Origin of the sequence: Leisingera sp. SS27 (assembly GCF_028368855.1) — a bacterium.
Classification (GTDB): domain Bacteria; phylum Pseudomonadota; class Alphaproteobacteria; order Rhodobacterales; family Rhodobacteraceae; genus Leisingera.
The window spans coordinates 57305-113597 of sequence record NZ_JAQNCY010000010.1; the positions used below are offsets into that span (position 1 = coordinate 57305).

Sequence of the window (56293 nt, forward strand, 5' to 3'; positions counted from 1 at the left end):
GCCGCCTCACCGGCCAGCCGGATCGGATGCCAGAACGGCGCAATCACCGTGCCGGTGCCCAGGCGCACGTTCTTGGTCTGCCGCGCCACGTCAATGAGATTCAGGAACGGGTTCGGCGAGATGGTGAAATTCATCCCGTGATGCTCGCCGGTCCAAACCGCGTGCATGCCGCCGTCATCGGCGATTTTGCACAGCTGGATGAACTCGTCATAAAGCCGTTTCTGATCGTCCCCTTCGGAAATCCGCTCCATATGCGCAAAGAGTGAAAATTTCATGCGCCCTTGCTCCCTGTCGCCACGGGGCGGACCTGCCCTGTGGTCTGATTGCCATAATACACCCCGAAATTGCCCATCCGGGCTTCACTGGCGAACCGCTCCAGCATGGTGCACATCGCCGCATCGGCTATGTCCATCAGCGTGGATTGGGTCAGTGCCGTGAAAACACCCTTGGCCGGTGTGCCGCCGGCCGATTGGCACAGAAACGAGATGTGCTGATGTTCGCGCGCTTTGTCTTCGTAGACGGAATAGATGAACCCCGGCTCCGCCTCGACGCCGGTGTCCGCAATCAGCTTGGCCAGAGCGGCAGAGGCGCCCTCCTTGCCGACGCGGATTTCAGGCAGCGTCAGCTTGCCCTGGTCGTTGCCCATGAGCAGCACCTTGCCCTCATGCTCGATCAAGGCTGAGACAATCAGCTTGGCGCCTTGGGTCAGGGCTTCGGCCTCCGCCGCTGCTGTCACATAGGCGCCGCGGGCATATCCCAGCCCCGGCGCTGGCGAGGTCTCAAACGCCTCGACCCGGCCGATCAGGATCAGGTGGTCGCCTGCCTCAACCCGGTTGTGCATAGAGCAGTCGAACCAGGCGGAAACGCCCTCAAACACCGGGCTGCCCTCAGGCCCCTTCTGCCAGCTGACGGCGGCAAAACGGTCCTCAACGGGCCGGGCAAAGGTGTTGGAGACGTCCTTCTGGTCCTCTGCCAGCACATTGACGGCAAACCCATCCGCCTGATCGAAGGCCGCATAATTACTGGAGGAATTGGCAATACAGACCAGCACCAGCGGCGGGTCCAGCGACACGGAGGTAAAGGAGTTGGCGGTAAAACCGATGGGGTTTCCCTCGGGGTCATGCGTTGTCACCACGGTGACGCCGGTCATGAAAGTGCCGAATGCATTGCGCAGGGCGCGCGGGTCGATCTCGCTCATGACGTTGCTCCTTCCGTATCCAGCCAGTCCTGCAAGGCGGCGTTGACCGCTGCGGGGGCAGTCAGGTTGACCATATGCCGGTGGCCTTCGATGACAACCGCCCTGCCCTGCGGCGCGGCATCCGCCATGGCCTGTGCCATCGCGGGCGTCGAGTTCGGATCGCCATCGCCGGTCAGCGCCAGCAGCGGGCAGCGGATGCCCGCAAAGCCGTCCGCATAGGTGCTGTCGCCGCGGGCAAAGGCGGTATAGGCGGCGGCGTAACCTGCCAAGTTTACACCCGACAGCCATTCACCCACCTGCGCCCGCGCCGCTTGGTCGGCGGGGCTGTTGCCGAACCAGCGCGCCAGCGGCGTTTCCAGATCAAAGCTGCCCGCGCGGATTTCAGCCGCGCGCACCTCAACCGCAGCCCGTGCGTCAGCTGAACGGCGGAACACCCCGTTCAGCAGCGCCACGCGGGCCGCGTTTTCCGGATGGCTGACAGCATAGCCGCCGGCAATCAGCGCGCCCATGGAATGGCCCGCCAGACTGACCGGCCCCAGATCCAGCGCCTGCAGCACAGCATGCAGCCAGGCCACATAATCCGGCAGTTCGGTGCCCTCCGGCAGCGGCGCGCTGCCGCCATGGCCGGGCATGTCCAGCGCGATGACCTCATGGGTCTGCGCAAAAGCCTCAATCTGCGGCCCCCAGGCCGCCGACTGCATGCCAACCCCGTGGATCAGCACCAGCGGCGCCCCCTCCCCTGCCCTGAGGCAGGCAGCAGGGCCGTAAGGCTCAGACAGCTGCAGGGTTGTCGACGTCATGGCCCAGTTCCTTCAGGTCCTGATAGCGGTCGCCGATCCGGTGATGCGGCCGCCCGCCAATGGAGGCGCCAAGGGCGATCACGATCTCATCCGGGCCCGGCGCATCCGCGACCGACAGCTGGATGGTCAGGTAATGGCTGCGCCGCCCGCCGTCGTTCTTGTCCATCAGCGGGATCTGCAGCGAGGCATTCGCCGGCCCGCGGGTATTGGTGAAGGCCAGATAGGATTTCGCCCCCACCGCCTCGCGGAAGTGATTGCCAAAGCGCAGCGTGTGAATAAGGGCAGAGGCATGTTCCACCTCGCCATTCACCCCGACGATGGCAGATTTGCCGTATCCCTCCACCTTATCGCCGCCGCCAGCGGCCTCCAGCACCATCGCCGTCAGCTTCTCGCCCAGACCCGGCGCGCAGTCATGGATCGCCGGGCGCAGGTCCTCGACAAAGCCCTGCCCGGCCCAAGGGTTTTTGATCACCGCCACCGCGGCAATCATTTTCAGCGGCGTCTCAGCTGCCTTGCCGCCCTCGATCAGGGTTTCTTCGACATGCAGCAGCGTCTTGCGGATTTCGGCGGGCATCGGCGGGTCTTTCCTGTCTGATTCCAGTTGCCATAATATGGTATACCATAATACAGTATGTCAATGCAGACTTGTTCCGCCCTGCCCCGGTTGCTATCGGAGGAAACATGACCAGCCCCATCATGAGCAAAATCGACCACCAGCCGCAGACCCTGCGCGATATCGTGCAGGAACGGATGCGCGAGGCGATCATCTCCGGCCAGTTTGCCCCCGGCGAACGGCTGGTGGAGCGCCCCCTGTGCGACCAGCTCGGCGTCAGCCGCACCGTGGTGCGCGAAACGATCCGCTATCTGGAGGCAGAGGGGCTGGTGGAGATCCTGCCCGGCAAGGGGCCGATTGTGGCGCAGCTCACCTGGGCCGACGCGCGGCAGATCTACGATATCCGCCAGATGCTGGAGACCGCCGCCGCCACCGCCTGCGCGCAGCAAATCACACCGCAGCTGGCAGAACAGCTGAAAGCGGCGCTGCAGGACTTGCAGGAGGCCGTGGCCGCAGGCGTGCCCACCCCGATGCTGCAGGCCACAACCGAGTTCTACCGGATCATCTTTGACGGCGCCGGCCACAACGTCGCCTGGGAAATCGCCCAGCGTCTGAACGGCCGCATCAGCCGGCTGCGGGCGGTGACGCTCTCCACGGCAGAGCGCCAAAAACCCGGCCCCGCCCATATGCGGGATATCTGCGAGGCCATCGTCTCCGGCAATACAGAAGCCGCCCGCACCGCCATCGAACAGCACCTGAGCGACGCCAAACACACCGCCGAGCGGCTGCTGCAAGAAAAATAGCCGGTCTCCTCACTGGAAACCGGCTATCAAGGTTTGTTTGGCGGGCTGAATTATCAGCCCAGGATGCCGGGCAGGTTCAGCCCGTGTTCGCGCGCGCAGTCCTTGGCGATGCCGTACCCCGCATCCGCGTGGCGCATGACGCCGGTGGCCGGATCGTTCCACAGCACCCGGCCGATGCGGCGGTCGGCGTCCTCGGTGCCGTCGCAGCAGATCACCACGCCGGAATGCTGCGAAAAGCCCATGCCAACGCCGCCGCCGTGGTGCAAGGATACCCAGGTCGCGCCGGAGGCGGTGTTCAACAGCGCGTTCAAGAGCGGCCAGTCGGAGACAGCGTCGGAGCCGTCCATCATCGCCTCGGTCTCGCGGTTGGGCGAGGCCACGGAACCCGAGTCTAAATGGTCGCGGCCGATCACAACCGGCGCCGACAATTCGCCATTGCGGACCATCTCGTTGAACGCGAGGCCGGCCTTGTGGCGGTCGCCGAGACCGATCCAGCAGATCCGCGCGGGCAGGCCCTGGAAGGCAATGCGCTCCTGCGCCATGTCCAGCCAGCGGTGCAGGCCTTCATTCTCGGGGAACAGCTCCTTCATCTTGGCGTCGGTCTTGCGGATGTCCTCCGGGTCGCCCGACAGCGCGCACCAGCGGAACGGGCCGATGCCCTTGCAGAACAGCGGGCGGATATAGGCGGGCACGAAACCCGGGAAGTCAAAGGCGTTCTCCAGCCCCTCCTCCAGCGCCATCTGGCGGATGTTGTTGCCGTAATCAACGGTGGGAACACCCATCGCGTGGAAATCGCACATCGCCTTGACCTGAACCTTCATCGAAGCGCGGGCGGCCTTTTCCACCGCTTTCTTGTCACTCTCGCGGCGCTCCTTCCACTCGCCCATGGTCCAGCCCAGCGGCAGGTAGCCATTGACCGGGTCGTGGGCGGAGGTCTGGTCGGTCACGATATCTGGGCGGATGCCGCCCGCTTCGGCGCGCTTCACCAGCTCCGGGAAGATCTCAGCCGCGTTGCCCAGAAGGCCCACGGATTTTGCTTCGCCCGCGGCGGTCCAGCGCTCGATCATCTCCAGCGCCTCGTCCAGGGTCTCGGCCTTCTCGTCCAGGTATTTGGTGCGCAGGCGGAAGTCGATCGAGTCCGGGTTGCACTCCACCGCCAGGCAGCAGGCACCGGCAAACACAGCCGCCAGCGGCTGCGCTCCGCCCATGCCGCCAAGACCGCCGGTCAGGATCCACTTGCCCTTGAGGTCGCCGCCGTAATGCTGGCGGCCGGCCTCGGCAAAGGTCTCATAGGTGCCCTGCACGATGCCTTGGGTGCCGATATAGATCCACGACCCAGCGGTCATCTGGCCGTACATCATCAACCCTTTCTTATCGAGCTCGTTGAAGTGGTCCCAGTTGGCCCAATGCGGCACCAGGTTGGAGTTGGCGATCAGCACCCGGGGCGCGTCCTTGTGGGTCTGGAAAACGCCGACCGGCTTGCCGGACTGCACCATCAGGGTCTGGTCGTCGTCGAGGTTCTTCAGGGTCTCAACAATGAGGTCAAAGTCCTTCCAAGTGCGCGCGGCGCGGCCGATGCCGCCATAAACCACCAGCTCATGCGGGTTTTCGGCGACGTCGGGATGCAGGTTGTTCATCATCATCCGCATCGGCGCCTCGGTGACCCAATGCTTGGCAGTGATTTCCGGGCCGGTGGGCGGGAAGATGTCGCGGGTGTTCTTGCGGGGATCGCTCATACCGAGGGCCTCCAGTTTTTGAGATCGGTCAGAATGTTGGTGAGATGGGCTCGCAGCTGTCCTGCGCGCTCCGGCAGATAGGTCCAGGGGGGGCTCTCCTGGCAGTAGGTGGCCTGCGCCAGTTCCATCTGGATCGCGTGCAGGCCGTCCGCAGGCCGCCCGTAATGGCGGGTGGTCCAACCGCCCTTGAAGCGCCCGTTCAGGGTGGAGGTATAGCCCTCCGCCGCCTCGCAATGGGCCACAGTCAGCGCCTCAATGGCTGCGTCACAGGTTTCACCCATGTTGGTGCCCACGTTGAAATCCGGCAGGCGGCCTTCGAACAGGAAGGGGATATCGCCGCGGATCGAGTGGCAATCGTACAGTATGGCAAAACCGTGGATTGCCTTCACCCGCTCCAGCTCCGCCATCAGCGCCGCGTGATAGGGCGCGTGATAGGCGTCGCGGCGGCGGGTGATTTCCGCCTCATCGGGTTCCTTGCCCTCCTGCCAGATCGGCAGCCCGTCAAAATCCGTGAGCGGCACCAGAGTAGTGGTGTTTTGCCCGGGATAGAGACTGAGTCCGGCGGGATCGCGGTTCACGTCGATCACATAGCGGTGGATCGGCGTGCGGACGGTCGTGATGTCCTCCACCAGCCTGGAATACAGGTCGTGGATATGCCAGTCTGTGTCCGCCAGCGCCCTGCCCGTCTCATTGAGGCACTCCCAAACCTCCGGCGGCACATCGGTGCCGGTGTGGGGCAGCCCCAGCACCAGCGGCGAGGCGCCTTGGGTCACTTCGATCATGCCGCCACCTTCACGCCAGCGGCATCCGCCACGCGGCCCGCGCGGACCATGGCGCTGGCGGTTTCAATGTCGGGCGCCAGATAGCGGTCCTCGGCCAGCGCGGGGATCTCCTCGCGCAGCATCGCCAGCACGTCCTGCAAGCGGGCCGAGGTCTTGAGCGGCGCACGCGCCTCAACCCCTTGCGCGGCACAGAGCATTTCGACGCCCAGGATCACCGACAGATTTGCATTCATCTTCGCCAGACGCAGCGCGCCGTGGGCGGCCATCGACACGTGGTCCTCCTGGTTGGCCGAGGTCGGGGTCGAGTCAGTCACGCAGGGGTTCGCGAGATGCTTGTTCTCGCTCATGAGCGCGGCAGTGGTCACCTCGGCGATCATGAAGCCGGAGTTCAGACCGGGATCGGGCGTCAGGAACGGCGGCAGGTCGTGGCTGAGGGTCGGGTCCACCATCAAAGCCACCCGGCGCTGCGCAATGGCGCCGATTTCAGCCACCGCCAGCGCAATCTGGTCAGCAGCAAAGCCTACGTATTCGGCATGGAAGTTGCCGCCGGAAACGATCCGGCCTTCATTCACCAGCACCAGCGGGTTGTCGGTGACGGCATTCGCTTCGATCTCCAGCGTTTTGGCGGCCATCCGCAGCACGTCCAGCGCCGCGCCCACCACCTGCGGCTGGCAGCGGATGCAATAGGGATCCTGCACGCGGGTGTCATCCTCGCGGTGGCTCTCGCGGATTTCGGACCCGTCCATGATGGCGCGCATTTCGCGGGCCACGTCGATCTGCCCGGCATGGCCGCGAAGGGAGTGGATGTCGGCCACCAGCGGCGCAGTAGATCCCATGATGGCGTCCGTGGTCAGCGACGCGATGGTCATTGAGGCCTCGGCCATGCGCCAGGCATCGAACAGTCCGGCCAAGGCGCAGGCGGTCGAAAACTGGGTGCCGTTGATCAGCCCCAGGCCCTCCTTGGGACCCAGTACAATAGGCTCTAACCCTACCTTTTTCAGCGCATCCGCGCTGGACATGCGGGTGCCTTCAAACGTGGCCTCCCCTGCCCCGATCATCGCCGCCGCCATATGTGCCAGCGGTGCCAGGTCGCCGGAGGCGCCGACGGAACCCTGCGACGGGATCACCGGCACCACGCCGCGCTCCAGCATCTGTTCGATCTGGTCAATCACCAGCCAGCGCACGCCGGATGCGCCGCGTCCCATCGACAGCAGTTTCAGCGTCATCATCAGCCGGGTCTTATCCTCCGGCAGCGCCTCCCCTACCCCGCAGCAATGGCTGAGGATCAGGTTGCGCTGCAGGGCGGCGGTGTCAGCCGGTGCGATCTTGGTCGAGGCCAGCTTGCCGAAACCGGTGTTGATGCCATAAACAGCTTCTTCTCCGGCAGCGGCATCCGCAACCATTTTGGCTGCAGCCTCCACCGGTTCACGGGCTGATGCGTCCAGTTTGGCCGGGGTCAGGTTGCGGTAGATATCTTCCAGCGTGGCCAGGGTCACTGTGCCCGGAACCATCTGAATCATCTCGATCATCGTTTTCCCTCATAAATACGGGTGTAAAGCGGGTTGAAGCCGATGCGGTAGGCGAGCTCGGCAGGGCTCTCTACGTCCCAGACCGCCAGATCGGCGCGCATACCGGCGGCAATCCGGCCGCGGTCCGCCAGCCCCAGCGCGCGGGCTGCGTGCCGTGTAACGCCTGCCAGCGCTTCCTCCGGGGTCATGCGGAACAGGGTGCAGCCCATGTTCATCGTCAGCAGCAGGGAGGTCAGAGGCGAGGAGCCGGGATTGCAGTCGGTCGCCAACGCCATCGGCACGCCGTGCGCGCGGAAGTGTTCGATCGGCGGCATCTGGGTTTCGCGGATGGTATAGAAGGCACCGGGCAGGATCACCGCAACGGAACCCGCGGCAGCCATCGCCTTGGCGTCGTCTTCGGTTGCATATTCCACGTGATCGACTGACAACGCGCCATACTGCGCCGCCAGCGTGGTGCCGCCCTGATGGCTCAGCTGTTCGGCGTGCAGTTTCACCGGCAGGCCCAGTTCCCGTGCTACCTTGAACACCCGTTCGATCTGGGCGGGGGCAAAGGCGATGTTTTCGCAGAAGCCGTCGACCGCATCCACCAGCCCTTCCGCAAAAGCGGCGCGCAGGGCGGGGATGCAGACCTGATCGATGTAGTCATCGTCGCGGCCCTTGTACTCACCGGGCGTCGCATGAGCGCCGAGGAAAGTGGTTTTCACCGTCACCGGGCGCAATTCGCCCAGGCGGCGGGCAGCGCGCAGCATGTTCAGTTCGGTGGTCTGGTCCAGCCCGTAGCCGGATTTCACCTCCACCACCGCGGCACCCTCAGCAATCAGCGCGTCGAGCCGCGGCAGCGCGCCCTGCACCAGCTGCTCCAGCGCGGACTCGCGGGTGGCAGACACGGTGGAGACGATGCCGCCCCCTGCCCTTGCAACCTCCTCATACGTGGCGCCATTCAGGCGCATCTCAAACTCCATCGCGCGGTTGCCGCCGAATACGATATGGGTGTGGCAGTCGATCAGGCCCGGTGTCACCAGCCGCCCGTCCAGATCAACATGCTTCCAGGGAAAATTGTCAGCTGACAATTCCTGCCGCGGCCCGGCCCAGACGATTTTCCCGTCCGAGACCGCAACAGCCCCGTCCTCAATCAGCCCGTAAGGCGCGTCTGAGCCGACCATCGTGGCCAGCCGTGCACCTGTCAGAACGTAGTTGCCAGTCACGCAAATCTCCCCGAGTCGCTTGGTTGCCGGTTTGGCAATAAGCTACTCATTTAGGATATTATGTCTAGTCATAAAATGAATAAGCGGCGCCTTTGGCCGGCGGTGCTAGGGTCCCTCTTTCTGCGGTATCCGCGGGTGCAGATCGTCGATGATGATCGGATGCGCATGCGGGTGGCCGCCCTGCAGATGCGGATGATCGGGCGGCAGGTCCGGGTGCTCATGCGCAACCGGCGCTGCGCTATCCGCAGGCCACAGACGCTGCGCGGCGGCCAGCCCCGCGGCAGCCAGCAGTGCCAGCACCAGCATTGCGGCCCCTGCCCCCCAGGATGCCATCAGCCAGGCCGACAGCGGATAGAACACCAGCCAGCAGGCATGCGACAGGGTGAACTGCGCGGCAAAGATCGCGGGCCGGTCTGCCGCATGGGCCGAGCGTGCCAGCAGCCGCCCCGAGGGTGTCATCACGGCGGAATAGCCAAGGCCGATCAAGAACCAGGCAATTGCCAGCCGTGCAAAATCCAATGGCTGCGCCAGCACGGTCAATGCCAGCACCATCAGCACGGCAGTCCCCAGCGCGCTGCCCGCCAGCATCACGCTGCGGTCGGGAACACGCTCCAGCAGCCGAGGCAGCAGCATTGCCGACAGCATCGAACCGCCGCCGAAACAGGCCAGTGCCAGCGCCACCGCGCTTTCCCCCTGCCCCAGCCCGGCGCGCACCAGCACCACGGTATTGACCAGCACCATCGCGGCCATTGCCGAGACCACCCAGTTCATTGCCAGCAGCCCGCGCAGCCGCGGGGTACGCAGATAGTTGCGGATGCCCCGGGTGGTGCGCTGCCAGATGGGCCGGGGCGCCTTGGGTGCTGGCGACGGCAGAACGATTGAAACGAGCAGCAAGGCTGAGGCCGCAAACCCCGCCGCGGTACCCCAGAACAGCGTCGAGGAACTGACCAGCACCAAGAGCGCCGCCGCCAGCATCGGACTGATGAGGCTTTCCAGTTCATACGCCATCCGCGACAGCGACAGCGCCTGAGTATAGTCCTTCTCCTCCGGCAGCACATCGGGGATCGAGGCCTGGAAGGCGGGCGTGAATCCGGCTGAGGCAGACTGCAGCACAAAGATCAGCAGATAGACCTGCCACACCTCCGTGACGAACGGCAGGCAAACGGCCACTGCCACCCGCACCATGTCGAGGCTGATCAGCATCCGGCGGCGGTCCAGCTGTTCCGCCCAGGCGGCGGCGATGGGGGCGATTGTGACATAGGCCACCATCTTGATCGTCAGCGCCGTCCCCAGCACCACCCCCGCGCGTTCCCCGGCCAGATCATAGGCCAGAAGGCCAAGCGCAACGGTTGCCAGGCCGGTGCCAGTCAGCGCCACAATCTGGGCCAGGAACAGGTGCCGGTAGGTCCGGTTACGCAGGATGGAGAGCATGGGGGCCTTGCCTTCTGGCTGGGAATATCCCCGCCACTGTGGCCGCCGGGAGGCCGGGAAAGCAATGGCCCCTGCAGCCGCAGCCGAGGTGAAGGAGAAAATTGTCAGCTGACAATTTCATTCAGAACGCGCCGGTGCCGGCATGCACCGATGTGATTTTCAGCCCTCGTAACTGTGGCGCGCCACATCCGTGCTCCCTGCGGCAAACGGTTTCGCACGCAGGCGGGATTAGTGATGTTCCCGAAAATTGTCAGCTGACAACTTCCGCCTGTTTCCCTGCCTGCAGCAGCGCATTCAGCATCGGAGCCGTGGAAAACTGACCCGCTCGCGCCTTTTGCGCCAAGCGTCTGAGGTAGGCGCCTGGACTGCGGATGGTACCGAGTTTTTCCAGCATGCAGATCACCGCCGTTGCGGCCTCCTTGCGGCCCATGGCCGCGCGTGCGTCGCTCAGCACCGGCATGTCGATGCCCATCATAGGTGACAGGGTTTCTGCGATGCGGTCGGCATCCTGCCAATTTCGCAGCGCGCCGGGGTAATAGGTTTGAACCTCGGGACAGGCACGCAGGACAGTGGCCAGATCACTGCTTTTCTCAGCTGTGCTGTCCCTGGCATCTGAATGCAAAGGCTGAGGGCAGCGCGTCTTGGTCTGCGGCGCTTCAGAGTCAGAATCTTTTTTTATTGAATCCTGTATGTGCCGCTCATTCTGGCTGACAGGGGCGCTCATTTTGCCTGCAGCGGGCAGGGCGGCTTGCGGCGTTTCCTCCGGTGTCCGGCTGGCAATTTCCGAGCGCAGCAGCTTGGCCATGTCCGACAGGTCCGCTTCGCAGGGTTTGCGGCGCAGCAGTTTGCGGGCCGTCTCCAGCAATGCCTCTGCCGTGCCGTCAGCCAATTCCAGCAGTTCCTGCCGCAGAACGGCAACACGGTCGCGCAGCACTGCCAGGTGCTCGGCACGGGCCTTGGCCTCCAGCGCGGCACCGAAGATTTGACCGGCATGGCGGGCGAGGGGGGAGAGATCGAAGCCAAAGGCGAGGGCCGTGTCATCACCGCTGCGGCGCGCGTAACGCTTGCGGTTGGGGCTGTTCTTCCGGCTGACAATGCCGATGCGGGTGAGGGCGGCCAGATGCCGGCGCAGGGTGCTTTCGGGCATCCCGTTCAGCCGCTCCATCAGTTTGCGGTTCGACGGAAACACGATGGCGCTGTCCGGGTCTGCTGGCAATGCGCGTTCCGGGAAGAACGTCAGCAATGCCTTCAGGACGCCAAGGGTGCGGTGGCTCAGTTCAAATTCCGCGGCGGCGTGCGTCAGCGCGGCCAGAAGATCCCACTTGTCGTGAGTACCCGCCAGCCGGCCGCACGGATCCTGCCGCCCAAATGCGATTTGGGACGCCTGTTCCATGATTATTTTCACGAAAGACAAAGAATTCCCGCCCCCATGCAGCGCATGGAGTTGACACTAAGGAGTCTGAAGGGCTATTCCAAAGGTGCTAAATCTGAGAACGGCCTTCTGGGATGTAATGTCCTGGGGGGCTTTTCTTTTGCCTGCTTACGTGCCTCCTGTCCTGTTTTCTCTGCTCTTCTTCAGTCTTCCGGCTGCTCGGGCTGGTCTTTTTGCCAGCGGCCGTGAAGCTCTGCCATGATCTCTTCTGCGTTTTTGTCGAACCAGGCGTCAAAGCCGGGCGTGTCCTTGCCGGAGATCGTCAGGGTGATGCCCTTGGCGGTGGATTTGATGCCTGCCACAGCGGCGCCGTTGCTGCCCGGCAGGGCGCGGGACTTTGGCGGGGCAGGGGGGGCTTTCACCTCCTGGCTCACGCCTTGGGCATGGGTCAGAACCGCCTCGAACCGGCCGTCGGAGTCAAAAGTGGTGAAATCGGGCCGGTTTGTCCGGGTGATGGCCCGCGCCCGTGCCGCGGGATCGTCAAACAGCTTGACCAGCAGCATCCAGCGGTCGCGGCCAATGCCGGGGGCGGAGCCGATGGCGCGCAAAAACGGCAGCTCAAACGCGGTGCCGACTTTCAGCATCCGCGAGACCATTGGCAGGTCGATCGAAAGCGCCGCGGCGATTGTCGGCCGGTCATAGCCGTCGTTCTGCAGTTGCGCCGCAAAGGACGCCTTTTCGATAAAGCTAAGATCCAGGCGCGAGGTGTTTTCCTGCCCCTGCGCCATCACCAGCGCGTGGTCGTCCAGCTGCCGCACCATCGCCTTTACGGCCATGCCAAGTTCGCGCAAGGCTGCGAGGCGGCGGCGGCCATAGACGATTTCGAAACGCCCCGGCGCCTTGGGGTGCGGGCGCAGCAGCACCGGCACCTGCTGGCCGTAGGTCCGAAGGCTCTCCACCAGCTGGAGATGCGGGGCGCCGTCGCCGCCCAGCCGGTCCTCGTAACCGGCGTCGTCGATCAGCGCCGGGTCAATTTCCTGCACCGCGCTTTCCTGCAGCTTGCTGAGCGAGGATTGCAGCGCGCCGACCGCGCCGCGGGGCATCATCTTGGGTTTCGGCCCCGGAGCGGATGCTGCGTGGCTGCTGAGTGCCGTGCTGAGAATACCTTTGCGTGCCATCAACGCCTCCATGCTTGTTGAAGGAGCGATTCTATTTCATCGTTAACTTGATTCAGTGAATCCACCGCACGGTCGTAGGTTGACCTGTGAAACATGGACCTTTCGACCTCATAGACGGTTTGCTGGGTCAGGCCTGCATCGGAAATCGCGGTGGATTTCAGCATCGGGGCGACCATCACTTCCTCGCCGAACAATTGCCGCAGGAATGCAACCACCTGTTGCTGCGGGCCGTCGTTCGGCTCGTACCGGTTGATAAGGAAGCGCAGGAAATCGAACTCCAGCGCGGCACCGGCGTTGGAGACCACGTCCAAAAGCTCGGCGGACATCTGCAGGAACTGCGACATCGAGGCGATGTCGAGCATGTTCGGCACCACAGTGATGATCACGCCGGTGGAGGCGCAGAGCGCCGACATGGTCAGATAGCCCAGCTGCGGCGGGCAATCGAAGATGATCACGTCGTAATCCTTCTCGACCTCCTGCAGCGCGGCGGCCATGCGCGAGAAAAACGCGGGCTGCACGTTGTTGATCAGTGCCTGCGGGGTCTCGTGTTCGAACTCCTGCAGGATCAGCCCGCCGGGGGCGAGGTCCAGATTGGCGAAGTATGTCTCTTGGATGATGTCGCGCAGGGGCAGGGGGTCATCATAGCGGATTGCGTCATAAATCGTCCCTGTTTCAAGGAAATCGACCTCTGGACGGTATCCGAAAAGCGTCGTCAGCGACGCCTGCGGGTCGATATCCACCGCCAGCACCCGGTAGCCCTTGAGCGCCAGCCGCTGTGCGGTGTGAATGGACGATGTGGTCTTGCCCGATCCGCCCTTGAAATTCAGGAACGACAGCACCTGCACCTTGTCTCCCTCGCGGCGGCCGCGCAGGTAGGTGCCGGGCGTCTTGGCCGCGGCATCCAGGATCTTGCGCATCTCCATCAGGTCGGCGGCGGAATAGTGGCGGCGCCCGCCCGGGGTGGTGTGCACCTCGGGGAATTTGCCGTCAAAATGCAGCTTGCGCAGGAAGCTTGGGGAGATCCCCAGCATCTCAGCCGCCTCGCCGGCGCTGAACAGGCGCAATTCCTTCCTTGCATCCGGCGCAAAACTGGCCAGCATGTGGCTGTTGAGGGCCGCACTGAGGTTCTCCGCGTTCTCGCGGATACGCTGATTGATGTGGAGTGCTACTGCCACCTGCTGCCCTCTCGATAGTAACGCTGTTTTGCGTCAGCGCTTTATTTATCGTTTCTATACGCAATGCGAACGCAGTTGTGCAATAGATTCCTTCAGTTAGAGGTTGCAGCGGGGCTTGCCGGTTCCCCGCCAGACACGGTGTATTTCGATTGAATTTCCTGTAAGCCATTGAAATTGAATGATGCGCTAGGTGTCAGAGGCACAATCACGGCCTGTGGATAATTTTTCGATGCGGTATGCATGATGCGCAAAAACGATGGGGCCCGCGAGTCGCAAAGCCAGGGAGATTCCCGGAAAAACTGCTTATTTAGGGTCTATTCGCATGTTCTGTGCCTTGTGCGGGATTAACGGGTCCTGCCCCCAGGACGGTTCCGCCGGGCAGAGTGTCGGTTTTTGCAACCGGATTTCGCAATCCTGCAGGTGAAACCCGATTCATTTGGTGAAACTTACTGTCAAAGGAGACCCCTGCGATGACTGAGCAAGCCACTGCCCCGCGCACCCGCTCCGGCGGCCGCCACGCCCGCCGCGCCCTGCGCACCGCCCCGAAATTCGACATGCTGCCGGGCCTGACCCGCAATATCCCGCTGTGCGAGGTGATGGACGGTGCCCAGGTTGAGATGATCGACAACGCCTCGATGGACATTCTGGAAAACGTGGGTGTCCAGTTCCGCGACCCCATCGCGCTGGAGGATTGGAAACGCGCAGGCGCCAAGGTCGCGGGCGAGCTGGTCTATCTCGACCACGGCCTGGTGCGGGAACTGATCAAGACCATTCCCAGCGATTTCACCTATCACGCGCGCGACCCCAAGAAGAACATCCGTCTCGGCGGCAGGCATTCGATGTTCATCCCGATGACCGGCGCGCCGTTCCTGCGTGATCTGGACGACGTGCGCCGCAATCCGATGCTGGAAGACCTGGCGATGTTCCACAAGCTGGCGCATATGATGCCGGCGATGCATTCCTCGGCGCATCACATCGTGGAACCCTATGATCACCCGATCAGCCAGCGGCATCTGCGGATCACCTATTCGTCGATGAAATACTCCGACAAGACGTTCATGGGCATGACCACCAGCCCCAAGAACGCCGAGGATGTGATCGACATGTGCGCGATCCTGTTCGGAGAGGATTTCATCGACAGCCACCCGGTCGTTACGGGCAACTGCAACGGCAACTCGCCGCTGGTCTGGGATGAGACCATGCTGGGTGCCATGCGCGCCTTCTGCCGCAGGAATCAGCCGGTGCTGTGCTCTCCTTTCGTGCTGGGCGGCGCCAATACGCCTGCGTCCGTCCCCGCAACCGTTGCGCAGCTGAATGCTGAGGCGCTGAGCGCACTGGCCTATACCCAAGTGATCCGCAAGGGCGCGCCGGCGATCTATGGCCATTACCTGTCGACCGTCAGCATGAAATCCGGCGCGCCGATGGCGGGCACGCCCGAGATTTCGCTGATGAACTTCATGATAGGACAGATGGCGCGGTATTACGGCGTGCCATGGCGCACTTCCAACACGCTGGGCGGTGCCAAGACGTTTGATGCGCAGGCGGGTTATGAATCCGCCACCACCCTGTCGGCGGTCATGCATGCCGGCGCCAATTACATCTGGCACTCGGCAGGCTGGAACGAGGCGGGCATGCACTGCTCTGTCGCCAAATTCATCGTCGATGCAGAGCAATGCGCCATGGCATACCGGATGGCGGAAGGCCCGAAATGGCATGATTTTGATCAGGCGCTGGCGGCGGTGCCGGATGTCGGCCCCGGCGGCCACTACCTGGGCCACCCGCATACGCAGGAGAACTTCCAGGAGGCATTCTTCATGCCGGAGCTGTTCGACAATAACTCGATCGAGCAATGGCAGGCTGAAGGCAGCGTCGAGATCACCGAACGCGCCCTGACCCGCGCGAAAAAGCTGCTGGCGGAATACCAGGAGCCAAAGCTGGATCAGGCCAAGAATGAAGAGCTTCTGGAATATATCACCCGGCGCGAGCGGGAAATCCCCGCGGCGGATGAGCTGAACCAAAGCTACTAGGTTTCCTCCCCGACTGGCCCGCCCCCGCGATAGAGGGCGGGCCTTTTTTCTACAGGGCACAGAACATGAAAATCGCGGAAATCCATATCTATCAGCACGATCTGCCGGTGAAAAACGGCCCCTACACGATGGCTAATGCAGAGGTCTGGGCGCTGGACACGACGCTGGTAAAACTGGTGGCGGACAACGGGCTGACGGGCTGGGGCGAGACCTGCCCGATTGGCCCCACCTATGCCGAGGCCCATGCTGGAGGTGCCCGCGCGGCGCTGGTTGCGATGGCCGAAGGGCTGATCGGGGCCGAGGTGGCACCGGTGAGCCTGCACCGGCAGATGGACGGGCTCTTGAACGGTCACAGCTACGCCAAGGCCGCCATCGACATCGCGGCGCATGATCTCTTGGGCAAGCACTTGGGTGTCAGCGTCTCAACTCTCCTGGGCGGCGCAGCTACGGACCGCGTGCCGTCCTACTACGCCACCGGCGTCGGCGCCCCGGACGATATTGCGCGCCTCGCGGCAGACAAACTGGAAGAGGGCTATCCGCGCTTGCAGATCAAGGCCGGCGGCCGCCCGGTGGAGCTGGACATTGAGACCATCCGCAAGGTCTGGGAAGTGGTTCGCGGTTCCGGGATGCAGCTGGCGGTGGACGGCAACCGGGGCTGGACCACGCGGGATGCGCTGCGTGTCAGCCGGGAATGCCCAGATGTGCCTTTTATCATGGAGCAGCCCTGCAACACGCTGGAAGACCTGCAGAAAATCCGCCCTCAGGTCAGCCATGGCATTTATTTGGATGAAAACAGCACCAGCCTGAACACGGTGATCACCGCTGCGGGCACTGGTCTGGTGGATGGTTTCGGCATGAAGGTCACCCGCATCGGCGGACTGCATCCAATGCGCACCTTCCGCGACATCTGCGAGGCCCGCAACCTGCCGCATACCTGCGACGACAGCTGGGGCGGCGATATCATTGCCGCGGCCTGCACCCACATCGGCGCCACCGTGAAACCGGGGCTGCTGGAGGGCGTCTGGCTGGCGGCGCCTTATATCGAAGGCAACTATGATGCGGAAAACGGCCTCCGCATTCAGGGCGGCCATATCGCGGTGCCGCAGGGGCCCGGTCTGGGCATCACCCCGGACGAGACCCTGTTCGGCGCGCCGGTAGCCTCATTCTGAGTGGAGAACGTTATGGATTTTCAGGGAAAATGCGCGCTGGTCACTGGCGCGGCGGGCGGCATCGGGGCTGCCATCGTACAGCGCCTGCGGGCGGCGGGGGCCAGGGTGGCGGCCGCCGACCGCGACACCCGTGCAATCGAGGCTGAGGCGCATCTGCCGGGTGATCTTCTGGATGCGGATTACGCCAATGCCTTGCCGCAGGCGGCCCATCTGGCACTTGGCGGACTGGACATCGTCATCAACAACGCGGGCGTCATCACCCGCGGTGCGGTGACCGAAACCTCGGACGCGGACTGGGATCTGTCGATGGGGGTGAATGTCGAAGCACCCTTCCGCATCTGCCGCGCCGCGATCCCGATCCTGGCGAGCGCGGGCGGCGGCGCCATCGTCAACACCGCCTCCTGCTGGGGCGGCAAGGCGCCGGGGCCGAACCACGCGCTTTACTGCATGACCAAGGCGGCCATTGCCTCGCTGACGCAATGCATGGGAATGGATCACGCCCATCAGGGCATCCGCATCAACGCGGTCTGCCCGAATGAGGTGAACACACCGATGCTGCGGACCGGGTTCGAAAAGCGCGGCTTTGATCCCGATACCGCGGTGGCGGAGCTGGGCAAATCCGTGCCGCTGGGCCGGATTGCCGAGCCGGAGGATATTGCCGATGTGGTTCTGTTCCTGGCCTCTGATGCCGCGCGCTACATGTGCGGTGCGCTGGTTGAGGCCAATGGCGGGAAACCGGTGTCATGATGCGGTTTCAGAATAAGATCGCGCTGGTCACCGGCGGGCGCAGCGGCATCGGGCAGGCGATTGCCCGGCGGCTGCGCGATGAGGGTGCGCGGGTGTTCACCGCGCAGCGCGGTGCGGATCCGGAGTTCGAGGCGATCCCGGCGGATTTCACCGATCCGGACTGCCCTGCGCAGGTCTTGGCGGAGGTCGCCAGCAGGGCAGGGGGGCTGGATGTGCTGGTGAATAACGCGGGCATGATGCAGGAGGCGCGGGTTGAGGAGATGACCCTCGCCGATTGGCAGCGCAATCTGACCGTGAACCTCACCGCGCCCTTCCTGATGATCCAGGCCGCGCTGCCTCATCTGCGCAAGGCCAAGGGCAGCATCGTCAACACAGGCTCTATTGAAGGCTTGGGCAGCAATCCGGGCCATGCAGCCTACTGCGCCTCCAAGGCCGGGCTGCACGGGCTGACCCGCGCGGTGGCAGTGGACCACGGGCACGAGGGCATCCGCTGCAACGCGGTGGCGCCGGGCTGGATTGACACCGATCTCAACATGGATTTCATCGAAAGCATGCCGGACCCGGAGGCCTTCCGCCGCGATATCGGCCGCATCCACCCGGTGGCGCGCACCGGCAAGCCGGAGGAAGTGGCGGCGCTGGTGGCCTTCCTGGCCTCCGGGGACGCGGGCTTCATCACCGGCCAGGTCTATACCGTCGACGGCGGGCGGATGGCCAAGCTGAGCCTGCCATAAAACGGCTCTCCAAGGCCCGGATCCCTCTTCATCTGGCTGAAAGTATCCCGGGGGAGGCCGCAGGCCGGGGGCAGCGCCCCCCTCAACCTGCTATTCCTTCCCGGACCGCCATTCCTTCCACATCAGGTAGGTATTGGCGCCAAGGGAGGTAAAGGGTTCCGGCGGCAATTTGGGCGGCAGCGGCTGGGCCAGGAAATGGCTGGCAATCTGTGATCCGCCTTGCAGCAGCAGTTCGGCAATGCCCATGCCCTGCAAGGTGCCGCGGGCGATGCCGAGGCCGTTCTGGCAGCAGGCGGAAAAGACGCCCTGGTCCAGCTCTCCGAACGCCGCCGAGCCGTTGCGGCTGAGGCAGAGCATGCCCGCCCATCGGTGTTCCATCTTGACCCCTTCCAGCTGCGGGAAGCGTTCGTTGAACTTGCGGTCATGCACCCAGCCAGCATTGCGCAGGCGCATTTGACTGGTCTCGATCGTCGGGTGAAAACTGGAGCAGCTGCGGATCAGAATCCTGTCGCCGTAAGAGCCGGAAATCCGCCGCACAGACGTGCCCATCGGGTTCGCGGGCGTCACCGACCAGCGGGAGGCGCCGCCCAGCCGCTTGATCTGTTCCGGTGTCAGCTGTTCGGTCATCGAGGCGTAAAGGCAGATATGCATCAGGCGGCGCTGGTAGAAACCGAAGCTTTCCAGGTGGCCGTTGCTGGCGAGGATGACTTTACCGGTGCTGATGCACCCTTTGGGGGTCGTGACCAGCCAGCCGCCCGCCTGTTTTTCAAACCCGGTGGCCGGGGTGGTTTCAAAGACCCTGATCTGCCCCGCCAGATGCGCCGACAGGGCGCGGATGTAGGCGGCGGGCTGGATCATCACCGTCCCCGGCGCATAGAGGCCGGAAGTGTAATGCGGGCTGCCGGTGCGTTCCTGCATCTCCTGCCGGCTCAGCAGCTGATGCGGCTCTCCCAGCCGCTCCAGATGGGCGGCGAAATCGCGGTTGTGTTTGTCGCCTGCGCGGGTGGCGGCGGCGTTGATCTTGCCCGCGGGGTCGAACATCTCCTGCGGCAGGGCGCAGTCCCCGGCCACCTCCGTGGCAAAGGATATCGCCTTGCGGTTCATGGCGATGGCGGCCCGGTCAGCCTCCAATGCGTCGCCTGCATAATTGTCCGAGGCCAGATCATGCGGCAGGTCGATCATGAAACCGGAGTTGCGCCCGGCAGACCCCTCGGCAAAACGCCCGGCCTCCAGCAGGGCCACCTTCAGCGAGGGGTCCAGCTGGTGCAGGCGGCGGGCGGCGGACAGGCCCGCAAATCCGCCGCCGATGATGGTCACATCGGCGGTCAGGTCGTGATCCAGCACCGGCAGCGGGGCCTGCGGCGGCAGGATGGCATTCCATCCCGCCGCGCCGGTCTGCCGGGGCAGGCGTTTGGCAGTGTAGGCGGTCAATCCACGGCCTCGTCAGCGTCGTCGGCCAGGTCGATCCAGATGGTTTTCAGCTGGGTGTACTGGTCGTGGGCGTGGACAGAGTTGTCGCGGCCGCCAAAGCCCGACTGTTTGTAGCCGCCGAAGGGCGTCGAGATGTCGCCCTCGCCAAAGCTGTTCACTGTCACTGTGCCTGCCCGGATGGCCCGCGCGCCGCGGATCGCGCGTTTGGCATTGGCGGTGAAGATCGAGGCGCAGAGGCCGTATTGCGTGTCATTGGCGATCTGGATTGCCTCGTCGAAACCGGAAACCTTAATCACCGACAGGACGGGGCCAAAGATCTCCTCGCGTGCCAGCACTGCGTCATTGCCCGGCACCTCGACCACGGTGGGTTCAACAAAGGCGCCGCACTGTGTCTTGCCGCCCAGCACCACATTGTCTGCCTGTTCCAGATAGCCGCAGACCTTGTCGAAATGCGCAGATGAAACCAGCGCGCCCATGCGGGTTTCTGGGTCCAGCGGATCGCCGATGTTCCACGCCTTGGCGTGATGGGTGATGCGCTCCAGCAGCTCTGCCTTGACGTCCTTGTGCACGATCAGGCGGGAGGAGGCGGAGCAGTTCTCGCCCATGTTCCAGAAGGCGCCGTTGACGATGTGCTGGGCCACCCGGTCAAGGTTTTCGGCGTCGTCCATCACAATGGCCGGGTTCTTGCCGCCCATTTCCAGCACCACTTCCTTGGCGTTGCTCTCGGCTGAGTAGGTCAGGAAGCGCTTGCCGGTCACGGTGGAGCCGGTGAAGGACACCATGTCGATATCCATGTGGCGGCCGATGGGCTCGCCCACCTCGGCACCGCCGCCGGGCACGATGTTCAGCACGCCGCGGGGCAGTCCGGCTTCCATTGCCAGTTCCGCGACGCGCAGCGCGGTCAGGGTGGTTTCCGCTGCCGGTTTCACCACCACGGAGCAGCCTGCGGCCAGTGCCGGGCCGATCTTCCAGGCCAGCATCAATAGCGGGAAGTTCCAGGGCAGCACCAGGCCCACGACGCCGATGGGCTCCCGCACCACCATGGCGATGTGATCGTCGGAGGCTGGCGAGACCTGGTCATAGATCTTGTCGATGGCTTCGGCGTGCCATTTGATGCAGTGGATGGTTTCCGGAACATCGACGGTTTCGCAGTCATAGATGGTCTTGCCGCTGTCGAGGCTTTCCATCACTGCCAGTTCGCGGGCGTTGCGTGTCATCAGTTTGCAGAGCCGGATCAGCACGTCCTTGCGTTCGGACGGGTGCAGGCGGGACCAGCGGCCATCGTCGAAGGCTTCGCGGGCTTTCTCAACCGCAACATCAACGTCGTCGGCACCGCAGGATGCGATGTCCGCCAGCTTTTCGCCGGTGGCCGGGTTCACGGTTTCAAAGGTTTTGCCGGAAGCAGCCGGGCAGTATTTGCCGTCAATGAACGCCGCCGTCGGCAGGTCCAGATTGGCGGCGATGGATTTGTATTCGTCCTGAGTGAGCAGTGTCATGGATCAGCCCTCCGCCTCGATATCTGCGATCTTCTGTTTCAGCACCCGCACGACCTGTTCCAGCGCGCGTTTGTCGTCCTTGTTCAGGCCCTTCAGCGGCGGCCGCATGGCACCGGCTGCGATGCCGTTCAGGGTGACGCCGTATTTGATGGTCTGGATGAACTTGCCGCCCTGTTCGAGAACGCGCATCAAAGGCATCATCGCTGACATGATGCGGCGGCCCTTGGCAAAATTGCCCTCGATCACGCAGGCATTATACAGCGCGACGTGTTCGCGCGGCAGGAAGTTCGAGCCGCCGCAGACCCAGAAGGGGGCGCCCCAGGCAAAAAACTCCAGCGCCTGGTCGTCCATGCCGCAGCCCAGCTGGATATGCGGATAGTCGCGAGCCAGAAGGTGCACCCGGTTGATATCGCCCGAGCTTTCCTTGATGCCGCAGAAATTGCGGGAGCGGCCCACGCGGTCCAGGAACTCCTCGCCCATCATGGTGCCGGTGCGGTGCGGGTAGTTGTAGAGCATCACCGGCAGATCGGCGGCCTTGTCGATGGCCAGCGCATTCAGCGCGTTTTCGCGGTCGGTCGGGACCGAGTAGGGCGGTGAGGCCAAGAGGATCGCATCGGCACCGATCTCCTTGGCACCGGTCGCCAGCGCAATGGAATCGCCGGTGAGCATCGCCCCGGTGCCCACCACCAGCGGCAGGCGGCCTTTCAGCTGTTCATGGGTGAAGCGGGCCAGCGCCAGCCGTTCCTCGACGGTCTGGGCATAGTTCTCGCCGGTTGAGCCGCCAGAGATCAGACCGTGCACGCCGTTGCCGATCAGGTAGTCGATCACCTCAGCCAGCGCGTCCCAATTGACGCTGCCGTCTTCGAAATGGGGGGTCACCACGGGGGTGTAGATCCCTTCGAACTTGAAAATAGGGGTCATCTGCGTCCTCATGCAGGGGTTTTGCGGGCAACGGTTCCGAGCGGCAGGTCCAGCCCGGCGGGCATGACAAACAGCTCGATCTGGTCGCGCGACAGGTTCCAATGGTCGGTGGCCAGCTGGCCTGCCGCCGCCTCGTCGCCGGCCTCAATGGCGGCGATGATGGCGTCGTGCTGGGTGCTGGCCTCATCCAGGTTTTCCGCCATCCGGGCGTCCTGCGGGCGGTAGAAGGTCATGCCGATGCGGGCATGGTCGATCAGCAGCCGCTGAAAGGACGGCAGCAGATAGATGTTGTCGGCCATTTCGCCGGTGATCTCATGGAACCGGTTGTTGGCCATCGCCCGGTCGGCACTGGTGCCGGTGCGCAGGGCGGACTTGAAGTCTTCCTGCGCCTCTTTCAGCGCTGAGATCTGCTCGGGCGTCGCGTGCTGGGCAGCCAGCTGCATCACCGCGCCATAGATCATCGGCGCGGCCAGGAAGAAATCGCGCAGGGTCATATGCGACATCTCGCTGACCCGCGCACCGCGGTTTTCCCGCAGATCCACATAGCCCTCGCCCGCAAGCTGGCGCAGCACCTCGCGCAGCGGGGTGCGCGACAGGCCCGACTCCTCAGAGAGTTTCGCCTCGTCCAGATCGGCGCCGGGGCGCAGCTCCAGCGTCATGATCGCGGTCTTGAGGCGGCTGTAGAGCGCGGCCTTCCGGTTCTTTGAGGCGTCTTTCATGGGGTTCCTCCTGCCGCCGCGGCGGAACGGGATTCTCTGGTTCGCGGCCTCTATGACATGAAAATACATATTGTGTACACAGAAAAAATATGGTGTGTGCAATCAGCGGGCGCATCGCGGCTTGCCGCAGGCAGGGCAGTAGGCATAGCCTGTCCGGACGGCAAGGGCAGTGCAGCCAGGCCCGCCCAGCGTTTCTTGTCAGGCGGTTGACCCATGACCAAAACCCAGCATTTCGCCTTTCTCCTGGTTGAGGAATTTTCGCATCTGGCGTTTTCCTGCGCGGTGGAGCCGCTGAGGATCGCCAATCTGGTCAGCGGCCAGGACTTGTATGACTGGTCGTTCGGGGCGGAGAACGGCGAGACCGCAACCTGCTCAAACGGATCGGTGACGCTGGTGCATTACGGGTTCGACGCAATTCCGAAATGCGATCGGCTGTTTGCTCTGTCGGGGATCCATATGCGCAACCATGTGACCAAGCCGCTGCTGGCCGCGCTGCGCCGGGAAAAGGCGCGCGGTGTTGCGGTGGGCGCGCTCTGTTCTGGGGCCTGGGTGCTGGCAGAGGCCGGGTTTCTGAACGGAATGCAGGCGGCGATCCATTGGGAATACCACGACAGCTTCATGGAGGCGTTTCCGGAGATAAACCTGGTGCGCAACGTGTTTGTGGCCGACGAAAAGCATGTGACAGCATCCGGCGGCACTGCCACGGCGGACCTGATGCTGCATCTGATTGAGCGGGATCATGGCTATGATCTCGCTATCGCTGTGGCGGATCAGATGGTTTATAACGCTGTGCGTCATGCCACCGCTGAACAGAAAGTTTCACTGCAATCGCGCAACGGCATGCGCAACGCCCATCTGGCCCGCGCGATCCAGATGATGCATGACCACATCAGCGATCCTATCTCCCCTGCACGCATTGCAGAGGAAATCGGCATTTCGACCCGCCAGCTGGAGCGGCTTTTCGGCAAGTATCTCAACACCTCGCCCAAGAAATACTCGATGGAGATGCGGCTGGAACGCGCCCGCAATCTGCTGATCCAGACAGAGGCCTCGGTGACAGATGTGGCGCTGTCCTGCGGTTTTGACAGCCCGGGGCATTTCTCGCGCGTTTACAAGGCGGCCTTCAACGTGACGCCGATGCTGCAGCGCGGGCGGATCGGTTGAGGGAGCCGGAAACCGGCGCGGTTTCCGGCCATGAAAAATCGATTTTTCATGGCCGTTTTTCTTGCAGAAAAACGGCTGGCGCCTGAAATTTCCGGTCTGGCCTTCAAAGATGTTTTCCTCATATTGAAATGAAGCCCATTCACCCCAGCCCAAAGGCCAGGAGCTGCAGATGTCCCGCCGCCACTATAACCTGCCGCCGCTGACCACGCTTGCGGCCTTTGAGGCCGCAGCCCGGCATCTGAGCTTCAAGAACGCGGCGCAGGAGCTGTCCGTCACACCCGGCGCGGTCAGCCATCAGGTCAAGGCGCTGGAGGCCGAGTTGCAGGCGCCGCTGTTTCAGCGCAAGCACCGCGGCGTGGAGCTGACAGAGGAAGGCGAAGCGCTGTTTGAGGCGCTGGCAACCTCGTTCTCGAAAATATCCCTCAGCCTGAAGACCATCCGCGACCGGCAGACCGGGGATACCGTCACCATCGGATCCACCTCCGCTGTTGCCTCGCTTTGGCTGTCGCCCACGGTGGTGCGGTTCTGGCGAGAGCACCCGGATGTGAACGTCAACCAGATCGTCAACGACCGCCCCCTGCGTGGAATACCGGATGTGGATTTTTATATCCGTTACGGGCGCGAACGGGATGCCCGTGTGGAGCAGACGGAGCTGTACCGCGACCATCTGGTGCCGGTCGGAAATACGGAACTGGCAGATAAGCTCACCGGCTGTCCACTGGAGGAACTGGCGCACCAGCGTCTGCTGCATCTGGAATCCGACGACAAGAGCTGGACCACCTGGGCCGACTGGTTTCAGCAGCTGGGTTATGATGGCCCCATCGCACCGGGCGTGCGCGTCAACAACTACGCGGTGGCGCTGCAGGCAGCCCAGGACGGGGTGGGGCTGGTGCTGGGCTGGCAGCGGCTGCTGCATCCCCTGCTGACCAGCGGTCAGCTGGTGCCGATCGGCCCGCATGTTCTGGCGGCGCCGCACGGGTTCCATCTGGTGGGCCGCCCGGATGCGGACCTGTCGGAATCCGCCCGTTTGCTGCGCAATTGGGTCATTGACGAGGTCAATCGAAGCTCAGGTGAGGTGAGCTAACCTCAGAGCGAATTTTCCTGATATTGAGTGAATCTGGTCTCTGCCTTCAATGGCGCAAAACGCGCACATCTTTTTCCTGCCTTGGAGAGACCCCAGATGAACAAGCATGACTCGCTTGCCCCGGTGATGGCTCCGGTCAACGTTGCCAACGGCCTGCCGAACGCCCATTACATCGACCCTGCTGTTTTTGCAGAAGAAAAACGCTCTGTGCTGTTTGCCAACTGGTCCGGCATCGGCTTTGGCAAGGACGTGCCGGAACCGGGTTACGCGAAGCCGGTGAATTTCCTGGGCATGCCGCTGCTGATCGTGCGCGACAAGGACGGCGAGGTTGGCGTGTTCCAGAACACCTGCCGCCACCGCGGCATGATCCTGGTCGAGAAGGCCGGCAAGATCCGCGGCGCCATCCGCTGCGCCTATCACAGCTGGTGCTATGGTCTCGATGGCCGTCTGGTTTCCACCCCGCATGTCGGCGGCCCCGGCAACAACAAGCATGAAGACATCAAGCTGGACGAGCTGGGTCTGGTCCGCATCCGCTCCTATGTCTGGCGCGACGTGGTTTTTGTGAACGTCGACGGCACCGCGCCGGAGTTCGAGGAAGCCCACGCCGACCTGCTGGAGCGCTGGAAGGAATTTGAAACGCCGGTGCATCACGGCGGCGCAGACTCCGGCTTCAAGCTGGAAGTCAAGACCAACTGGAAACTGGCCGTCGAGAACTACTGCGAAAGCTACCACCTGCCGTGGGTGCATCCGGGTCTCAACAGCTATTCCCGGCTGGAGGATCACTACAACATCGAGGTGCCGGGCAAGTATTCCGGCCAGGGCACTCTGGTCTACCGCCAGCTGAAGGGCGAAAACGGCGAGCTGTTCCCGGATTTCGAGGGCCTCAGCAGCAAATGGGATGAGGGCGGCGAGTACACCGCGGTTTACCCGAACGTACTGCTGGGTGTGCAGCGCGACCATGCCTTTGCGATCATCCTGGAGCCGGTCGACACCGAGAACACCGTCGAGCACATTGAGCTCTATTACGCGAAGTCCAATGAAGACACGCCGGAGCTGGAAAACCTGCGCACCGAAAACGCGAAACTGTGGAAGACCGTGTTCGAGGAAGACGTCTTTGTTGTCGAGGGGATGCAGAAGGGCCGCCATGGCGAGCTGTTCGATGGGGGCCGGTTCTCGCCTGCGATGGACGGGCCGACCCACAATTTCCATGCCTGGGTGGCCGATCAGGTGACCAAGGGCCGCGAGGCATGAGTTCTTTCCTGAAAGACGGGCTGGCCAGGAATTTCCTGGCCGGTGCCTGGGTTGAGGGCGACGGCGGTGCACGCATGGCCGTCGAGGATCCGGGTAACGGACAGCACGTGGGCGACTGCGCACTTGCGGGTGAGGAAAGCCTGGCAAAGGCGCTGGAAGCGGCGCGGGCAAGTTTCGAACGCGGCGATCTGGCGGCAATGAAGCCCGCCAAGCGCGGCCAGCTGATGCAGCGCATCGCGGCGGAGATCCGCGGTATTGCCGATGAGGGCGCGGATCTGCTGTGCCGGGAAAGCGGCAAGAGCCTCAGCGCGGCGCATGACGAGTTTGAAGAGGCCGCGCAGTATTTCGAATATTACGGCGGCATGGCCGACAAGATCGAAGGCAAGTCGATCCCGCTCGGCCCGGATTATGCCGACTATACGGTCTATGAGCCCTATGGCGTTTCTGCCCAGATCGTGCCGTGGAACTTTCCGGTGTCGATTGCGGCGCGCTCGCTGGCGCCCGCGATGGCCGCGGGCAACTCGGTGATCATCAAATCGCCTGAGCTGGACCCGATGGCGCTGGCAATGCTGGGCGTGGCGCTGGAACGCGCGGAGGTGCCTGCGGGCGCGGTGTCGATCCTGAACGGCATCGGTTCGGAACTCGGCGCGCGGCTGGTGGAAAGCTCCGCCGTCGACCAGATCGTCTTCACCGGTTCTGTTCCGACTGGCCAGGTGATCCTGCGTGCCGCCGCCAATCCGGTGACGCCCGCGCTGATGGAGCTGGGCGGCAAATCCGCCGCGGTGGCCTTTGAGGACGCCAATCTGGACACGCTGATGTCCTCCCTGCAAAGCGGCATCTTCTATAACGCCGGGCAGGTTTGTTCCGCCATGTCGCGGGTGCTGGTGCACCGCTCGATCTATTACGAAGCCGTCGAACGCGCCGCCGCGCTGGCAAACGGTCTGAGCGTCGGGCATGGCTTGGAAAATCCCGGCCTCACCCCGGTGATCTCCGCCCGTCAGCTGGACGGGATCGAAACCCTGACCGCCACCGCCCGCCAAAGCGGCGCCCGCGCAGCTTCGGGCGGTGCGCGGCTGGAGCGTGAGGGGTATTTCATGGCGCCGACCATCCTGGCGGATGTGGACCCTGCGTCCCGCGTCGCGCAGGAGGAGATCTTTGGCCCCGTCACCTGCTTCACTCCGTTTGATACCGAAGCCGAGGCAATCGCCATGGCGAACGGGACTGAGTTCGGGCTGGTAGCCGGTGTCTTCACCCGCGATCTGGCGCGCGCGCACCGGGTGGCGAACCGTCTGCGGGCGGGTCAGGTGTTTGTGAACGAGTGGTTCGCGGGCGGCATTTCCACCCCGTTCGGCGGGGTCGGCAAGTCCGGTTTCGGGCGCGAGAAAGGCTTGGAGGCGCTGTATAACTACGTGCGCACCAAGAACATCGCGATTTCGCTGAAGGGCTGAGCGATGGAGTGCGCAGACCTCGACCACGCGCTGCTGAAAGCGCATGAGGACAAGGACAGCGCGGAGCTGGTCCGGCTCTACACGCTGGCTGGGGATCAGGCGGAGGAGGAGGGCAATATTGACGCCGCCTGCTTCTACCTGACCCACGCCTTTGTCTTTGCGCTGGAGGCCGGATTGCCGGAGGCGAAAGAGCTGAACCGCCGTCTGGCGGAGCGCGGCCGCGCGCATCCGCTGGAGCTGTGATGCAAGATTCAGGCCGGTGGTCCCGATGGGGCATCAGCCTGTTTTGGCCGGCAGGGGAGGGCCGGCCAATCTAATTTCCAGGTTTGTACTGCATTCATTTGCATTCACGCGGCACAAGCCTGAGCATTTTAAATGCGCATGTTCGAGAAGCCCAAAACCGGTTCCCACTTTTGGGCAACATGCTTGGAGGGAGGTAAGGGCATGATCCCAGAGAAAATGGCGGCGGTCCTGCTGACCGGCCACGGCGGCATCGACAAACTGGACTACCGCACCGACGTGCCGGTACCGCAGCCCGGACCGGGTGAAGTGCTGATCCGCGTGGCGGCAGCGGGCATCAACAACACCGATATCAACACCCGCATCGGCTGGTATTCCAAGGCGGTGGACGCGGACACCAATGCGGGCGGTGCCTCGGGGTTCGACAGCGTCAACGACGATGACGCCAGCTGGTCCGGCAAGCCGCTGGAGTTTCCGCGCATCCAAGGTGCGGATGCCTGCGGCCGCATCGCAGCGGTGGGGGAGGGGGTCGACGCATCCCGCATCGGCGAGCGGGTTCTGGTGCGCAATATGCTGCGGACCTATGTGGACTACCGGCCCTATGAATGCTGGACCTTCGGCAGCGAATGCGACGGCGGCTTTGCCCAGTTTGCGGTGGCGCCTGCGCGCGAAACCCATGCGGTGACCTGCGATTGGTCTGATGCAGAACTTGCTTCGATCCCCTGCGCCTATTCCACGGCTGAAAACATGCTGCATCGGGTGGGGCTGGGCGCGGAAACCGTGCTGATCTCCGGCGCATCTGGCGGCGTCGGCTCCGCCGCCGTGCAGCTGGCCAAACGCCGCGGCGCAACCGTGATTGCGCTGTCTTCCGCCGCCAAGGCGGAGGAGGTGCTGGCGCTTGGTGCCGACCGCGTGGTCGACCGCAACGCCGATCTGGTGAAGGAACTGGGCGAAGGTTCCATCGACGTGGTTGTTGATCTGGTCGCGGGTCCGCAGTGGCCGTCGTTCCTGGACGTGCTGCGCCGGGGCGGGCGATACACCACCGCCGGCGCCATCGCCGGGCCGATTTCAGAGATCGACGTGCGCACGCTTTACCTCAAGGATCTGACCCTGATGGGCTGCACCTTTCAGGAGGATGAGGTGTTCGCCAATCTGGTTTCCTATATCGAGGCGGGCGAAATCCGCCCGCTGGTGGCGAAGACTTATCCGCTAAGTGAGATTGCCACAGCACAGGAGGATTTTCTGAGCAAGAAGCACACCGGCAAGCTGGTGCTGATGATCCCGGAAGCAACGCCATGAAGATCAAAAAGATCGAGCTGTATCAGCTGGACCTGCCGTATTCCGGCGGCGTTTACTTGCTGTCGGGCGGGCGGGAGTACCGCAGTTTTGACGCGTCATTCGTGCGGATCACCACCGATACCGGGCTGGAAGGATGGGGTGAGAGCACGCCGTTCGGATCCACCTATATTGCCGCGCATGCCCTGGGTGCGAGGGCGGGGATTGCCGAAATTGCGCCCTATCTGCTGGGCCGTGACCCGCGGCAGATGGACCGGATTAACGAGGCGATGGATGAGGCGCTGCTGGGCCACAACCATGCCAAGTCTGCAATCGACCTGGCCTGCTGGGATCTGTTCGGCAAATCGGTGAACCTGCCGGTTTGCGAGCTGCTAGGCGGCTCCACCGGCAAACGCCTGCCGGTGATCTCCTCGATCTACGCAGGCAGCCCGGAAGACATGCGCGCCCGCGTCGCGCAGCACCGGGAGATGGGCTATCTGGGCCATTCGGTGAAGATCGGCGCCATGAATAGTGAAGGCGGACCGGCGCTTGATGCCGAACGCATCCGCGCGTCTTTGGCCGACCGTCAGCCGGGGGAGTTCTTTCTGGTTGATGCCAATGGCGGGCTGACGCCGGAAACCGCGCTGCGGATGCTGCGGATGCTGCCCGAAGGGCTGGATTTTGTATTGGAGGCGCCCTGCAAGACCTGGCGCGAGACCATGTCGCTGCGCAAGCGCTGCACTGTGCCGATCATTCTGGATGAGCTGGTCCAGCAGGATGAGGACATCGCCCTGATGCTGGCCGAGGACGTGGCGGACGGCATCGGCCTCAAGGTCTCCAAGGCGGGCGGGCTGACCCATGGGCGGCGGCACCGGGACATGTGCCTGGCGGCGGGTGCCACGGTCAGCGTGCAGGATACTGTTGGATCCGTCGTGGCGTTCTCTGCCATCGCCCATCTGGGCGCCACGGTGCCGGAGCGGTCCCTGCGCTGCATTCTGGACTGCCGCGATATGGTGACGCTGAAGACGGCAGAGTTCGACGCACCGGTGCAGGACGGCGGCGTGCTGGTGCCGGACGCGCCGGGGCTGGGAATAACGGTGGACAGGGATCTGATGGGCGCGCCGCAGGCCGTTTGGGAGGCCTGAATACGCAGTATTTGGTAGAATCAGTTTCAACCGCGTGTTGAGACTGAAAGGCAGACTGGCCCGCCCTGGCGGAGCCTGCGGGAACGGCGTTGCCGTTTCCGCCTGTCCGCTTTGACGGTTTCCCGAAGGGCGTGAGCGCCAACAGTTTGATAAAAGCGCGCAGTACACAGGAAATTGGGAAACAGGCAGGGGCACAGCCTTGCCATTCGGTGCCGAATTTGATTCGAGTGCGCCGGAAATCAGGACAGGCTGTGCGGATGTGCGGAAAACGGCGTTTTGTGCGTTTTCTTTGCCGCCGCTGCCGGAACGGGGTAAGAACCGCCACGGGATTCGGCCTTGGAGGGACGTAGCGCAAATATGAAGACATTTAACTTGAGAAAGGGGCTGGATCTGCCGGTGACAGGCGCACCGGAGCAGGTGATCCACGACGGTCCCTCCATCACCTCGGTGGCCGTGCTGGGCCCCGACTACATGGGCCTGAAACCCCGCATGCTGGTGCAGGAAGGCGAAGAAGTCCGCCGCGGCACCCCGCTGTTCTGCCACAAGGATGCCGAGGCCGCGCTGATGGTGGCGCCGGTGACCGGCAAGGTCGTGGCGATCAACCGCGGCGCCCGCCGGGTGCTGGAAAGCGTCGTGATCGCTGTTTCCGATGCCGAAGATACCGGCATTGATTTCTCTGCCACCGGCAATGCTGACACTGCCGAAGGCCTGACCGAGAAGCTTTGTGCCGCCGGTCTCTGGACCGCCTTCCGCACCCGTCCCTATTCCAAGATGCCGCAGCCGGGGTCCAAGCCCGCCGCGATCTTTGTCACCGCGATGGACAGCGAACCGCTGGCTGGCGACGCCGCCGTGATCATCAATGATGCGGCTGAGGCGTTTGAGGCCGGCCTCAAGGCCGTGACCCTGCTGACCGACGGCACCACCTATCTGTGCCAGAAGACAGGCGACAGCATTCCGGGTGCAAACCTTGCCGGGGTTGAGGCTGCAGGTTTCTCCGGCCCGCATCCCTCGGGCCTTGCAGGCACCCACATCCATTTCCTGCATCCCGTCCGCGCCAACGATCAGGTCTGGACCGTGTCCTACCCGGACGTGATTGCCATCGGCCGCCTGCTGCTGACCGGCCACCTGGACCCCTCCACCGTGGTTGCGATAGCCGGTCCCGCTGCGCGCAGCCCCCGTCTGGTCCGCACCGTCGCAGGTGCCTCCACCGATGAGCTGACCCGCGGCGAGATTGCCTCGGACGGTCCGGTGCGGGTGATCTCCGGGTCGATCCTGTCGGGCCGCCAGGCGGCTGGTCCGCTGGCGTTCCTGGGCCGTTTTGTCCGCCAGGTTGCCATTATCGAAGAAGACCGCAAGCAGATCCCGCTGGGCTGGATCCGTCCGATGGGCGGCAAATATGCGGTGCAGCCGGTGCTGGGCTCGGCGCTCAGCCGCAAGCTGTTCAACCTCACCAGCAACCTCAACGGCGGCCGCCGGGCGATGGTGCCCACCGGCACCTTTGAGCAGCTGATGCCGCAGGACTACCTGCCGACGCAATTGCTGCGCGCGCTCTTGGTGATGGACACCGACACCGCACAGGCGCTGGGTGCGCTGGAACTGGACGAAGAGGACATGGGCCTCGTCGGCTTTGCCTGCCCGGCCAAGTACGAATACGGGCTGGCGCTGCGCGACTGCCTGACCAAGATTGAAAAGGAGGGCTGAGCCGGATGGGATTGCGCAGCTTCTTTGACAGGATCGAGCCCCATTTCGAGAAGGGGGGCAAGTACGAAAAGCTCTTCCCCGTCTACGAGATGGTGGAGTCCTTCCTGTATACCCCGAAAACCGTCACCTCGGTGGCGCCGCATGCCCGCTCCTACGTCGATATGAAGCGGATCATGACCTATGTGGTGATCGCCACCATCCCCTGCATCCTGTGGGGCATGTGGAACACCGGTTATCAGGCGAACTCGGCGATTGCCGCGCTGGGGGCTGATGCAGCCACCGGCTGGCGGATCGCCATCCTGCAGATGTTCGGCATCTCGCTGGATGCGGCGAACCCGATGGCCAACATCGCGCACGGGTTCCTGTATTTCCTGCCGATCTACATCGTGACGCTGGTTGCAGGCGGTATCTTCGAGGTGATCTTTGCCACCGTCCGCGGCCATGAGGTGAACGAGGGCTTCCTTGTGACCTCGATGCTTTACACTCTGATCATGCCGGCCTCCGCGCCGCTGTGGCAGGTGGCGCTTGGCATCATCTTCGGCGTGGTGATCGGCAAGGAAGTCTTTGGCGGCACCGGCAAGAACTTCCTGAACCCGGCACTGGTGGGCCGTGCGTTCCTGTATTTCGCCTATCCGGCGAACATGTCGGGCGACGCTGTCTGGACCCCGGTCGACGGCTTCTCCGGCGCGACCGCGCTGGGTGTGACCGCCGCCGACGGTGTGCAGGCGCTGGCCGCCAAGGGCATTGAATGGTCGGATGCGTTCTTTGGCACCATCCAGGGCAGCTTTGGCGAAACCTCGACGCTGGCCTGCGCAATCGGGCTTTGCTTCCTGCTGTTCACCAGGATCGCCAACTGGCGCCTGATCGTGGGCTGTCTGGCAGGCATGATCGCCTTCTCGATGCTGCTGAACCTCATCGGCTCCGACAGCAACCCGATGTTTGCGATGCCGTGGTACTGGCACCTGGTGCTGGGCGGTTATGCATTCGGCCTGGTGTTCATGGTGACCGAGCCAGTTTCCGCGTCGCACACCAACGCGGGCCGCTACATCTATGGTGCCCTCATCGGCGTGATGGTGGTGCTGATCCGGGTGCTGAACCCGGCCTTCCCCGAAGGCATGATGCTGGCGATCCTGTTCGGCAACGTCTTTGCACCGCTGATCGACTACTTCGTCGTGCAGGCCAACATCAAACGGAGGGCGCGCCGCCATGGCTGATACCCAAAGCAAGGGCCTGATTGGCCGCTTCCTGGCCGCATCGCCGGATTCCGTCGGCAAGACCTTGTTCATCGCTGTTGCTGTCTGCCTGGTGGCCTCGATGATCGTGTCCACCGCGGCGGTGTCCCTGCGCCCGGTGCAGGAAGTGAACCGCAAACGCGACAAGCAGCTGAACGTTCTGCAGGTGGCCGGCCTTTATGAGCCGGGCATCAAAGTGGCTGAGGCCTTCGCCGCCTTTGAACCGCAGGTGCTGGACCTGGAAACCGGTGAATTCACCGATCAGTTCGACGCCGCCAATTTCGACGGTCTGGCCGCCGCGCAGGATCCGGAGCTGAGCCGCGCGCTGGAGAACGACCCGGCAGGCATCGGCCGCCAGTCGCGCTACAAGACCGTGTACCTGCTGCGCGAGGAAAACGGCGATCTGGACAAGGTGATCCTGCCGATCCACGGCTATGGCCTGTGGTCGACCCTCTATGGCTTCATCGCGATTGAGGAGAACGGCAACGACATCTTTGGCCTGCAGTTCTATCAGCACGGCGAGACCCCTGGCCTCGGCGCCGAGGTGGACAACCCGCGCTGGAAATCCCAGTGGCAGGGCAAGAAGCTGCATGACGGCAGCGGCGAGCTGCAGATCAGCGTCGCCAAGGCGCAAGGCCCGGCCGGGCCGGAGCACCACATCGACGCGCTGGCCGGTGCGACGCTGACCTCTGTCGGCGTGGACAACCTGGTGAAATTCTGGATGGGCGAAGAGGGTTATGCACCCTTCCTGGACGCCCTTAAAGCGGGAGAGCTCTGATGGCGCAGACCAAGAAAGACATGCTGGTCGACCCATTGGTCGACAACAACCCGATCACGCTGCAGGTTCTGGGCATCTGCTCCGCGCTGGCGGTGACCTCCTCGCTGCAGGTGGCTTTTGTGATGACCCTGGCGGTGACCTTCGTGACCGCGTTCTCGTCGATGTTCATCTCGATCCTGCGGAACCAGATCCCCAGCTCGATCCGGATCATCGTGCAGATGGTGATCATCGCCTCGCTGGTGATCCTGGTGGACCAGGTGCTCAAGGCTTACGCCTTTGAGATCTCCAAGACCCTGTCAGTCTTTGTTGGCCTGATCATCACCAACTGTATCGTGATGGGCCGCGCCGAGGCGTTTGCCATGAGCAATCCGCCGGTGGCGTCGTTTATCGACGGTCTGGGCAACGGTATGGGCTATGGCCTGATCCTGATGCTGGTCGGCATCATCCGCGAGCTGTTCGGCTCCGGTTCCCTCTTTGGCATCACCATCCTGGAGACCGTGAACAACGGCGGCTGGTATGTGCCGAACGGCATGCTGCTGCTGCCGCCTTCGGCGTTCTTCGTGATCGGCCTTCTGATCTGGGCGTTCCGCACCTGGAAGCCGAACCAGGTCGAAGAGCGTGAATATAAAATCCAGAACGTGGAGGCGCACTGATGGAAGGGCTGATTTCACTCGCCGTTAAGGCCATCTTTGTCGAGAACCTCGCGCTCTCCTTCTTCCTGGGCATGTGCACCTTCATCGCGGTGTCCAAGAAGATCTCCACCGCGCTGGGATTGGGGATTTCGGTGATGCTGGTGCAGGCCATTACGGTCCCGACCAACAACCTGCTGCTGACCTACCTGTTGAAGCCGGGCGCGCTGGCCTGGGCGGGTTTCCCGGATGTGGACCTGACCTTTCTCGGCCTGATCTCCTATATCGGGGTGATTGCGGCGATGGTGCAGATCCTGGAGATGATCCTCGATAAGTATTTCCCGCCGCTTTACAACGCGCTGGGGGTGTTCCTGCCGCTGATCACGGTGAACTGCGCCATCCTGGGCGGCTCGCTGTTCATGGTGGAACGCGACTACAACTTCGCGGAAGCAACCACTTACGGCCTCTCCTCCGGCTTTGGCTGGGCGCTGGCGATCACCGCGATGGCGGGCGTGCGCGAGAAGCTGAAGTATTCCGATGTGCCGGACGGCCTGCAGGGCCTGGGCATCACATTTATCACCGCGGGTCTGATGGCGATGGCCTTCATGTCCTTCAGCGGCGTCAAACTGTAAGGAGCGTCTGAAGTTATGGAAACTTTCTCGCTCGGCGTTGTCCTGTTCACGTTGATCGTGCTGGCGCTGGTGGCCATCATTCTGGCTGCCCGCTCCCGCCTGGTCGCGTCCGGCAACGTCAACATCACCATCAACGGTGAAAAAACCATCTCGGTGCCTGCGGGCGGCAAACTGCTGCAGACGCTGGCGGCTGAGAAACTCTTCGTCCCCTCCGCCTGCGGCGGCGGCGGCACCTGCGCCCAGTGCCGGGTGCGTGTGCATTCCGGCGGCGGCTCCATCCTGCCGACCGAGGAAAGCCACATCACCAAGCGCGAGGCCGCCTGCGGCGACCGCCTGTCCTGCCAGGTTGCGGTCAAGCAGGACATGGAGGTTGAGGTTCCGGAAGAGGTCTTTGGCGTCAAGAAATGGCGCTGCAAGGTGCGGTCGAACGACAACGTCGCGACCTTCATCAAGGCGCTGGTGCTGGAGCTTCCCGAAGGCGAAGACGTGAACTTCCGCGCCGGCGGCTACATCCAGATCGAGGCGCCCGCCCACCAGCTCTCCTACACTGATTTTGATGTGCAGGAAGAATACCGCGAGGACTGGGACCGCTTCAATCTGTGGCAGTACAAGTCTGTCGTGGATGAGCCGGTCGAGCGCGCTTATTCGATGGCGAACTACCCGGACGAAAAGGGCATCATCATGCTGAACGTCCGCGTCGCCTCGCCGCCGCCGGGCAGCAGCGACATTCCGGCCGGTAAGATGTCGTCCTACATCTTCAATCTGAAGCCGGGCGACGAAGTCACCATCTCCGGTCCGTTCGGCGAGTTCTTTGCCCGCGACACCCAGAAGGAAATGGTCTTCATCGGCGGCGGTGCCGGCATGGCGCCGATGCGCAGCCACATCTTCGACCAGCTGAAGCGGCTGGAGAACCGCGATCGCAAGATCAGCTTCTGGTACGGTGCACGCTCGAAGAAAGAGATGTTCTTTGTCGAGGACTTTGACCAGCTGGCCGAGGAGTTCGACAATTTCGACTGGCACGTCGCCCTGTCCGACGCGCAGCCGGAGGACGACTGGAAAGGCTACACCGGCTTTATCCATAACGTCCTGTTCGAGGAATACCTCAAGAACCACCCGGCGCCGGAAGACTGCGAGTTCTACATGTGCGGCCCGCCGATCATGAACCAGTCGGTGATCAACATGCTGTTGGATCTGGGCGTGGACCGCGAAGACATCATGCTGGACGACTTCGGCGGCTGAGCCGGAGAGACTGCAAGAACAAGAAGCCCCGGATGGAGACATCCGGGGCTTTTTGCTGTCTTCAAATCCGGGCCGGGGAGGGGGGTGACATCTGTGCACCCCCTGTACACCCCCCGTGCACCGGCTCGGCAGAAATCACTCGGCCTTCAGCTCGCTGACGATATGGATGGTGATCGGCCCGGTGGAGAATCCGCCGACGCCGAACGCCTGGTGGTCGATGGTGGTGGTGGCCTCAAATGCCGCCCAGTCGCCCTGGTAGTATTCGATCGCGCCGCCCAGCGGGTGCGGGCCGAGGTGGGTCATGGTGGTGTCCAGCACCACGGACTGGGTGGTGCCGTGAATGGTCAGATCGCCGGTCACCTTGGCGGACTTGTCGCCGGTCTTCTCAATCCCGGTGCTGACAAAGGTGATCTCGGGGTAGGTTGCGACCTCCAGGAAGTCGGCGCTGGACAGGTGGTCGTCCAGCGGCCCGAACCCGGTGGCGACGCTGTCCGCCTTGATGGTCACATTCAGGGTGGAGGCTTCGGGGTTTTCCGGATCCAGCACCAGAGTGCCCTGGGCGTCGGTAAACTCGCCGCTCTGCATAGAGACACCGGCGTGGCTCCAGCTGAAGCGGACTTCAGTATGGCCCTGGTCGGTCTTGTAGGTGGTGGCGGCAAAAGCGGAAGGCGCGGCCAGCAGCGCGGCGGCGGCGAGGGAGGCAATCCTGATCATCATGGCAGTCTTCCTGTCGGATGGGGTTGGGCCGGGAACGGCTCTTGTTACGTGAGGATGCGATTGATCCAGGATGGATGCTATGACATCTATCTGCCTGCATCCACCGGCAACGGCGGAACCTCTCTCTTGATCACCAACTCGTGAAGACCGCATGACACCCAGCACACGCGAAACTGCAATCTGGATCCTGCTGAACCGCGCCCACCGGCAGACCCACCGCGACATGGAGGCCAAGCTGCGGGCGGCGGGGTTGCCGCCGCTCAGATGGTATGACGTGCTGTGGGGGATCGAGATGGCCGGGGCGGACGGCGTGCGCGCCTATGAGCTGACCCGCAACCTGCTGTTTGAGCAATCCAACCTGTCGCGCATTCTGGCGCAGATGGTGAAACAGGGGCTGGTGCGCGAAACCGTGTTCGAACAGGATCGCCGCGGCAAGCTGCTGCACCTGACAGAGACCGGCGCGGCGCTGCGGCTGCAGATGTGGCAGATCTACGGTGCGGCGATCAAACAGGCGATGGAACCGTTGGACAGAGCGGAGGATCTGGAGGTGTTTCTGGAGCGTTTGCAATGGACCGGCGGCGGGCCGTTTCCGTGACCATCAGGTTCCGGCCTGAATATGACTAGGGCAGAACAGACAGAACCTTGGATCGCTGATTACAAGGCTACTTTGAGGCGAACAGGGCATTCAGTTCGGGACATGCTAGAAATTGAATTGCGGGACGGAGCGGACCTTCGGTGCAGTTGTGCCAATGTCTGCCTTCTTCGAGCTTAAGCTGCGGAATATTGCAGCTTAAGCCTTCGGACCACAATCATAAGAGATGTAGTTTCGAGACAGGCTGAAGTTGCATCATAGATCCCAGATCGCAGTTTGATTGGTATACTTGGTGCTACAAGGTCGTCACCAATTTCTGCAGCCTGTATGACTCGCATTTCACCGGGTTCGTGAATTTCGATACTGATGTGTTCCGCTCGTTCGCTGGAAATTAGCTCTTCGAATTTCTTGGAACGCAGGGCAGGCAGGATTTCGGCTTCATCGTCCACCCCTAACCATTGAACCAAGTAACCGCCATCTAGTTCCTCTGTGGTGATCCATGAAACAGGCCCGATGTCTCCTCCAAGAACGTATCCTGTGTCGTCACCGCAACGTATTGGACCGATCCAGTCTGAAATGTCGCACGCCCGACTATAATCACTAGCATCTTCGCCGTGCGTCTCAAACGTCCAGCCTTCCGTTCCGCGCCATGACGACAGCGACTCTTCCGCTAGCATAAGGAACGGTCCGCCTTCGGTATCAATCCACTCATGCAAATCTGGCATGCGCCCTCAAAGTTCCCATCCTCTACGGAGCCGACACTGGTGCAGGCGCAGCAACAAGTAAACAGGGCTCGAACCGGAGTTTCGCTGCATCAAGCGTGAATGGCAGCAAAGCCTGCTGCCAGAAGTGATCCGCCCGAAGGCGGACCACTTGGTATAAGCCTCAGCCGACGATCATCTGCTTCATGCGCAGGGCTTCGTATTCCAGCTCTTTCAGGCGGAAGTTCACCACGTCGCCGACGGTGATCATGCCCGCAAGCTTGCCGTCTTTCAGAACCGGGAGGTGGCGGAAGCGGCCCTCGTTCATCACCTTGGCCACATCAATCAGCAGGTCGCCGGGCGCGCAGGTCTTGACCTCGCGGGTCATGATCTCCTCAACCAGCTGCGGCAGGGTGTGGCCGGGCGTGTCCGCCAGACGGCGCACGATGTCGCGTTCCGACAGGATGCCCTGCAGCGCGCCGTTCTGATCGGTGACGACCAGCGCGCCGATGCGTTTTTCCTTCAGCGCCTCGACCGCGTGGCCGACCGTGTCATTGGGGCGGATTGCAAAGATCGCGTCGCCCTTGGTTTCCAGCAGACTGGCGACTGTCGATTGGCCGTGCGACAAATTCGACTCGGCCGACTGGCTGTGGCTTTCCTGCCCGGCCTTGTCGCCCCGGGTGGGAGGCTGGTATGAGAACGGTGCCATGCGCGGGGTCTCCTCCTGTATCCTGCATCAGGTCATACCCCCATCTTAGCGGCGGATTATGATCCGGGAAGGGGCGAAATGACGCGAGCGCTAACAACAGCGGAAAAACAACATGTTCGAAAGCCTCTACCTGACCCCCGTGACCGGTGCGCTGACCGTGTTCCTGGTGGTGGTCTGCGGCCACCTGTACCGGCAGAACTGGAAGTCCGAGGCGCCAAACGCGCGGTTCCGGGCCTGGCTTTACGGGCTGCCGGCCGCGGTGGGCCTGCTGGCGCTGGCCTTTTTGCCTTTGAAGTTCTGAGGCCTGCTCCGGCGCTCCGTTTGACTCTGCCGCGGGGCAGGGGCATAGCTGCGCCAGTTTTTCCGCCGGAGGTTGCCGAATGCCCAGCCCGTTGCCCAGAAAACTCCTGATCGCCCTGACCCTGCCCGCGGTGCTGGCCATGTCCGGCTGCTGGTTCGGCAGCGACCCGGAAGAGGTGCGGCTGACGGGTGAAACCATGGGCACCACCTACAGCGTGATTGCGATTGGCGAGGATCTGGACGCCGGGGCGCTGGGGTCCGCGGTGGAGGGCACCCTGGCGGCGGTCAATGCCAGGATGTCGAACTGGGATCCGGCCTCCGAGGTCTCCACCTTCTCAGCCGAGCGCAGCACCGCGCCGGTGCGTGTGTCGCCGGAATTTGCCCATGTGCTGGCGGCGGCGGGGGACGTGCACGCCAAGACCGGCGGCAAGTTCGATGTGACCCTGGGCCCGCTGATTGAGCTGTGGGGCTTTGGGCCGCGCAAGCCCGAAGATCCGGTGCCGTCGGATGCGGCCATCGCCAAGGCGCTGGAGGGCGTCGGCCAGGCGCGGCTGCTGGTGCTGGATGCAGAGGCCGGCACGCTCAGGAAATCCGCGCCGGAAACCGGCATCAACCTGTCGGCCATTGCCAAGGGCTATGGCGTGGATGCGGTGGCAGAGGCGCTGCAGGGGTTTGGCGTTGAGCATTACATGGTCGAGATCGGCGGCGATCTGGTGACCAAGGGCGAAAACGCCAAGGGCGAGGCCTGGCGCATCGGAATCGAGAAACCGGATGCGGCGGCGCAGACCGTGCAGCTGATCGTGCCGGTCAGCAACCACGGGCTGGCGACCTCGGGCGACTACCGCAATTACTTCGAGCATGAGGGCAAACGCTATTCCCACATCCTCGATCCGGTGGCCGGGCGGCCGGTCACCCATGCGACCACCTCTGTCACGGTGATCGCAGAAAACGCCATGCTGGCGGATGCCTGGGCCACTGCAATGCTGGTTCTGGGCCGCGAAAACGGGCTGAAGCTTGCTGAGGAGCATAAACTTGCCGTGTTTTTCATTGATCGGGACGTGCAAGCCGGGCCGGATGCCTATATGACAGCGGCAAGCAGCGCGTTCGAGGCGCTGACCGCAAACTGACGCCGCGCACCAAGCTTCCTGCGAGGGACACCATATGAGCACCTTTCTTCTGGCCTTCATCCTGCTGCTGATCGTCACCCTGGGCATGTCGCTGGGCGTGATCCTGATGGGCAAGAAGATCAAGGGCAGCTGCGGCGGCCTGAATGCGATCTCGGGTGCCGACAAATGCGTGGTCTGCTCCAAGGATGTCGATCCCGACAGCCCGCTGCGGGACAAATTGCAGTGCAAACGCGCGCGCAAGATGGTCGAGCAGATGGAACGCGAGGCGCAGCAGGCCTGAGCCCGTCTGCGGCGTCCCGTTTCAGCCTATTCTGAAGGATTCACCGCCACGACTGCGCTGCCCGGATCCTGGTGCGGCGCCCATCCCTTGCCCAGCGAAATCTGCAGGCTGGCCCAGGCCAGCGCCAGATCGCGCCGTGCGGTGATCAGGGCCAGTTCGTTGTCGCGCAGCGCTTCTTCGGTGTTCAGAAGGTCGAACAGGGTGATTTCACTGGCCTTGAAGGTTTCCCGCGCAAGATCGGCAACCTTGGTTCCCAGATTGACGGCGCGGGCCTGGGCAGCGGTGCGCTCACGGGCGGCGCGCAGGCTGCTTTGCTGCGACTGGACCTCTTCCACCGCGGCCCTGACTGCGGCGCGGTAGTCGTATTCGGTTGCCTTGGCCTCGGCGATGGCGCTTTTGTGGAAGGCGCGCAGCACCGGGCGGTTGAACAGCGGCAGGTTCAGCACCGGGCCGATCTGGTAGAGAGCACCGGTGCCACGGGTGGCGCGCACAGAGCCGGAAACCTCCAGCGAAGGATACAGCTCCGCTTCGGTGATGCCGGTATCGGCCGCAGCGCTGCGCAGCTGGGCCTCGGCCAGCAGCACATCGGGACGGTTGCGCAGCAGGGTAGCGGGCACGCCCAGTTCCGGCTGGCTGGCGGGGTAGGGCTGGCCATAGCTGCCCTGCATCATCGCAAAGACCTCTGCCGCGTCGCGGTCCAGAAGGGTTGCCAGGGCAAAGACAGAGGATTCGTAGCTGGCAACAAAGCCGGGCAGGTCCGCCTTGGCGCTGGCGACCTGAAGCTTGGTGCGCTCCACATCCAGCGCCAGCAGGGCACGGGCCGCCTGCAGTTCTTCCACAGTTGCCAGAATCTGCTGGCGCAGCTGGATCGTCTTACGGGTCACGGCGGCGCCGCGCTGGAAGAACCGCGCCTCGATGTAGGTGCGGGTGATGGCTTCGATCAGCGCCAGCCGGGTGGTGGCCATCCGGTAGAATTCCGCGTCGCGGTCTGCCACTGCCCGTTCGGAGCGGCGCTGGAACTCGCCGAAGAGGTCAAAGACGTAGGTGGCGCCAACCTCTGCCGTGTCGGTGCTGGTGGAACCGTTCTGGGATTCGGGGCGCGCAAAGATGGAACTGCCGTCCAGATCGCCGCTGACTTGCTGCGGCCGGCCGGTGCCGCGGCGCAGGGCCTCTGCCGAGATCAGGCGCTGCTTGGCGGCCTTGAGCCCCAGGTTCTGCTGCAGTCCCGCGGTGATCAGCCTGTTCAGAGTGGCATCGTTCAGCCCGCGCCACCACGTCTCTGAGGCGCCTTTGGCGGTGGCATAGCTGCGGGATTGATAATAACTGGCAGGCACCGCGAAATCCGGGCGGTGGTAATCAATGCCGACAACAGTGCAGCCGCACAGGAAAGTGCCTGCCAGCAGCACGGAACGGGCTGTCCAACGGGGTTTGCTCATGGTTTGCCTCAGGGCGCCCTTTTTTGCGGGCTTTCAGGCAGGATAGCCATGGCGGGGGCAGTCCGCGAAGCGGTTCCGGCGCGGTGCGGAGTCTTTCCCGGTCACTGATGCGCCTATCCCACAGCTTTGCTTTGTCGGAAAAGGACCCGCAGGCTGGCGGTTTTGGCCTATCCTGCATACAAAAAGGCGGGCAGGCTGCCGGACCAGACCCGCCCGACCCAACCAGTGGCAGCCGCAGGTGCTGCAAGAAGCGCTGCGCCCTTGCCCCAACCTCAGCCGCCCCGGCGGTGCAACAGTGAGACCAGCCTGATGGACCTGCAAAAATTCTATATCGGCGGCACCTGGGTGACGCCGCATTCGGCCCGCGAATTTCCGGTGCTGAACCCGGCCACGGAGGCGCAGATCGGGACCATCATCCTCGGGGATGAGCATGATGTGAACGCCGCGGTGGCGGCGGCCAAGGCGGCGTTCGGGAGTTTTTCGCAGACCTCCCGCGCGGAGCGGATTGCGCTGCTGGAGCGGTTGCTGGAGATCAGCAGGGAGCGGCGCGAGGAGCTGGCGCAGGCGATGTCTGCTGAGATGGGGGCGCCGGTTTCGATGGCGCGGGACGCGCAGGCCGATTCGGGGATCGGGCATCTGGAAGGTATTCTGGCGGCGCTGAAAAGCCAGGAACTGCGCGAAACCCTGCCCAATGGCGATATCCTGGTGCGCGAGCCGATCGGCGTCTGCGGTCTGATCACACCCTGGAACTGGCCGGTGAACCAGATCGCGCTCAAGGTCCTGCCTGCGCTGGCGACAGGCTGCACCTGCGTGCTGAAACCATCGGAGCACACGCCGATGTCGGCCGCTGTTTATGCGCAGATGATCCATGATGCGGGCTATCCGGCGGGGGTGTTCAACCTGATCCATGGCGACGGGCCGACGGTGGGCGCGGGCCTGTCGCGCCATCCCGACGTAGACATGATGTCCTTCACCGGTTCGACGAGGGCGGGCATTGCGGTGTCCAAGGACGCGGCCGACACGGTGAAGCGGGTGACGCTGGAACTGGGCGGCAAGTCTCCGAACCTGGTGTTTGCGGATGCGGATCTTGAGGCGAAGGTCACCGCATCGGTGCTGGAATGCATGTATAACACGGGGCAGAGCTGCGACGCACCGACCCGGATGCTGGTCGAGCGCAGCTGCTATGATCAGGTGCTGGAGATTGCCAAGGCCGCTGCCGAAGGCCAGGCGGTGGGCGATCCAAGCCAGGAGGGCGACCACATCGGCCCGATGTTCGACCGCATCCAGTACGACCGGGTGCAGGAGATGATCCAGAAGGGCATCGGGGAGGGGGCGACCCTGCTGGCAGGCGGACTGGGCCGGCCAGAGGGGCTGGACAAGGGCTGGTACGTGCGCCCCACTGTCTTTGCTGATGTGACCAACGATATGGCCATAGCGCAGCAGGAGATCTTTGGCCCGGTGCTGGTGATCATTCCGTTCGAGGATGAGGAGGACGCCGTCCGCATGGCCAATGACACGCCCTATGGGCTGGCGGCCTATCTGCAGACTGGCGATCCGGAGCGGGCCGAGCGGGTTGCCGCCCGGCTGCGGGCGGGCGCGGTGCATATCAACGGCGGCGGTTTCAACTACGGCTCGCCCTTCGGCGGCTACAAGCAATCCGGCAACGGCCGCGAAGGCGGCATGCTGGGGCTGGAGGATTATCAGGAAGTCAAAACCCTGCATTTCGGCTGAGTTCCCATCCCTCCCGGCAGGAGGATGCCGGGAGGGATGCCGTTTGCGGCCTGCCAGGTGCCGCTTTCTGACCTAATGCGTGTCGCAATCCGCCAAGCGTGCCGCCCGGCGGCGGCTCAGGATGGAGACATGACACAGAACTTCATTCCAAAACGCATGGACCGCCGCGCAACCGGGTGCAACTTGGCTGCTGCCTGAGTTCCGTTGCCCTTTGCGGGTTCTCACGGTTTCTCAACGGCGGACATTGGAATGACACATGACAGCATCACAGGCGCTGCGCCTTGCCATTGATATTGGCGGCACATTCACCGACACCGTGCTGGTGGCGGGCGAAGACACTATTCTGGCCTCAACAAAGACGCTGACCACCCGCCGGAGTCCGGCAGACGGTGCAATGGAAGGCGCGGCGCGGGTGATGGCGCAGGCGGGGCGTTCCCTAAGTGAGGTCACCGGTTTTATCCATGGCACCACGCTGGCCACCAACGCGCTGATTGAGCGGCGCGGGGCGCGGGTGGCGACGGTCACGACCGAGGGGTTCCGCGATATTCTGGAGATCGCCTATGAGCGGCGCTATTCCCAGTATGACATCAATCTTGAGAAGCCCGATCTGCTGGTGCCGCGGGAGCGGTCGCTGACCATCCGCGAGCGGATGTCGGCTGAAGGCTCAGTGCTGATCGCCATGGAGGACAGCGCGATTGAGGCGCTGATCGCGGAGCTGGATGCCAGCGGCGCCGAGGCGGTGGCGGTCTGCCTGATGCACGCCTATGCCAACCCGGACCATGAGCGGCGGCTGCGCGGTATTCTGGCGGCGCGGCGGCCCGGGCTGACGGTCTCGATCTCCTCCGAAGTCAGCCCCGAGGCGCGGGAGTTCGACAGGCTCTGCACCACGGTGGCAAACGCCTATATCCAGCCTCTGATGGAGACCTATCTGGCGCGGTTTGCCGCGCGTTTTGCTGTGGAAGGCGTGACGTGCCCGATCCTGATGATGACCGCAGGCGGCGGCATGTGCACCATCCAGACCGCGGCGCGGTTTCCCATCCGGCTGGTGGAGTCGGGTCCTGCCGGTGGTGCCATCCTGGCGGCGCGGATTGCGGCGCAGGCGGGGCTTAAGCAGGTGCTGTCCTTTGATGTCGGCGGCACCACGGCCAAGCTGTGCCTGATTGACAATGCCCGCCCGCAGACCTCGCGCCAGTTTGAGATTGCCCGCGCGGCGCGGTTCATCAAGGGCTCGGGGATGCCGGTGCGGATCCCGGTGATCGAGATGATCGAGATCGGGGCCGGCGGCGGTTCGATTGCCGGGGTGGACCGGCTGGGGCGGCTGACCGTGGGGCCGAAATCGGCGGGGTCGGAGCCCGGTCCGGTGGCCTTCGGCCGTGGCGGCACGGAGCCGGCGGTGACCGACAGCGACGTCACGCTGGGATATATCGTGCCGGAGACCTTTGCCGAGGGGCATATCCGGATTGATCCGGAGGCGTCGAAAGAGGCGCTGAGCCGTGTGATTGGTTCGCGGCTGGATATGGACGGGATTGGCGCCGCGGACGGCGTCAGCCGGATCGTGGACGAGAGCATGGCCAGCGCCGCCCGCATGCACGCGGTGGAGTCGGGCAAGGATCTGGGTGCGCGCAGCATGATCGCTTTTGGCGGCAACGGGCCGCTGCATGCGACAAGGGTTGCGCGTTCCGCCGGGGTGTCGCGCATCGTGATCCCGCCCAATCCGGGCGTTGGATCGGCTGTGGGGTTCCTGTTTGCGCCAGTGAGCTTTGAAATCGTGCGCTCGCGCTACTCTCTGCTGGAGGACATGGATCTGGAAGGTATCAACACGCTGTTTGCCCTGTTGATTGATGAGGCGCAATCGGTGGCGGCGCAGGGGGCGGGCGAGGCTGAAACGCTGGTCCAGCGCACTGCCTTCATGCGCTACAGCGGGCAGGGGCATGAGATCGAGATTGCTTTGCCGGACCGTGATCTGACGGCACAGGATCTTGGTCCGCTGACGGCGGCGTTTGAGGCGGAATACGCCAAGCAGTTCTCCCGACCCGTGCCGGGCATGAAGATCGAGATCCTGAACTGGGCGGTGCGGGTCGCGACTCCAGATGCAGAAGTGCCGCCGGTGCCGGACGTGCCGGAGCTGCGGACCATTGCCCCGGCTGCGCACCGGCCCATCATCTGCGATGTGGATGGCCGCGAAAAGCAGGTGGCATTTGTGCCGCGGGCCAGTCTGAAACCCGGTGACCGGATCATAGGCCCGGCGCTGATTACAGAGCCGCAGACCACCACGCTGGTCTCGGCGGATTTCTCCGCCCATGCGGATGCCATCGGCAATCTTGTCCTGATCCGGGATCAGAAAGGAGAAAAGCAATGACCGCCTCGTCACAGAACCTGTCACCGGCTCGCCTGCAAGTGATGTGGAACCGCCTGCTGGCGGTGGTGGAGGAACAGGGGCAGACCCTGATCCGCGCGGCCTTCAGCCCGATTGTGCGTGAATGCGGCGATATCTCTGCCGGGATTTTCGACGCACAGGGGCAGATGCTGGCCCAGGCGGTGACCGGCACGCCGGGCCATATCAACACCATGGCGGAGGCGGTGATGCATCTGCGCGAACGCTTCCCGGCGGAGACCATGAAGCCCGGCGATATCTACATGACCAATGACCCCTGGCTGGCCTCGGGGCATCTGAGCGATTTCCTGTTGATGATGCCGGTGTTCAAGGGGGGCAGGGTGGTGGGGTACACCTCCTGCACCTCGCATCTGGTGGATCTGGGCGGGCTGGGCATGGGGCCGGAGGGCTCTGACATCTATGACGAAGGGCTTCTGATCCCGCCCTGCAAACTGGTGCAGGAGGGCGAACCGAACGCGCTGCTGCTGGACATTGTCCGCGCCAACAGCCGCGAGCCGGTTGCCAATGAGGGTGACATTTATGCGCTGATCGCCTGCTGCGAGGCCGGGGCGGCACGGCTGGCGGGGATGATGGAGGAGTTTGGCCTGAGCGACCTGGATGTGCTGGGGGCCTATATCATCGAGACGTCCCGCCGCGGCACTTTACAGGCCATCGCCGAGGTGCCGGAGGGCGTCTACCGCAATGTGCTGAAAATGGACGGCTATGAAAGTGAACTGGAGCTGCATGCGACGCTGACTGTCTCGAAAGGGGGCATGCATGTGGATTTCACCGGCACCTCGGGCTGCTCCAGCAAGGGCATCAACGTGCCGCTGAACTATGCCACCGCCTATACGGTGTTTGCCCTGCGCTGCATTGTGGGGCCGGACATTCCAAACAATGCGGGGTCGCTGGAGCCCTTCACCGTGGATGGCCCCAAGGGCTGTATCCTGAATGCGCAGCGGCCGGTGCCGGTGGCGATGCGGCATACGCTGGGGCAGGTGACTCCGGATCTGGTGCTGGGCTGCCTGCATCAGGCGCTGCCGGACCGGGTGCCCGCCGAGGGCGCCAGCTGCATGTTCGACCTGCCGATGCGCCACGCGCCGGAGGTTGCCCGCGACGGCGGCCGGAAATTTGCCATCGAGCCGGTCCACAACGGCGGCACCGGCGCGCGGCCCCATGCGGATGGCTTGTCAGCGACGGCCTATCCCTCTGGGGTCTATGGTTCGCAGGTTGAAATCACCGAGGCGGCCGCCCCGGTCATCATATGGCGGCGGGAGCTGCGGCCGGACAGTGGCGGGGCCGGAAGGTTCCGCGGCGGTCTGGGGCAGCGGATCGAGATGACATCCGCCAATGGAGCGCCTTTTATCGTGTTCCTGTCGGTGGAGCGGCTGAAGTTCCCGGCCTTGGGGCGCATGGGCGGCTTGCCCGGTGCGCCGGGGCGCATCCGGTTCCGCAATGGGGCGCAGGACATTCCGGGCAAGGGCGAGCTGCGGGTGGAGGCAGGCGACTGCCTGATTTTTGAAACCCCCGGTGGCGGCGGTTTTGGCGATCCCTTGGAGCGCGACTCCGAGGCGCTGGCGCTGGATCTTCAGCGCGGTCTGGTGACGGAAGAAGGCGCGCGCGCCTACGGGGGCGGCAAATGATCCGCGCGGTGCCGCATGTGGCGGCGATGGCGCCTTATGCGTTGGCGGATCTGGGCAGGGCCGGGACGGTCTCGCTGGCGCAGAATGAAAGTGCGTTCCCACCCAGCCCGGCGGCACTTGCGGTGGGCAGGGCGGTGCTGGATCAGATGCCGCTCTATCCAGACCCGGAGTGGCCGGACTTGCGCGCCGCGGTGGCGGAGGTGCATGGGCTGGACCCGGCAAAGGTTCTGTGCGGGGCCGGGTCGATGGAGCTGATCACCTGCCTGATCCGCGCCTTTGCCGGGCCGGGGGACCGGGTTTTGGGCACGGACTATAGCTATGCCTTTGCGGCTTCGGCCGCGGCGCAGGTGCAGGCGGAGTACGTCAAGGCGCAGGAGCGGGATTTGACTGTCTCGGTGGATGATATTCTGGATGCTGTAACGCCGGAAACGCGCATCGTCTTTGTCTGCAATCCGGGCAATCCGACCGGAACGCTGATCCCCAACTGTGAACTCCTGCGCCTGCGCGCGGGGCTGCCTGCGGATGTGCTGCTGGCGGTGGATCAGGCCTATGCGGAGTTTGCCGATGCGGAAAACAACCCGGGTGAAATCTTCGCGCTGGCAGAGCGCGGCGATACCGTGGTGCTGCGGACGCTCTCCAAGGCCTTCGGGCTGGCAGGGGCGCGGGCCGGCTGGGGGTTTTTCCCGCCGGATATTGCCGGGGAAGTGCGCAAACTCTTGAACCCAAACAACATCTCCATCCCGTCACAAGCGATGGCAGCGACGGCAATGCGCGATCAGGCGCATATGCGGAATGTAGTGGCAAAAACCGCCGCCATCCGGGACCGCTTTGCCGATGGCTGCCGCGCGCTGGGTCTGGACGTGCCGCGGTGCCATACCAATTTCGTGCTGATCCGCTTTGCCTCAGCGGAGCAGGCACGGGCGGCGGACGCGGCGCTGCGGGTGGAAAAACTGCTGATGCGCGGGATGGGCGGTTATGGCCTGCAGGACTGCCTGCGCGCCACCATTTGCACTCGGGACGTGATGGACCGCGCGCTGGCTGTTCTGAAGGGAGTGCTGGGATGAGCGGTGAAGGTCAGAGCGAAACCCGCACCCGCGCCAGGATCGGCGTGCTGGTGCCCTATACCAACACCAACCTTGAGGCCGACATGATGCTGATGCGCTGTCCGGACACCACGGTGCATTTCCAGCGCATGGGCGGCTATGACGTGGAGGAGATCCCCGGCGCCGATCAAATGGCGGGGCTGGGGGCGTCGGATATCAGCCATGACCTGCAGATGATTGCAGGCGTCCGGCCTGATGTTGTGCTTTACGGCTGCACCTCGGCGACGCTGACCCACGGGCCGGGGTTTGACGCGGATCTGGCGGTGCGGATCAAGGCGGGATCAGGTGCCGTTTCGCTGACCGCGGCGGGGTCGCTGGTGGCGGCAATTCAAGCGCTGGGGGCGGTGAAGGTTGGGTTTTCCTCCCCCTATCTGGGTGAGATCAACGCGCAGGCAAAGGAGTTTCTGGCGGCGAACGGGATTGAGACCGTCAGATGCGCGGATGTGGGCCGCGAGCTGGGCAACTACGGCCAGGGCGAGCTGACGCCGGACGAGGTGTTTGATCTGGCCTGTCAGGTCGATCACCCGGAGGCGCAAGCCATCGTGCTGAGCTGCACCGACATGCGGTCGGTGGAGGCGGTGGAGCGGATCGAGGCGCGCTTGGGCAAGCCGGTTGTCACCTCCAACCAGGCGATGATGTTCTGCCTGATGCGGGCGCTTGGCCTGCCGCGGCACGGTGGGCTGCCGGGGCGGCTGTTTGATCGGCTCTAAACCGGCGTCTGTTTCATCTTTGCAAAAATACTCCGGGGAGCGCGAGGGGCTGGCCCCTCGCAGCCATTCCATCAAGGCTCGCCGGACCCGATTTCTTGCTTCCGCCTGGCCGCATAGGCGTCCAGTTCCTCGCGGATGACCGGATCCATCACCGGTTCCTCATAGTCCCGCAGCGCCTGCTGCCAGAGGCCGGTGGCACGTTGCAGCGCGTCCTTGGCACCTGCCGCTTCCCAGTTCTCGTAGTTCTGCCAGTCCGACAGCATCGGGCGGTAAAACGCGGTCTCGTAGCGCGCCATCGTGTGTTCGGCGCCAAAGAAATGGCCGCCGGTCGGGACCGATTGGATGGCGTCAAAGCCCAGCTCGTCCTCGTCGAATTTCATCGGCTTCAGGAACTCGATCATATTCTGGATGATCTCCACATCCAGGATGAACTTCTCATAAGACGCGGTCAGGCCGCCCTCCAGCCAGCCGGCCGCGTGATAGACGATATTGGCGCCGCCCAGCACTGCACCCCAGGTGGACATCATGGTCTCATAAGCCGCCTGCAGGTCCACCGCATTGGAGGCATTTGCGTTGGAGGTCCGGTAGGGGATGCCATAGCGCCGCGCCAGCTGGCCGCCGGCGATATTGGCCTTGGCGTTTTCCGGCGTGCCAAAGGCGGGCGCGCCGCTGCGCATGTCGACATTGGAGGTGAAGGAGCCGTACATGACGGGTGTGCCGGGGTTGACCAGCTGGGTCAGCACCACACCGAACAGCGCTTCGGCGTTCTGCTGGGCAAAGGCTGCGGGCAGGGTGACCGGGGTCATCGCCCCCATCAGGGTAAAGGGCGTCACCGTTACCGGCTGGCCGTATTCGGCCATGGCAATCAGCCCGTCACCCATCGCGTCATCAAACAACCGCGGCGAGTTGACCGAGATGATGGTGATCACGCCGGGGTCGCCTTTCATCTCCTCCGGCGTCTGGCCGCGGGAGATTGCCATCATGTTGATCCCGTCCAGCGCCCGGCCGCGGCCGATGGCGGAGCAGTGGAAGCTGAGGTCGGCAAAGGCGATATTGGCCAGATAGGTGTCCAAGTGGCGGTTGTTGGCGGGCAGCTCCAGCGGCGCGGTGACTTGGTTGCCGATCAGGTGGATGGCGTTGAAGTGATGCGCCAGCTTGATGAAGTTCTGGTAGTCGGAAAGGTTGCCGGAGCGCCGCCCGTTGATGCAATCATGCACGTTGGGCGGGCCTGCCACCAGGCCGAAGGTCACGTTGTTGCCGCCGAGCGTGATCCGCTTGTCCCGGTTTCGGCCGGTCAGGGTGAACTCCGCCGGGACTGTCTTCAGTGCTTCAGTGACGATGCTTTCGTCGATGCGGATGGTTTTGGTGTCGCGGTCGACGATGGCGCCGGCGGCCTCGAAGATGCCCATCACGTTCTCGCCCATCACCCGGATGCCGGCTTCTGACAGGATCCGCATTGAGGTGGCGTGCAGCTGGTCCATCTGCTCCGTGTTCAGGAGCTCAAACGCCGGGCAGGTGTTTTTTACCTGGCTCCAGGGGAGCTGGTCGATACTGCCGCCGGAGCGGGAGGATTTTCCGCGGCGCCCGCCGCCGCGTCTGTCGCGTGCCATGTGTCAGTCTTTCTGGTCAGGTCGGTGGCTTAGTTTCCGGGCACGTCATAGATGAGACGGCCAAGATCGGAGAATTTGCTGCCTTCAGTGGTGAAGCCCAGCACCGCATCGCGGATGGCGCTGGCGCGGGCCTCGCCCAGCGAAGGCGCGGCGAATTCCATGAACTTCCGCACGATGCCCTCTTGCGAGAACGGCGCCTCGGGGCCGCCGCGCGCGTGGACGTCGCCGGATTCAATGACCCGCCCGTCCGTCAGCGTCACCACAACATCAGCCACCCGGCAGGCGGGGAAGCGGACGGAATGGCGCGCGGCCTCTGCCACGGTGATGCGCTCGTGGATTGACGCAACTAGCGGGTCGGCAAGGCCCGCGCCGGAAATATGCTCAACCCCAATCCGCCCGTATGCGGCCTGGATGGCAACGGCAAAACCCAGCGAATACTGTGCCTGGCTGGTGGTGGAAGGAATGCCTGGATAGAGGCAGGCGCTTTCGTGGAAAGTGTTGATGCGGATCTTGGCGATCTGTTCGTGGCTCAGCCCGTGTTCCAGCATCACCTGACGCACGGCGTCGATCGGCGCATGGGCCCAGCGGCAGATCGGGTATGGCTTCACATACTGATGCTCCATCTGCCAGAAGCTGCCGAGGTCCTCCCAGTGTTCCGCCACCCGGTCTTCCTCGATGGTGATTGCGGGCGCGCCGGTGAAGCCCTTTTCTGCCAGAACAGCCGCCGACATGCCTGCCATCGCGCCCCAACCGGAGCCGTCATGCAGCATCGAGGGGTTGGCAATCTCGCGCATCATCTGGCTGCGGGGGCCGTGGAATTCGGCGATCCCCAGCGCCTGACGCAGCTGATCCCGGCTGAAGCCGCGCATCCGGGCTGCAATCGCCGCCACCCCCAGCGCGTTCCAGGCGCCGGAGGTATGGTAGTCGCTGACAGTTGCATGCAGCGACAGCGCGGCGCGGCCTGCTAGCTCATACCCGAGCGTGGTGATCGCCAGCGCCTCAGGTCCGGAGAAATCCGGCACCGTTTCCGCCAAAGCCGCGATTGCAGGGATCACCACCACGCCGACGTGGCCCTTGGTCGGGTAGTAGCCGTCGTGGCCATCCAGATTGTCGGTGGCGGTGGCGGCGGCATAGGCGGCGCCTGCGACGCTGACCCGGCGGCCATCAAACATCATCCGGGCACCCAGCACTTCTTCGCCGCCGCCATACAGAGCCACCGCGGTGTCGCGGGCGATGCGGCCCGCCTCCATCGGTGTGGCGCCGATGGTGATGCCCAGTGTGTCCAGGAACATCAGCGCCGCGGCTTTGCGGGTGGTTTCCGGCAGATCGCCGGGGGTCAGGCCAAGGGTGAAATCGGCGGCGCGGTCAAATGTGGCTGTCATGTCAGGCGGTCCATATTGGTGCGTTGGCCAAAGCCTAGGGGCAGCCGCCGCAGGTGACCCGCAAATAAACCGGGGTCATAGGGCCGTCATATTTCGCGAAGGGTGCGCTAGACGTCGTTTTCTGACCCTCTCAGGGCGGGATCCCTTTGGAATTGCAGCCCAATCCATTGCATGGGAACATGGCCCCGAAACCGCCAGCGGACCCGTTTGATGAAGAACCTGCCCCACCTGACATTCCTGCGCTCTTTTGAGGCCGCGGCGCGCTATCTCAGCTTCACTTCGGCGGCGGATGAGCTGAACTGCACCCAGTCGGCGGTATCGAACCATGTGCGCAGCCTGGAGGAATTCATCGGCCGCCCGCTGTTCGTGCGCCATCCGCGGTCGCTGTCGCTGACCGATGTGGGCGAGGCCTATCTGCCCTCGGTCCGCCACGCGCTGCAGGAGATTGATTCCGCCACCCAGCTCTTGATTTCGCAAAGCCACAAGCGGGAGGTGGTGATCTCCTGCCCGGTCAGCCTGGCGGAGCGCTGGCTGTTGAAGGTGATCGAGGGGTTTTCAGCGGCGCATCCGGATATCGACCTGACCATCCACAGCACGATCTGGGTGGATGTGGAGACCAATGTTTCGGACATTTCCATCACCATCAACCATGTCGATGATGTGATGGGGCCGGCCGTCAAGCTGTGGGACGAGAAGCTGGCCCTGGTCTGTGCGCCGGATTTCCAGGTTGCGAGTGAGGCGCTGACACAGCCTGAGCAACTGGTGCAGGCCAAGCTGGTCCATATTCTGGGGCGGCCGGTCTACTGGGAAAAGATTGCCAAGCATTTCGGACTGACCGGCCTTGAACTGAAGGGCGGCCTGCAAACCAATTCCTCCAACATGGCGCTGGAATTTGCAGCCAACGGGCTGGGTTGTGCGGTGTTACCCAAATCCCTGGTCAGCGCCCATGTGGAGGCCGGGCGGGTGGTGGAACCCTTCGCGTTCGATCTGGACTGCCCCTGGACCTATTTCGCCACCTTCAAGGACAAGGCCGCGACGCCTTCGGTCAAGCATTTCAAGGCCTGGCTGCTGAAGGCAGCAGCAGAGATGGAACTTTAGGCAATCGGGACTGCCCGCGCGCGGCATTGAAATCTGGCGGCGCTTCGCGTATATACGTGTATATATACATGAGGCCCGCCAATGATTGAGACCAAGATCAGAAAAGTTGGAAACTCTGCCGTTATCACCCTGACGACGGAGATGCTGACGATGCTGGACGCCAAGGAGGGCGACACGCTGTTCGTGGTGCGCGGCGATGACGGCAGCCTGCGGGTGATGGCGCATGATCCAACGGTGGCCGAGGCATTGGCCGCCGCCGAAGTCGTGATGGATGAAAACCGCGACCTGCTTCAGGCGCTGGCGTGAGCACATTCATTTGGGTGCCGCTGGCGGCGGTGACCATCTTTCATGACCGGCAAATCTCGCGCCATGGCGGTGCGGCGGGGATGCGGGATAAGGCACTGCTGGAGATGGGCTGCGCGCGGGCGATGAACCTGGCGGCCTATTCCGATGCCGGCGTGGCGGAGGTTGCCGCGGCCTATGCCTTTGGCATCGCCAAGGCGCATGCGTTTGTGGATGGCAACAAGCGCACGGCCTTTGTGACGGCTGTGACCTTTCTGCGCCTGAACGGCTTCCAGTTCCGTCCGGACCCGGTGGAGGGCGTGCGGATGATGGAGGACCTGGCCACTGGCGATGTGGATGAGGCCGCATTTGCAGAGTGGCTGAAGGCGGGAATGCAGCCGATTTAGCTCATCGCCACCTAGTTTGGCGGATTCCTTGCAAGCATGTCTCGCCCGGCTGCAAGCCGGGCAGCGCCCGTCCGCTCCCATGGGCGGGCGCTTCGCTTCCGCCCGCGGACAGATACTGCCCTTTTCGTATCCTTTCGGGCCGCCGATTGAGGCGGCCCGCTGACTGACTGGGTGGACCTCAGGCCCGAAGCCGTGCGCCTGAGGGGTCGAAGGCCGCCGCTTCCAGGATGCGTGCCTTGTGCGGCTTGCCGAGGATATAGACCTCGACCTCATCCCCGGGCTTGGCAACGGCCGGGTTGGCATACCCCAGCGCCAGCGACTTGCCGACCGAGTAGCCATAGGCGCCGGAGGTGACACGGCCCACCGGCTTGCCGTCGGGCGTGAAAATCGGCTCGCCGCCGGAGGCATCGGCATCGTTCACCGCGTCGATCTCAAAGGCGGACAGCATTTCGCGCGGGGCGTTGTCCTTGACCTTGAGATAGGCGTCCTTGTGGAGGAAATCCTTGTCCAGCTTGATCAGACCGGCCAGGCCAACCTCCTGTGGCCAATATTCCTGACTGTATTCGCGGCCCCAGGAGCCGTAGCCCTTCTCAATCCGCAGAGAGCCAAGCGCACGGCCGCCAACGGGGCCGCCATCGAATTCTGCGGCAGCGGCCAGCAGGGCGGAGTACAGTTTGACCTGGTTTTCTTCGGCACAGTGCAGTTCCCAGCCCAGATCGCCGGTGAAGGACACGCGGATCGCCAGGCATTCCACACCCGCCACGTCGATGGTGCGGGAGCGCATGAAGCGGTAGTTTTCGTTCGACAGATCCGCATTGGTCAGCCGCTGCAGCATATCGCGCGATTTCGGACCGGCCACGTTGAAGCCCGCGATGCGGTTGGTGGCGACCTCGAAGGTGGTGCCCTCGGGCAGCTCGACCATGTTGAAGAAACGCTGGTGATAGCGTTCCGCCATGCCGGAGCCGACCATCATGTATTCGTCATCCGCCACCTTGGTGATGGTGAAGTCGCCGGCCACGCCGCCGCGCACGGAAATCAGCGGGGTGAGGCAGCTGCGGCCGACCTCAGTGGGCACCTTGTTGGCGACCAGCTTATCCAGCCAGTCAAACGCGCCCGGGCCCTTGATCACGTAGTTGGCGAAGTTGGAGATGTCGATCACACCGACGTTTTCACGCAGCATGCTGACCTCGCGGCCCACCGGCTCCCACCAGTTCTGGCGGGTGAAGCTGTTGGTGTCAGTGGTGCCGGGTGTGCCGGAGAACCACAGGGG

53 protein-coding genes (2 of these 53 cut by a window edge) are annotated in these 56293 nt (G+C 63.6%); 30 read left to right on the plus strand and 23 right to left on the minus strand.

From position 1 onward, the window contains the following. The 4 genes in view from N6L27_RS18040 to N6L27_RS18055 are tightly spaced (each overlapping or abutting the next) and all read right to left on the minus strand, a layout consistent with a single transcriptional unit that may run on beyond the window. Positions 1-275 carry the start of an LLM class flavin-dependent oxidoreductase gene (locus N6L27_RS18040; RefSeq protein WP_271908745.1) on the minus strand. It extends 763 nt beyond the left edge of the window, so only the first 275 of its 1038 coding nucleotides appear in the window; it begins with the start codon at positions 273-275; its stop codon lies off the left edge, out of view. Next, positions 272-1198 (minus strand): flavin reductase, encoded by a 927-nt coding sequence (locus tag N6L27_RS18045; protein WP_271908746.1) that lies wholly within the window; start codon positions 1196-1198, stop codon positions 272-274. The genes N6L27_RS18040 and N6L27_RS18045 overlap by 4 nt, the downstream gene beginning before the upstream one ends. After that, complete coding sequence (locus N6L27_RS18050; RefSeq protein WP_271908747.1) at positions 1195-1998, minus strand: alpha/beta fold hydrolase; 804 nt, start codon at positions 1996-1998, stop codon at positions 1195-1197. The genes N6L27_RS18045 and N6L27_RS18050 overlap by 4 nt, the downstream gene beginning before the upstream one ends. After that, on the minus strand, positions 1970-2572 hold the full coding sequence (locus N6L27_RS18055; protein WP_260018902.1) for an amino acid synthesis family protein: 603 nt from the start codon (positions 2570-2572) through the stop codon (positions 1970-1972). The genes N6L27_RS18050 and N6L27_RS18055 overlap by 29 nt, the downstream gene beginning before the upstream one ends. Positions 2573-2679: 107 nt before the next feature. Between N6L27_RS18055 and N6L27_RS18060 the strand changes: the two genes are divergently transcribed. Then, the gene (locus N6L27_RS18060; protein ID WP_271908748.1) at positions 2680-3354 is read left to right on the plus strand and encodes a GntR family transcriptional regulator; all 675 of its coding nucleotides are present in this window, start codon (positions 2680-2682) and stop codon (positions 3352-3354) included. 53 nt (positions 3355-3407) lie between these two features. Here the strand turns inward: N6L27_RS18060 and hutU are convergent, their stop codons facing one another. The 8 genes from hutU to repA form a co-directional block, all read right to left on the minus strand. Continuing rightward, positions 3408-5090 carry a urocanate hydratase gene (gene hutU, locus N6L27_RS18065; RefSeq protein WP_271908749.1) on the minus strand — a complete coding sequence of 561 codons (1683 nt, stop codon included), beginning with the start codon at positions 5088-5090 and terminating at the stop codon, positions 3408-3410. After that, positions 5087-5872 carry an N-formylglutamate deformylase gene (gene hutG, locus N6L27_RS18070; RefSeq protein WP_271908750.1) on the minus strand — a complete coding sequence of 262 codons (786 nt, stop codon included), beginning with the start codon at positions 5870-5872 and terminating at the stop codon, positions 5087-5089. Before hutG ends, hutU begins: the two co-directional genes overlap by 4 nt. After that, entirely contained in the window at positions 5869-7392 is a 1524-nt protein-coding gene (gene hutH / locus N6L27_RS18075) for a histidine ammonia-lyase (protein ID WP_271908819.1), read from the minus strand. The genes hutG and hutH overlap by 4 nt, the downstream gene beginning before the upstream one ends. A 5-nt stretch (positions 7393-7397) precedes the next feature. Next, entirely contained in the window at positions 7398-8606 is a 1209-nt protein-coding gene (gene hutI / locus N6L27_RS18080; protein ID WP_271908751.1) for an imidazolonepropionase, read from the minus strand. 105 nt (positions 8607-8711) lie between these two features. After that, the gene (locus N6L27_RS18085) at positions 8712-10037 is read right to left on the minus strand and encodes an MFS transporter (protein ID WP_271908752.1); all 1326 of its coding nucleotides are present in this window, start codon (positions 10035-10037) and stop codon (positions 8712-8714) included. 250 nt (positions 10038-10287) lie between these two features. Next, on the minus strand, positions 10288-11430 hold the full coding sequence (gene repC / locus N6L27_RS18090) for a plasmid replication protein RepC (protein ID WP_271908754.1): 1143 nt from the start codon (positions 11428-11430) through the stop codon (positions 10288-10290). A 182-nt stretch (positions 11431-11612) separates the two neighbouring features. Next, positions 11613-12587: a plasmid partitioning protein RepB gene (gene repB / locus N6L27_RS18095; protein WP_271908755.1), complete on the minus strand. Its 975-nt coding sequence runs from the start codon at positions 12585-12587 to the stop codon at positions 11613-11615. Continuing rightward, positions 12587-13762 carry a plasmid partitioning protein RepA gene (gene repA / locus N6L27_RS18100; protein ID WP_271908756.1) on the minus strand — a complete coding sequence of 392 codons (1176 nt, stop codon included), beginning with the start codon at positions 13760-13762 and terminating at the stop codon, positions 12587-12589. Before repA ends, repB begins: the two co-directional genes overlap by 1 nt. Positions 13763-14232: 470 nt before the next feature. Between repA and N6L27_RS18105 the strand changes: the two genes are divergently transcribed. From N6L27_RS18105 to N6L27_RS18120, 4 genes are all read left to right on the plus strand, one after another. Continuing rightward, positions 14233-15789 (plus strand): trimethylamine methyltransferase family protein, encoded by a 1557-nt coding sequence (locus tag N6L27_RS18105; RefSeq protein WP_271908757.1) that lies wholly within the window; start codon positions 14233-14235, stop codon positions 15787-15789. Positions 15790-15854: 65 nt separating this feature from the next. After that, positions 15855-16958 carry a mandelate racemase/muconate lactonizing enzyme family protein gene (locus tag N6L27_RS18110; protein WP_271908758.1) on the plus strand — a complete coding sequence of 368 codons (1104 nt, stop codon included), beginning with the start codon at positions 15855-15857 and terminating at the stop codon, positions 16956-16958. A gap of 12 nt (positions 16959-16970) precedes the next feature. Beyond that, positions 16971-17705 (plus strand): SDR family NAD(P)-dependent oxidoreductase, encoded by a 735-nt coding sequence (locus tag N6L27_RS18115; protein WP_271908759.1) that lies wholly within the window; start codon positions 16971-16973, stop codon positions 17703-17705. Next, positions 17705-18436: an SDR family NAD(P)-dependent oxidoreductase gene (locus N6L27_RS18120; protein WP_271908760.1), complete on the plus strand. Its 732-nt coding sequence runs from the start codon at positions 17705-17707 to the stop codon at positions 18434-18436. The genes N6L27_RS18115 and N6L27_RS18120 overlap by 1 nt, the downstream gene beginning before the upstream one ends. Positions 18437-18526: 90 nt before the next feature. Here N6L27_RS18120 and N6L27_RS18125 read toward each other — a convergent pair whose 3' ends face one another. The 4 genes from N6L27_RS18125 to N6L27_RS18140 are packed head-to-tail and all read right to left on the minus strand — an operon-like array spanning position 18527 to position 23003. Then, a complete protein-coding gene (locus tag N6L27_RS18125; protein ID WP_271908761.1) occupies positions 18527-19867 on the minus strand; it encodes an NAD(P)/FAD-dependent oxidoreductase in 1341 nt (446 codons plus the stop codon). Then, positions 19864-21363 carry an aldehyde dehydrogenase gene (locus N6L27_RS18130; RefSeq protein ID WP_271908762.1) on the minus strand — a complete coding sequence of 500 codons (1500 nt, stop codon included), beginning with the start codon at positions 21361-21363 and terminating at the stop codon, positions 19864-19866. Before N6L27_RS18130 ends, N6L27_RS18125 begins: the two co-directional genes overlap by 4 nt. Positions 21364-21366: 3 nt before the next feature. Then, entirely contained in the window at positions 21367-22284 is a 918-nt protein-coding gene (locus N6L27_RS18135) for a dihydrodipicolinate synthase family protein (RefSeq protein WP_271908763.1), read from the minus strand. Between the two features lie 8 nt (positions 22285-22292). Further along, positions 22293-23003 carry a GntR family transcriptional regulator gene (locus N6L27_RS18140; protein WP_271908764.1) on the minus strand — a complete coding sequence of 237 codons (711 nt, stop codon included), beginning with the start codon at positions 23001-23003 and terminating at the stop codon, positions 22293-22295. Between the two features lie 213 nt (positions 23004-23216). Between N6L27_RS18140 and N6L27_RS18145 the strand changes: the two genes are divergently transcribed. From N6L27_RS18145 to nqrF, 13 genes are all read left to right on the plus strand, one after another. After that, positions 23217-24167, plus strand: a complete 951-nt coding sequence (locus N6L27_RS18145) for a GlxA family transcriptional regulator (RefSeq protein WP_271908765.1) — start codon at positions 23217-23219, stop codon at positions 24165-24167. Positions 24168-24336: 169 nt separating this feature from the next. After that, positions 24337-25251, plus strand: a complete 915-nt coding sequence (locus N6L27_RS18150) for a LysR substrate-binding domain-containing protein (protein WP_271908766.1) — start codon at positions 24337-24339, stop codon at positions 25249-25251. Positions 25252-25347: 96 nt separating this feature from the next. After that, positions 25348-26502, plus strand: a complete 1155-nt coding sequence (locus tag N6L27_RS18155) for an aromatic ring-hydroxylating oxygenase subunit alpha (RefSeq protein WP_271908767.1) — start codon at positions 25348-25350, stop codon at positions 26500-26502. Then, a complete protein-coding gene (locus tag N6L27_RS18160) occupies positions 26499-27950 on the plus strand; it encodes an aldehyde dehydrogenase family protein (RefSeq protein ID WP_271908768.1) in 1452 nt (483 codons plus the stop codon). Before N6L27_RS18155 ends, N6L27_RS18160 begins: the two co-directional genes overlap by 4 nt. 3 nt (positions 27951-27953) lie before the next feature. After that, a complete protein-coding gene (locus N6L27_RS18165) occupies positions 27954-28193 on the plus strand; it encodes a hypothetical protein (protein ID WP_271908769.1) in 240 nt (79 codons plus the stop codon). Positions 28194-28394: 201 nt separating this feature from the next. Then, positions 28395-29489, plus strand: coding sequence for an alcohol dehydrogenase family protein (locus tag N6L27_RS18170; protein ID WP_271908771.1), 1095 nt, complete (start codon positions 28395-28397; stop codon positions 29487-29489). Then, complete coding sequence (locus tag N6L27_RS18175) at positions 29486-30610, plus strand: mandelate racemase/muconate lactonizing enzyme family protein (RefSeq protein ID WP_271908772.1); 1125 nt, start codon at positions 29486-29488, stop codon at positions 30608-30610. Before N6L27_RS18170 ends, N6L27_RS18175 begins: the two co-directional genes overlap by 4 nt. A gap of 357 nt (positions 30611-30967) precedes the next feature. Beyond that, positions 30968-32311, plus strand: a complete 1344-nt coding sequence (locus N6L27_RS18180) for a Na(+)-translocating NADH-quinone reductase subunit A (protein WP_271908773.1) — start codon at positions 30968-30970, stop codon at positions 32309-32311. 5 nt (positions 32312-32316) lie between these two features. Beyond that, a complete protein-coding gene (locus tag N6L27_RS18185) occupies positions 32317-33525 on the plus strand; it encodes an NADH:ubiquinone reductase (Na(+)-transporting) subunit B (RefSeq protein WP_271908774.1) in 1209 nt (402 codons plus the stop codon). Beyond that, positions 33518-34321, plus strand: coding sequence for a Na(+)-translocating NADH-quinone reductase subunit C (locus N6L27_RS18190; protein WP_271908775.1), 804 nt, complete (start codon positions 33518-33520; stop codon positions 34319-34321). Before N6L27_RS18185 ends, N6L27_RS18190 begins: the two co-directional genes overlap by 8 nt. Next, positions 34321-34974 carry an NADH:ubiquinone reductase (Na(+)-transporting) subunit D gene (locus N6L27_RS18195; RefSeq protein WP_039180203.1) on the plus strand — a complete coding sequence of 218 codons (654 nt, stop codon included), beginning with the start codon at positions 34321-34323 and terminating at the stop codon, positions 34972-34974. The genes N6L27_RS18190 and N6L27_RS18195 overlap by 1 nt, the downstream gene beginning before the upstream one ends. Next, positions 34974-35582: an NADH:ubiquinone reductase (Na(+)-transporting) subunit E gene (nqrE, locus tag N6L27_RS18200; RefSeq protein ID WP_019296950.1), complete on the plus strand. Its 609-nt coding sequence runs from the start codon at positions 34974-34976 to the stop codon at positions 35580-35582. The genes N6L27_RS18195 and nqrE overlap by 1 nt, the downstream gene beginning before the upstream one ends. Positions 35583-35597: 15 nt before the next feature. Then, complete coding sequence (gene nqrF / locus N6L27_RS18205; protein WP_271908777.1) at positions 35598-36821, plus strand: NADH:ubiquinone reductase (Na(+)-transporting) subunit F; 1224 nt, start codon at positions 35598-35600, stop codon at positions 36819-36821. A gap of 135 nt (positions 36822-36956) precedes the next feature. Here the strand turns inward: nqrF and N6L27_RS18210 are convergent, their stop codons facing one another. Continuing rightward, positions 36957-37538, minus strand: a complete 582-nt coding sequence (locus N6L27_RS18210; protein ID WP_271908778.1) for a YceI family protein — start codon at positions 37536-37538, stop codon at positions 36957-36959. A 151-nt stretch (positions 37539-37689) separates the two neighbouring features. On the opposite strand from N6L27_RS18210, the gene N6L27_RS18215 reads away from it, so the two are divergent. Beyond that, the gene (locus N6L27_RS18215; protein WP_271908779.1) at positions 37690-38133 is read left to right on the plus strand and encodes a MarR family winged helix-turn-helix transcriptional regulator; all 444 of its coding nucleotides are present in this window, start codon (positions 37690-37692) and stop codon (positions 38131-38133) included. Between the two features lie 173 nt (positions 38134-38306). Here the strand turns inward: N6L27_RS18215 and N6L27_RS18220 are convergent, their stop codons facing one another. Both N6L27_RS18220 and N6L27_RS18225 read right to left on the minus strand, forming a co-directional pair. Next, positions 38307-38855, minus strand: coding sequence for an Imm21 family immunity protein (locus N6L27_RS18220; protein ID WP_271908780.1), 549 nt, complete (start codon positions 38853-38855; stop codon positions 38307-38309). Positions 38856-39015: 160 nt separating this feature from the next. Beyond that, positions 39016-39540, minus strand: a complete 525-nt coding sequence (locus N6L27_RS18225) for a CBS domain-containing protein (protein WP_271908782.1) — start codon at positions 39538-39540, stop codon at positions 39016-39018. Positions 39541-39652: 112 nt separating this feature from the next. Between N6L27_RS18225 and N6L27_RS18230 the strand changes: the two genes are divergently transcribed. The 3 genes from N6L27_RS18230 to nqrM all read left to right on the plus strand — a co-directional run bounded on the left by N6L27_RS18230 (position 39653) and on the right by nqrM (position 41247). Then, positions 39653-39841, plus strand: coding sequence for a hypothetical protein (locus N6L27_RS18230; protein ID WP_019296965.1), 189 nt, complete (start codon positions 39653-39655; stop codon positions 39839-39841). Positions 39842-39920: 79 nt separating this feature from the next. Beyond that, positions 39921-40967 (plus strand): FAD:protein FMN transferase, encoded by a 1047-nt coding sequence (locus N6L27_RS18235; protein WP_271908783.1) that lies wholly within the window; start codon positions 39921-39923, stop codon positions 40965-40967. 34 nt (positions 40968-41001) lie between these two features. Continuing rightward, a complete protein-coding gene (gene nqrM / locus N6L27_RS18240) occupies positions 41002-41247 on the plus strand; it encodes a (Na+)-NQR maturation NqrM (RefSeq protein ID WP_039174020.1) in 246 nt (81 codons plus the stop codon). 26 nt (positions 41248-41273) lie between these two features. Here nqrM and N6L27_RS18245 read toward each other — a convergent pair whose 3' ends face one another. Next, positions 41274-42683, minus strand: a complete 1410-nt coding sequence (locus N6L27_RS18245) for an efflux transporter outer membrane subunit (protein WP_271908784.1) — start codon at positions 42681-42683, stop codon at positions 41274-41276. A gap of 309 nt (positions 42684-42992) precedes the next feature. Between N6L27_RS18245 and N6L27_RS18250 the strand changes: the two genes are divergently transcribed. The 5 genes from N6L27_RS18250 (at position 42993) to N6L27_RS18270 (ending at position 50244) form a co-directional block, all read left to right on the plus strand. Next, positions 42993-44414, plus strand: a complete 1422-nt coding sequence (locus N6L27_RS18250; protein ID WP_271908785.1) for an aldehyde dehydrogenase family protein — start codon at positions 42993-42995, stop codon at positions 44412-44414. A 256-nt stretch (positions 44415-44670) separates the two neighbouring features. Further along, entirely contained in the window at positions 44671-46773 is a 2103-nt protein-coding gene (locus tag N6L27_RS18255; RefSeq protein ID WP_271908786.1) for a hydantoinase/oxoprolinase family protein, read from the plus strand. After that, on the plus strand, positions 46770-48431 hold the full coding sequence (locus N6L27_RS18260) for a hydantoinase B/oxoprolinase family protein (RefSeq protein ID WP_271908787.1): 1662 nt from the start codon (positions 46770-46772) through the stop codon (positions 48429-48431). The genes N6L27_RS18255 and N6L27_RS18260 overlap by 4 nt, the downstream gene beginning before the upstream one ends. After that, the gene (locus N6L27_RS18265) at positions 48428-49495 is read left to right on the plus strand and encodes a pyridoxal phosphate-dependent aminotransferase (protein WP_271908788.1); all 1068 of its coding nucleotides are present in this window, start codon (positions 48428-48430) and stop codon (positions 49493-49495) included. Before N6L27_RS18260 ends, N6L27_RS18265 begins: the two co-directional genes overlap by 4 nt. Beyond that, positions 49492-50244 (plus strand): maleate cis-trans isomerase family protein, encoded by a 753-nt coding sequence (locus N6L27_RS18270; protein WP_271908790.1) that lies wholly within the window; start codon positions 49492-49494, stop codon positions 50242-50244. Before N6L27_RS18265 ends, N6L27_RS18270 begins: the two co-directional genes overlap by 4 nt. A gap of 71 nt (positions 50245-50315) precedes the next feature. Here N6L27_RS18270 and N6L27_RS18275 read toward each other — a convergent pair whose 3' ends face one another. Both N6L27_RS18275 and N6L27_RS18280 read right to left on the minus strand, forming a co-directional pair. After that, the gene (locus N6L27_RS18275; protein ID WP_271908791.1) at positions 50316-51854 is read right to left on the minus strand and encodes a trimethylamine methyltransferase family protein; all 1539 of its coding nucleotides are present in this window, start codon (positions 51852-51854) and stop codon (positions 50316-50318) included. A gap of 29 nt (positions 51855-51883) precedes the next feature. Further along, entirely contained in the window at positions 51884-53236 is a 1353-nt protein-coding gene (locus N6L27_RS18280; RefSeq protein ID WP_271908792.1) for an MmgE/PrpD family protein, read from the minus strand. A gap of 210 nt (positions 53237-53446) precedes the next feature. Between N6L27_RS18280 and N6L27_RS18285 the strand changes: the two genes are divergently transcribed. The 3 genes from N6L27_RS18285 (at position 53447) to N6L27_RS18295 (ending at position 55023) form a co-directional block, all read left to right on the plus strand. Continuing rightward, positions 53447-54334 (plus strand): LysR substrate-binding domain-containing protein, encoded by an 888-nt coding sequence (locus N6L27_RS18285; RefSeq protein WP_271908793.1) that lies wholly within the window; start codon positions 53447-53449, stop codon positions 54332-54334. 81 nt (positions 54335-54415) lie between these two features. Next, positions 54416-54640: an AbrB/MazE/SpoVT family DNA-binding domain-containing protein gene (locus N6L27_RS18290; protein WP_019296977.1), complete on the plus strand. Its 225-nt coding sequence runs from the start codon at positions 54416-54418 to the stop codon at positions 54638-54640. Beyond that, on the plus strand, positions 54637-55023 hold the full coding sequence (locus N6L27_RS18295) for a type II toxin-antitoxin system death-on-curing family toxin (RefSeq protein WP_271908794.1): 387 nt from the start codon (positions 54637-54639) through the stop codon (positions 55021-55023). Before N6L27_RS18290 ends, N6L27_RS18295 begins: the two co-directional genes overlap by 4 nt. 178 nt (positions 55024-55201) lie before the next feature. Here N6L27_RS18295 and N6L27_RS18300 read toward each other — a convergent pair whose 3' ends face one another. Next, a protein-coding gene (locus tag N6L27_RS18300) for a GcvT family protein (protein WP_271908795.1) crosses the window boundary here: on the minus strand, positions 55202-56293 show its final stretch. It continues 1326 nt past the right edge of the window; 1092 of the gene's 2418 nt are visible here — the last part of the coding sequence; the start codon falls outside the window, past its right edge; the stop codon is at positions 55202-55204.

What these genes read in the sequence shown, in the direction of transcription:
- N6L27_RS18045 (WP_271908746.1), bottom strand. Translation starts at nt 1,198, where the DNA reads ATGAGCGAGATCGACCCGCGCGCCCTGCGCAATGCATTCGGCACTTTC.
- N6L27_RS18050 (WP_271908747.1), bottom strand. Translation starts at nt 1,998, where the DNA reads ATGACGTCGACAACCCTGCAGCTGTCTGAGCCTTACGGCCCTGCTGCC.
- N6L27_RS18055 (WP_260018902.1), bottom strand. Translation starts at nt 2,572, where the DNA reads ATGCCCGCCGAAATCCGCAAGACGCTGCTGCATGTCGAAGAAACCCTG.
- N6L27_RS18060 (WP_271908748.1), top strand. Translation starts at nt 2,680, where the DNA reads ATGACCAGCCCCATCATGAGCAAAATCGACCACCAGCCGCAGACCCTG.
- hutU (WP_271908749.1), bottom strand. Translation starts at nt 5,090, where the DNA reads ATGAGCGATCCCCGCAAGAACACCCGCGACATCTTCCCGCCCACCGGC.
- hutG (WP_271908750.1), bottom strand. Translation starts at nt 5,872, where the DNA reads ATGATCGAAGTGACCCAAGGCGCCTCGCCGCTGGTGCTGGGGCTGCCC.
- hutH (WP_271908819.1), bottom strand. Translation starts at nt 7,392, where the DNA reads ATGATTCAGATGGTTCCGGGCACAGTGACCCTGGCCACGCTGGAAGAT.
- N6L27_RS18085 (WP_271908752.1), bottom strand. Translation starts at nt 10,037, where the DNA reads ATGCTCTCCATCCTGCGTAACCGGACCTACCGGCACCTGTTCCTGGCC.
- repC (WP_271908754.1), bottom strand. Translation starts at nt 11,430, where the DNA reads ATGGAACAGGCGTCCCAAATCGCATTTGGGCGGCAGGATCCGTGCGGC.
- repB (WP_271908755.1), bottom strand. Translation starts at nt 12,587, where the DNA reads ATGGCACGCAAAGGTATTCTCAGCACGGCACTCAGCAGCCACGCAGCA.
- N6L27_RS18105 (WP_271908757.1), top strand. Translation starts at nt 14,233, where the DNA reads ATGACTGAGCAAGCCACTGCCCCGCGCACCCGCTCCGGCGGCCGCCAC.
- N6L27_RS18110 (WP_271908758.1), top strand. Translation starts at nt 15,855, where the DNA reads ATGAAAATCGCGGAAATCCATATCTATCAGCACGATCTGCCGGTGAAA.
- N6L27_RS18115 (WP_271908759.1), top strand. Translation starts at nt 16,971, where the DNA reads ATGGATTTTCAGGGAAAATGCGCGCTGGTCACTGGCGCGGCGGGCGGC.
- N6L27_RS18120 (WP_271908760.1), top strand. Translation starts at nt 17,705, where the DNA reads ATGCGGTTTCAGAATAAGATCGCGCTGGTCACCGGCGGGCGCAGCGGC.
- N6L27_RS18130 (WP_271908762.1), bottom strand. Translation starts at nt 21,363, where the DNA reads ATGACACTGCTCACTCAGGACGAATACAAATCCATCGCCGCCAATCTG.
- N6L27_RS18135 (WP_271908763.1), bottom strand. Translation starts at nt 22,284, where the DNA reads ATGACCCCTATTTTCAAGTTCGAAGGGATCTACACCCCCGTGGTGACC.
- N6L27_RS18140 (WP_271908764.1), bottom strand. Translation starts at nt 23,003, where the DNA reads ATGAAAGACGCCTCAAAGAACCGGAAGGCCGCGCTCTACAGCCGCCTC.
- N6L27_RS18145 (WP_271908765.1), top strand. Translation starts at nt 23,217, where the DNA reads ATGACCAAAACCCAGCATTTCGCCTTTCTCCTGGTTGAGGAATTTTCG.
- N6L27_RS18150 (WP_271908766.1), top strand. Translation starts at nt 24,337, where the DNA reads ATGTCCCGCCGCCACTATAACCTGCCGCCGCTGACCACGCTTGCGGCC.
- N6L27_RS18155 (WP_271908767.1), top strand. Translation starts at nt 25,348, where the DNA reads ATGAACAAGCATGACTCGCTTGCCCCGGTGATGGCTCCGGTCAACGTT.
- N6L27_RS18160 (WP_271908768.1), top strand. Translation starts at nt 26,499, where the DNA reads ATGAGTTCTTTCCTGAAAGACGGGCTGGCCAGGAATTTCCTGGCCGGT.
- N6L27_RS18165 (WP_271908769.1), top strand. Translation starts at nt 27,954, where the DNA reads ATGGAGTGCGCAGACCTCGACCACGCGCTGCTGAAAGCGCATGAGGAC.
- N6L27_RS18170 (WP_271908771.1), top strand. Translation starts at nt 28,395, where the DNA reads ATGATCCCAGAGAAAATGGCGGCGGTCCTGCTGACCGGCCACGGCGGC.
- N6L27_RS18175 (WP_271908772.1), top strand. Translation starts at nt 29,486, where the DNA reads ATGAAGATCAAAAAGATCGAGCTGTATCAGCTGGACCTGCCGTATTCC.
- N6L27_RS18180 (WP_271908773.1), top strand. Translation starts at nt 30,968, where the DNA reads ATGAAGACATTTAACTTGAGAAAGGGGCTGGATCTGCCGGTGACAGGC.
- N6L27_RS18185 (WP_271908774.1), top strand. Translation starts at nt 32,317, where the DNA reads ATGGGATTGCGCAGCTTCTTTGACAGGATCGAGCCCCATTTCGAGAAG.
- N6L27_RS18190 (WP_271908775.1), top strand. Translation starts at nt 33,518, where the DNA reads ATGGCTGATACCCAAAGCAAGGGCCTGATTGGCCGCTTCCTGGCCGCA.
- N6L27_RS18195 (WP_039180203.1), top strand. Translation starts at nt 34,321, where the DNA reads ATGGCGCAGACCAAGAAAGACATGCTGGTCGACCCATTGGTCGACAAC.
- nqrE (WP_019296950.1), top strand. Translation starts at nt 34,974, where the DNA reads ATGGAAGGGCTGATTTCACTCGCCGTTAAGGCCATCTTTGTCGAGAAC.
- nqrF (WP_271908777.1), top strand. Translation starts at nt 35,598, where the DNA reads ATGGAAACTTTCTCGCTCGGCGTTGTCCTGTTCACGTTGATCGTGCTG.
- N6L27_RS18210 (WP_271908778.1), bottom strand. Translation starts at nt 37,538, where the DNA reads ATGATGATCAGGATTGCCTCCCTCGCCGCCGCCGCGCTGCTGGCCGCG.
- N6L27_RS18215 (WP_271908779.1), top strand. Translation starts at nt 37,690, where the DNA reads ATGACACCCAGCACACGCGAAACTGCAATCTGGATCCTGCTGAACCGC.
- N6L27_RS18220 (WP_271908780.1), bottom strand. Translation starts at nt 38,855, where the DNA reads ATGCCAGATTTGCATGAGTGGATTGATACCGAAGGCGGACCGTTCCTT.
- N6L27_RS18225 (WP_271908782.1), bottom strand. Translation starts at nt 39,540, where the DNA reads ATGGCACCGTTCTCATACCAGCCTCCCACCCGGGGCGACAAGGCCGGG.
- N6L27_RS18230 (WP_019296965.1), top strand. Translation starts at nt 39,653, where the DNA reads ATGTTCGAAAGCCTCTACCTGACCCCCGTGACCGGTGCGCTGACCGTG.
- N6L27_RS18235 (WP_271908783.1), top strand. Translation starts at nt 39,921, where the DNA reads ATGCCCAGCCCGTTGCCCAGAAAACTCCTGATCGCCCTGACCCTGCCC.
- nqrM (WP_039174020.1), top strand. Translation starts at nt 41,002, where the DNA reads ATGAGCACCTTTCTTCTGGCCTTCATCCTGCTGCTGATCGTCACCCTG.
- N6L27_RS18245 (WP_271908784.1), bottom strand. Translation starts at nt 42,683, where the DNA reads ATGAGCAAACCCCGTTGGACAGCCCGTTCCGTGCTGCTGGCAGGCACT.
- N6L27_RS18250 (WP_271908785.1), top strand. Translation starts at nt 42,993, where the DNA reads ATGGACCTGCAAAAATTCTATATCGGCGGCACCTGGGTGACGCCGCAT.
- N6L27_RS18255 (WP_271908786.1), top strand. Translation starts at nt 44,671, where the DNA reads ATGACAGCATCACAGGCGCTGCGCCTTGCCATTGATATTGGCGGCACA.
- N6L27_RS18260 (WP_271908787.1), top strand. Translation starts at nt 46,770, where the DNA reads ATGACCGCCTCGTCACAGAACCTGTCACCGGCTCGCCTGCAAGTGATG.
- N6L27_RS18265 (WP_271908788.1), top strand. Translation starts at nt 48,428, where the DNA reads ATGATCCGCGCGGTGCCGCATGTGGCGGCGATGGCGCCTTATGCGTTG.
- N6L27_RS18270 (WP_271908790.1), top strand. Translation starts at nt 49,492, where the DNA reads ATGAGCGGTGAAGGTCAGAGCGAAACCCGCACCCGCGCCAGGATCGGC.
- N6L27_RS18275 (WP_271908791.1), bottom strand. Translation starts at nt 51,854, where the DNA reads ATGGCACGCGACAGACGCGGCGGCGGGCGCCGCGGAAAATCCTCCCGC.
- N6L27_RS18280 (WP_271908792.1), bottom strand. Translation starts at nt 53,236, where the DNA reads ATGACAGCCACATTTGACCGCGCCGCCGATTTCACCCTTGGCCTGACC.
- N6L27_RS18285 (WP_271908793.1), top strand. Translation starts at nt 53,447, where the DNA reads ATGAAGAACCTGCCCCACCTGACATTCCTGCGCTCTTTTGAGGCCGCG.
- N6L27_RS18290 (WP_019296977.1), top strand. Translation starts at nt 54,416, where the DNA reads ATGATTGAGACCAAGATCAGAAAAGTTGGAAACTCTGCCGTTATCACC.